This is a genomic window from Streptomyces sp. A5-4 (assembly GCF_051131715.1).
In the GTDB taxonomy this organism is placed as follows: domain Bacteria; phylum Actinomycetota; class Actinomycetes; order Streptomycetales; family Streptomycetaceae; genus Streptomyces.
This window is the reverse complement of the sequence record NZ_CP178591.1, coordinates 5,784,803-5,840,053: the sequence shown is the minus strand read 5'-3', so window position 1 is coordinate 5,840,053 and position 55,251 is coordinate 5,784,803. Positions and strand designations below refer to the sequence as shown.

At 69.4% G+C, this 55,251-nt stretch carries 58 protein-coding genes, 1 tRNA gene and 1 riboswitch (2 of these 60 only partly in view); of the genes, 32 read left to right on the top strand and 27 right to left on the bottom strand.

Annotated features, from left to right (window positions below; genetic code table 11):
* From ACLLJJ_RS27395 to ACLLJJ_RS27375, 5 genes are all read right to left on the bottom strand, one after another.
* Window positions 1–344, bottom strand: partial view of a DUF6304 family protein gene (locus ACLLJJ_RS27395; protein WP_434596348.1) — the 5' portion only. The gene continues 400 nt to the left of window position 1, outside the view; the window shows 344 of its 744 coding nt (coding positions 1–344); it begins with the start codon at window positions 342–344; its stop codon lies off the left edge, out of view.
* 264 nt (window positions 345–608) lie between these two features.
* A complete protein-coding gene (locus ACLLJJ_RS27390; RefSeq protein WP_434596346.1) occupies window positions 609–1,196 on the bottom strand; it encodes a dihydrofolate reductase family protein in 588 nt (195 codons plus the stop codon).
* Window positions 1,197–1,495: 299 nt separating this feature from the next.
* Complete coding sequence (locus ACLLJJ_RS27385) at window positions 1,496–2,089, bottom strand: GNAT family N-acetyltransferase (RefSeq protein WP_434596345.1); 594 nt, start codon at window positions 2,087–2,089, stop codon at window positions 1,496–1,498.
* A gap of 187 nt (window positions 2,090–2,276) precedes the next feature.
* Window positions 2,277–3,320, bottom strand: coding sequence for a family 2 encapsulin nanocompartment cargo protein polyprenyl transferase (locus ACLLJJ_RS27380; protein ID WP_434596343.1), 1,044 nt, complete (start codon window positions 3,318–3,320; stop codon window positions 2,277–2,279).
* Between the two features lie 328 nt (window positions 3,321–3,648).
* Window positions 3,649–5,061: a family 2B encapsulin nanocompartment shell protein gene (locus ACLLJJ_RS27375; RefSeq protein WP_434596341.1), complete on the bottom strand. Its 1,413-nt coding sequence runs from the start codon at window positions 5,059–5,061 to the stop codon at window positions 3,649–3,651.
* Between the two features lie 279 nt (window positions 5,062–5,340).
* Between ACLLJJ_RS27375 and ACLLJJ_RS27370 the strand changes: the two genes are divergently transcribed.
* Window positions 5,341–5,931: an N-acetylmuramoyl-L-alanine amidase gene (locus tag ACLLJJ_RS27370; protein WP_434596339.1), complete on the top strand. Its 591-nt coding sequence runs from the start codon at window positions 5,341–5,343 to the stop codon at window positions 5,929–5,931.
* 93 nt (window positions 5,932–6,024) lie between these two features.
* Window positions 6,025–7,062 (top strand): 1-aminocyclopropane-1-carboxylate deaminase/D-cysteine desulfhydrase, encoded by a 1,038-nt coding sequence (locus ACLLJJ_RS27365; protein WP_434596338.1) that lies wholly within the window; start codon window positions 6,025–6,027, stop codon window positions 7,060–7,062.
* Here ACLLJJ_RS27365 and ACLLJJ_RS27360 read toward each other — a convergent pair.
* Entirely contained in the window at window positions 7,038–8,639 is a 1,602-nt protein-coding gene (locus tag ACLLJJ_RS27360) for a Na+/H+ antiporter (protein WP_434596336.1), read from the bottom strand. The two genes, ACLLJJ_RS27365 and ACLLJJ_RS27360, sit on opposite strands and share 25 nt — an antisense overlap.
* 46 nt (window positions 8,640–8,685) lie before the next feature.
* Between ACLLJJ_RS27360 and ACLLJJ_RS27355 the strand changes: the two genes are divergently transcribed.
* The 3 genes from ACLLJJ_RS27355 to ACLLJJ_RS27345 all read left to right on the top strand — a co-directional run bounded on the left by ACLLJJ_RS27355 (window position 8,686) and on the right by ACLLJJ_RS27345 (window position 10,579).
* On the top strand, window positions 8,686–8,946 hold the full coding sequence (locus ACLLJJ_RS27355) for a UBP-type zinc finger domain-containing protein (protein WP_434596335.1): 261 nt from the start codon (window positions 8,686–8,688) through the stop codon (window positions 8,944–8,946).
* A gap of 227 nt (window positions 8,947–9,173) precedes the next feature.
* Window positions 9,174–9,587, top strand: coding sequence for an anti-sigma regulatory factor (locus tag ACLLJJ_RS27350; RefSeq protein ID WP_283517239.1), 414 nt, complete (start codon window positions 9,174–9,176; stop codon window positions 9,585–9,587).
* The gene (locus ACLLJJ_RS27345; protein ID WP_434596332.1) at window positions 9,584–10,579 is read left to right on the top strand and encodes an RNA polymerase sigma factor SigF; all 996 of its coding nucleotides are present in this window, start codon (window positions 9,584–9,586) and stop codon (window positions 10,577–10,579) included. The genes ACLLJJ_RS27350 and ACLLJJ_RS27345 overlap by 4 nt, the downstream gene beginning before the upstream one ends.
* A gap of 79 nt (window positions 10,580–10,658) precedes the next feature.
* Here the strand turns inward: ACLLJJ_RS27345 and ACLLJJ_RS27340 are convergent, their stop codons facing one another.
* Window positions 10,659–11,090 (bottom strand): hypothetical protein, encoded by a 432-nt coding sequence (locus ACLLJJ_RS27340; protein WP_434596330.1) that lies wholly within the window; start codon window positions 11,088–11,090, stop codon window positions 10,659–10,661.
* Between the two features lie 73 nt (window positions 11,091–11,163).
* On the opposite strand from ACLLJJ_RS27340, the gene ACLLJJ_RS27335 reads away from it, so the two are divergent.
* Both ACLLJJ_RS27335 and ACLLJJ_RS27330 read left to right on the top strand, forming a co-directional pair.
* Window positions 11,164–12,132 (top strand): diacylglycerol/lipid kinase family protein, encoded by a 969-nt coding sequence (locus ACLLJJ_RS27335; protein WP_434596328.1) that lies wholly within the window; start codon window positions 11,164–11,166, stop codon window positions 12,130–12,132.
* Between the two features lie 318 nt (window positions 12,133–12,450).
* Window positions 12,451–12,708: a WhiB family transcriptional regulator gene (locus ACLLJJ_RS27330; protein WP_004937597.1), complete on the top strand. Its 258-nt coding sequence runs from the start codon at window positions 12,451–12,453 to the stop codon at window positions 12,706–12,708.
* 196 nt (window positions 12,709–12,904) lie between these two features.
* Here the strand turns inward: ACLLJJ_RS27330 and ACLLJJ_RS27325 are convergent, their stop codons facing one another.
* Window positions 12,905–14,371, bottom strand: coding sequence for a sensor histidine kinase (locus ACLLJJ_RS27325; protein WP_434600537.1), 1,467 nt, complete (start codon window positions 14,369–14,371; stop codon window positions 12,905–12,907).
* A gap of 631 nt (window positions 14,372–15,002) precedes the next feature.
* Here ACLLJJ_RS27325 and nagB point away from each other — a divergent pair.
* Window positions 15,003–15,785 (top strand): glucosamine-6-phosphate deaminase, encoded by a 783-nt coding sequence (gene nagB, locus ACLLJJ_RS27320; RefSeq protein WP_434596322.1) that lies wholly within the window; start codon window positions 15,003–15,005, stop codon window positions 15,783–15,785.
* 179 nt (window positions 15,786–15,964) lie between these two features.
* On the opposite strand, the gene ACLLJJ_RS27315 is transcribed toward nagB, so the two are convergent.
* The 4 genes from ACLLJJ_RS27315 to ACLLJJ_RS27300 all read right to left on the bottom strand — a co-directional run bounded on the left by ACLLJJ_RS27315 (window position 15,965) and on the right by ACLLJJ_RS27300 (window position 20,748).
* Complete coding sequence (locus ACLLJJ_RS27315; RefSeq protein WP_434596320.1) at window positions 15,965–17,494, bottom strand: glycoside hydrolase family 3 protein; 1,530 nt, start codon at window positions 17,492–17,494, stop codon at window positions 15,965–15,967.
* 7 nt (window positions 17,495–17,501) lie between these two features.
* Entirely contained in the window at window positions 17,502–18,386 is an 885-nt protein-coding gene (locus tag ACLLJJ_RS27310; protein WP_434596318.1) for a carbohydrate ABC transporter permease, read from the bottom strand.
* Window positions 18,383–19,390: a carbohydrate ABC transporter permease gene (locus ACLLJJ_RS27305; RefSeq protein WP_434596317.1), complete on the bottom strand. Its 1,008-nt coding sequence runs from the start codon at window positions 19,388–19,390 to the stop codon at window positions 18,383–18,385. Before ACLLJJ_RS27305 ends, ACLLJJ_RS27310 begins: the two co-directional genes overlap by 4 nt.
* A gap of 77 nt (window positions 19,391–19,467) precedes the next feature.
* Entirely contained in the window at window positions 19,468–20,748 is a 1,281-nt protein-coding gene (locus tag ACLLJJ_RS27300) for an extracellular solute-binding protein (protein ID WP_434596314.1), read from the bottom strand.
* Window positions 20,749–21,031: 283 nt separating this feature from the next.
* On the opposite strand from ACLLJJ_RS27300, the gene ACLLJJ_RS27295 reads away from it, so the two are divergent.
* Window positions 21,032–21,796, top strand: a complete 765-nt coding sequence (locus ACLLJJ_RS27295; RefSeq protein ID WP_434596311.1) for a GntR family transcriptional regulator — start codon at window positions 21,032–21,034, stop codon at window positions 21,794–21,796.
* A gap of 154 nt (window positions 21,797–21,950) precedes the next feature.
* Here ACLLJJ_RS27295 and ACLLJJ_RS27290 read toward each other — a convergent pair whose 3' ends face one another.
* On the bottom strand, window positions 21,951–23,156 hold the full coding sequence (locus tag ACLLJJ_RS27290) for an integrin alpha (RefSeq protein ID WP_434596309.1): 1,206 nt from the start codon (window positions 23,154–23,156) through the stop codon (window positions 21,951–21,953).
* A 241-nt stretch (window positions 23,157–23,397) separates the two neighbouring features.
* Between ACLLJJ_RS27290 and ACLLJJ_RS27285 the strand changes: the two genes are divergently transcribed.
* From ACLLJJ_RS27285 to ACLLJJ_RS27270, 4 genes are all read left to right on the top strand, one after another.
* On the top strand, window positions 23,398–25,614 hold the full coding sequence (locus ACLLJJ_RS27285; protein WP_434596306.1) for a carbon starvation CstA family protein: 2,217 nt from the start codon (window positions 23,398–23,400) through the stop codon (window positions 25,612–25,614).
* Window positions 25,611–25,814: a YbdD/YjiX family protein gene (locus ACLLJJ_RS27280; RefSeq protein ID WP_434596304.1), complete on the top strand. Its 204-nt coding sequence runs from the start codon at window positions 25,611–25,613 to the stop codon at window positions 25,812–25,814. Before ACLLJJ_RS27285 ends, ACLLJJ_RS27280 begins: the two co-directional genes overlap by 4 nt.
* A gap of 134 nt (window positions 25,815–25,948) precedes the next feature.
* A riboswitch (cobalamin riboswitch) is annotated at window positions 25,949–26,071 on the top strand.
* Window positions 26,072–26,210: 139 nt separating this feature from the next.
* Window positions 26,211–28,598 carry a ribonucleoside-diphosphate reductase subunit alpha gene (locus ACLLJJ_RS27275; protein ID WP_434596301.1) on the top strand — a complete coding sequence of 796 codons (2,388 nt, stop codon included), beginning with the start codon at window positions 26,211–26,213 and terminating at the stop codon, window positions 28,596–28,598.
* On the top strand, window positions 28,598–29,614 hold the full coding sequence (locus tag ACLLJJ_RS27270; RefSeq protein WP_434596298.1) for a ribonucleotide-diphosphate reductase subunit beta: 1,017 nt from the start codon (window positions 28,598–28,600) through the stop codon (window positions 29,612–29,614). The genes ACLLJJ_RS27275 and ACLLJJ_RS27270 overlap by 1 nt, the downstream gene beginning before the upstream one ends.
* Window positions 29,615–29,726: 112 nt before the next feature.
* On the opposite strand, the gene ACLLJJ_RS27265 is transcribed toward ACLLJJ_RS27270, so the two are convergent.
* Window positions 29,727–29,957, bottom strand: coding sequence for a hypothetical protein (locus ACLLJJ_RS27265; protein ID WP_434596296.1), 231 nt, complete (start codon window positions 29,955–29,957; stop codon window positions 29,727–29,729).
* 92 nt (window positions 29,958–30,049) lie between these two features.
* On the opposite strand from ACLLJJ_RS27265, the gene ACLLJJ_RS27260 reads away from it, so the two are divergent.
* Window positions 30,050–31,018, top strand: a complete 969-nt coding sequence (locus ACLLJJ_RS27260; RefSeq protein ID WP_434596293.1) for a helix-turn-helix domain-containing protein — start codon at window positions 30,050–30,052, stop codon at window positions 31,016–31,018.
* Window positions 31,019–31,081: 63 nt separating this feature from the next.
* Here ACLLJJ_RS27260 and def read toward each other — a convergent pair whose 3' ends face one another.
* The 9 genes from def to ACLLJJ_RS27215 all read right to left on the bottom strand — a co-directional run bounded on the left by def (window position 31,082) and on the right by ACLLJJ_RS27215 (window position 39,409).
* Entirely contained in the window at window positions 31,082–31,711 is a 630-nt protein-coding gene (gene def / locus ACLLJJ_RS27255; RefSeq protein ID WP_434596290.1) for a peptide deformylase, read from the bottom strand.
* 83 nt (window positions 31,712–31,794) lie between these two features.
* Window positions 31,795–32,775 (bottom strand): tetratricopeptide repeat protein, encoded by a 981-nt coding sequence (locus tag ACLLJJ_RS27250; RefSeq protein ID WP_434596287.1) that lies wholly within the window; start codon window positions 32,773–32,775, stop codon window positions 31,795–31,797.
* 106 nt (window positions 32,776–32,881) lie between these two features.
* A complete protein-coding gene (locus ACLLJJ_RS27245; protein ID WP_434600536.1) occupies window positions 32,882–34,150 on the bottom strand; it encodes an HD-GYP domain-containing protein in 1,269 nt (422 codons plus the stop codon).
* A gap of 68 nt (window positions 34,151–34,218) precedes the next feature.
* Entirely contained in the window at window positions 34,219–35,796 is a 1,578-nt protein-coding gene (locus tag ACLLJJ_RS27240; RefSeq protein WP_434596284.1) for an HD domain-containing phosphohydrolase, read from the bottom strand.
* A 238-nt stretch (window positions 35,797–36,034) separates the two neighbouring features.
* A complete protein-coding gene (rsrA, locus tag ACLLJJ_RS27235; RefSeq protein ID WP_283517218.1) occupies window positions 36,035–36,358 on the bottom strand; it encodes a mycothiol system anti-sigma-R factor in 324 nt (107 codons plus the stop codon).
* A complete protein-coding gene (locus ACLLJJ_RS27230; RefSeq protein WP_434600535.1) occupies window positions 36,355–37,026 on the bottom strand; it encodes a sigma-70 family RNA polymerase sigma factor in 672 nt (223 codons plus the stop codon). Before ACLLJJ_RS27230 ends, rsrA begins: the two co-directional genes overlap by 4 nt.
* A 231-nt stretch (window positions 37,027–37,257) precedes the next feature.
* Window positions 37,258–37,881: an alpha/beta hydrolase family protein gene (locus ACLLJJ_RS27225; protein WP_434596281.1), complete on the bottom strand. Its 624-nt coding sequence runs from the start codon at window positions 37,879–37,881 to the stop codon at window positions 37,258–37,260.
* 60 nt (window positions 37,882–37,941) lie between these two features.
* Entirely contained in the window at window positions 37,942–38,757 is an 816-nt protein-coding gene (locus tag ACLLJJ_RS27220) for an SOS response-associated peptidase (RefSeq protein ID WP_434596278.1), read from the bottom strand.
* Between the two features lie 166 nt (window positions 38,758–38,923).
* Entirely contained in the window at window positions 38,924–39,409 is a 486-nt protein-coding gene (locus tag ACLLJJ_RS27215) for an ATP-binding protein (RefSeq protein ID WP_434596275.1), read from the bottom strand.
* A gap of 105 nt (window positions 39,410–39,514) precedes the next feature.
* On the opposite strand from ACLLJJ_RS27215, the gene ACLLJJ_RS27210 reads away from it, so the two are divergent.
* From ACLLJJ_RS27210 to ACLLJJ_RS27140, 15 genes are all read left to right on the top strand, one after another.
* The gene (locus tag ACLLJJ_RS27210; protein ID WP_434596273.1) at window positions 39,515–40,396 is read left to right on the top strand and encodes a helix-turn-helix domain-containing protein; all 882 of its coding nucleotides are present in this window, start codon (window positions 39,515–39,517) and stop codon (window positions 40,394–40,396) included.
* 9 nt (window positions 40,397–40,405) lie between these two features.
* The gene (locus ACLLJJ_RS27205) at window positions 40,406–40,612 is read left to right on the top strand and encodes a DUF397 domain-containing protein (protein ID WP_434596272.1); all 207 of its coding nucleotides are present in this window, start codon (window positions 40,406–40,408) and stop codon (window positions 40,610–40,612) included.
* An 84-nt stretch (window positions 40,613–40,696) separates the two neighbouring features.
* Entirely contained in the window at window positions 40,697–40,957 is a 261-nt protein-coding gene (locus ACLLJJ_RS27200; RefSeq protein WP_434596270.1) for a hypothetical protein, read from the top strand.
* Window positions 40,954–41,298, top strand: coding sequence for a type II toxin-antitoxin system PemK/MazF family toxin (locus ACLLJJ_RS27195; RefSeq protein ID WP_434596268.1), 345 nt, complete (start codon window positions 40,954–40,956; stop codon window positions 41,296–41,298). The genes ACLLJJ_RS27200 and ACLLJJ_RS27195 overlap by 4 nt, the downstream gene beginning before the upstream one ends.
* 288 nt (window positions 41,299–41,586) lie before the next feature.
* Window positions 41,587–42,240, top strand: a complete 654-nt coding sequence (locus ACLLJJ_RS27190) for a hypothetical protein (RefSeq protein ID WP_434596266.1) — start codon at window positions 41,587–41,589, stop codon at window positions 42,238–42,240.
* Window positions 42,228–43,253 (top strand): hypothetical protein, encoded by a 1,026-nt coding sequence (locus ACLLJJ_RS27185; RefSeq protein WP_434596263.1) that lies wholly within the window; start codon window positions 42,228–42,230, stop codon window positions 43,251–43,253. Before ACLLJJ_RS27190 ends, ACLLJJ_RS27185 begins: the two co-directional genes overlap by 13 nt.
* Window positions 43,254–43,289: 36 nt before the next feature.
* Window positions 43,290–43,601, top strand: coding sequence for a hypothetical protein (locus tag ACLLJJ_RS27180; RefSeq protein WP_434596260.1), 312 nt, complete (start codon window positions 43,290–43,292; stop codon window positions 43,599–43,601).
* A complete protein-coding gene (locus ACLLJJ_RS27175; protein ID WP_434596257.1) occupies window positions 43,598–44,887 on the top strand; it encodes a putative T7SS-secreted protein in 1,290 nt (429 codons plus the stop codon). The genes ACLLJJ_RS27180 and ACLLJJ_RS27175 overlap by 4 nt, the downstream gene beginning before the upstream one ends.
* 13 nt (window positions 44,888–44,900) lie before the next feature.
* The gene (locus ACLLJJ_RS27170) at window positions 44,901–45,473 is read left to right on the top strand and encodes a hypothetical protein (protein WP_434596255.1); all 573 of its coding nucleotides are present in this window, start codon (window positions 44,901–44,903) and stop codon (window positions 45,471–45,473) included.
* A complete protein-coding gene (locus ACLLJJ_RS27165; RefSeq protein WP_434596253.1) occupies window positions 45,470–46,168 on the top strand; it encodes a hypothetical protein in 699 nt (232 codons plus the stop codon). Before ACLLJJ_RS27170 ends, ACLLJJ_RS27165 begins: the two co-directional genes overlap by 4 nt.
* Window positions 46,165–46,713 carry a hypothetical protein gene (locus ACLLJJ_RS27160; RefSeq protein ID WP_434596250.1) on the top strand — a complete coding sequence of 183 codons (549 nt, stop codon included), beginning with the start codon at window positions 46,165–46,167 and terminating at the stop codon, window positions 46,711–46,713. The genes ACLLJJ_RS27165 and ACLLJJ_RS27160 overlap by 4 nt, the downstream gene beginning before the upstream one ends.
* Window positions 46,714–46,915: 202 nt before the next feature.
* Window positions 46,916–47,629: a M50 family metallopeptidase gene (locus ACLLJJ_RS27155; RefSeq protein WP_434596248.1), complete on the top strand. Its 714-nt coding sequence runs from the start codon at window positions 46,916–46,918 to the stop codon at window positions 47,627–47,629.
* A gap of 85 nt (window positions 47,630–47,714) precedes the next feature.
* The gene (aroA, locus tag ACLLJJ_RS27150) at window positions 47,715–49,031 is read left to right on the top strand and encodes a 3-phosphoshikimate 1-carboxyvinyltransferase (protein ID WP_434596245.1); all 1,317 of its coding nucleotides are present in this window, start codon (window positions 47,715–47,717) and stop codon (window positions 49,029–49,031) included.
* 4 nt (window positions 49,032–49,035) lie between these two features.
* Window positions 49,036–50,046: a ribosome small subunit-dependent GTPase A gene (rsgA, locus tag ACLLJJ_RS27145; RefSeq protein ID WP_434596242.1), complete on the top strand. Its 1,011-nt coding sequence runs from the start codon at window positions 49,036–49,038 to the stop codon at window positions 50,044–50,046.
* A 99-nt stretch (window positions 50,047–50,145) separates the two neighbouring features.
* Window positions 50,146–50,469 carry a DMT family transporter gene (locus ACLLJJ_RS27140; RefSeq protein ID WP_283517458.1) on the top strand — a complete coding sequence of 108 codons (324 nt, stop codon included), beginning with the start codon at window positions 50,146–50,148 and terminating at the stop codon, window positions 50,467–50,469.
* On the opposite strand, the gene ACLLJJ_RS27135 is transcribed toward ACLLJJ_RS27140, so the two are convergent.
* Entirely contained in the window at window positions 50,435–51,124 is a 690-nt protein-coding gene (locus ACLLJJ_RS27135; RefSeq protein ID WP_434596239.1) for a TetR family transcriptional regulator, read from the bottom strand. The two genes, ACLLJJ_RS27140 and ACLLJJ_RS27135, sit on opposite strands and share 35 nt — an antisense overlap.
* Window positions 51,125–51,291: 167 nt before the next feature.
* On the opposite strand from ACLLJJ_RS27135, the gene hisN reads away from it, so the two are divergent.
* Together hisN and ACLLJJ_RS27125 are read left to right on the top strand one after the other, a co-directional pair.
* On the top strand, window positions 51,292–52,086 hold the full coding sequence (gene hisN / locus ACLLJJ_RS27130; protein ID WP_434596236.1) for a histidinol-phosphatase: 795 nt from the start codon (window positions 51,292–51,294) through the stop codon (window positions 52,084–52,086).
* Window positions 52,087–52,310: 224 nt separating this feature from the next.
* Window positions 52,311–52,715 carry a CBS domain-containing protein gene (locus tag ACLLJJ_RS27125; RefSeq protein ID WP_434596233.1) on the top strand — a complete coding sequence of 135 codons (405 nt, stop codon included), beginning with the start codon at window positions 52,311–52,313 and terminating at the stop codon, window positions 52,713–52,715.
* A gap of 122 nt (window positions 52,716–52,837) precedes the next feature.
* Here the strand turns inward: ACLLJJ_RS27125 and ACLLJJ_RS27120 are convergent, their stop codons facing one another.
* Entirely contained in the window at window positions 52,838–54,307 is a 1,470-nt protein-coding gene (locus ACLLJJ_RS27120) for a catalase (RefSeq protein WP_434596230.1), read from the bottom strand.
* A gap of 125 nt (window positions 54,308–54,432) precedes the next feature.
* Here ACLLJJ_RS27120 and ACLLJJ_RS27115 point away from each other — a divergent pair, with 125 nt between their 5' ends.
* Window positions 54,433–54,849: a Fur family transcriptional regulator gene (locus ACLLJJ_RS27115; protein WP_434596228.1), complete on the top strand. Its 417-nt coding sequence runs from the start codon at window positions 54,433–54,435 to the stop codon at window positions 54,847–54,849.
* Between the two features lie 120 nt (window positions 54,850–54,969).
* Here the strand turns inward: ACLLJJ_RS27115 and ACLLJJ_RS27110 are convergent.
* Together ACLLJJ_RS27110 and ACLLJJ_RS27105 are read right to left on the bottom strand one after the other, a co-directional pair.
* Window positions 54,970–55,043: transfer RNA gene (locus ACLLJJ_RS27110), tRNA-Met, on the bottom strand.
* A gap of 130 nt (window positions 55,044–55,173) precedes the next feature.
* Window positions 55,174–55,251 carry the final stretch of a sel1 repeat family protein gene (locus ACLLJJ_RS27105; RefSeq protein ID WP_434596225.1) on the bottom strand. Its footprint extends 1,932 nt past the window's final position, so 78 of the gene's 2,010 nt are visible here — the last part of the coding sequence; its start codon lies off the right edge, out of view; its stop codon occupies window positions 55,174–55,176.

Sequence of the window (55,251 nt, the reverse complement as noted above, 5' to 3'; positions counted from 1 at the left end):
AAGTGCAGCGTCAGACTGAGGTGTTCGCGGTCGATGCCACCGGTGGGCCGAGGAGCGCCGAGGGCCAGCAGACAGTGCAGCGTGGCGCGGTGGACCAGTCCGTCCGCGTACACCGGCATCGGTATGTCCCACTCGAAGACGCAGTCGCACAGAGCGCCGTCCGCGAGTACGAACTTGTCGTTCTCCGGGGGCAGCTCGCCCACCGGAACGAGCGCGTCGAAGACCGCGCCCTCGAAGTCGACTCCTCGGATGCGGGCGCTCAGCCGCTGCCCGTCCGTCGTAAGGGTGACGGCGTCGGAACCCTTACGGTCCCGGTACCACCCGGCCCATGCCTCTGCTGCCATGGCCGGGACTTTAGCCCGTTCAGGGGCGGGTCTCCGACTCGCCCTCCGGCTCCTCGGCCCGCCACCCGCGCCCGGGGTCGCGGCACGGACCCGGGCCGTCACGGGAACGAACGCTCCGAGGCTCCTGCGTCGCTCGACGACGGTACGGACCGGCTCTCGGCGGGCCGGGCAGACGTGCCCCACCCGGCCCCCGGCCCCACGCGCGCCACCACTTGCCCCCACCCCGACGGCGTGGGCGTACGCCGCACTTGACCGGCCCGGCGACTACGGGTTCCCGGTGCTCCTGTTGTACGACAGGACGACGGTGCCGTTGTCGAAGGTCCGCGTCGATTCGAGGGTGAACGCGTGGATCTCGAAACCGGCCGAGAACACCGGGACGCCGGACCCGGTGACGATCGGATAGATCTTGAGGACCAGGGCGTCGATCTCCGCCAGCAGCTGCCCGGCGAGATTCGCACCGCCCCCCAGGTAGATCCCGAGCCTGTCCTCCTGCTTGAGCTCACGGACCTTGGCGACGACATCGCCGGAGACGAGCTCGATGTCGGGGTCGGGCGACTTGTCGATGCTGCGGGACACGACGTACTGGCGCAGGTGCTGGTACGGGCTGGTGATCCCGAGATCGAGGGCCAGGTCGTAGGTGGCGCGCCCCTGGAGCATCGTGTCGAAGTGCCGGTTCTCCACCTCGTCGCAGCCGAGTTGGCGACGTGCGTGGGTGGGCAGGCACTCCGGGTATTCGCCGATGAGGAAGTCCCGCAGGAAGGACTCGCCCAGGGGATAGAAGTCCACGGCGCCGTCGGGCGCCGCGATGAAGCCGTCGATGGACATACCGACGTAGTACGTGAGCTTGCGCAAGCTGATCCCCCTGGGCAGACGACAGAACGGGCGGCGGCGCGGCGGACAGCCGCACTCCCACAACCACTGCGCCCATAGTGCTCCACCCGTAGTGGTTGTGCAAGGTGATTACGCCGAGGCCGACCGGGCGCCCGCTAAGCGCTGTCCGGCAATCCCTGGTGGATCAGCGCACGGCGTCGGATGCGGTGCATCGCAAGGCGGAGTGCCGTTCGCCTACTGGACGTATTCGTGCGTTCCGAGAACGCGGCGAGGTGCTGCAGTTGTCGTCGTGCGCCCGCCAGCAGACTGCGGGACAGTCCTTAGGCGCCGGGTTCCCGCCACATCGGCCACATGGGAGGCCCCTGCGGCAGATCGACGGTGCGGCCGGTGAAGGCGAAGCCGAGCCGCTCGTAGAGACCCCGGCTGCGGGCGCTGCTGGCCTCCAGATAGGCGGGCACGCCGTCGCGGTCGCAGCGGTCGAGCACCGGGGCGATCAGCGCGGTACCGAGACCCTCGCCCTGCCGCTCCGGGGAAACCGCGATGAGCAGCAGATAGGCGTGCGCCCGGTCGTGCGGATGCACCGCACCGGTCAACCGGCCGATCAGCTCGGCCCGTTCGTTGTCCGGGTCCGCGATCTCGCGCATGCGGGCCGGGGCCTCGTCCTCCCCGTCGGGGGCCCCGGCCTCGACCTGCAGCCAGAGGGCGGCTGCCGAGCCGTCCTCGGTGACGTCGACCCACCCCTCGGTCAGCGCCGCATCAAGGAAGACGCCCATGAACGGGCCGTGGACGCGCCGGCGGTGGGCGGGGTCGGGAAAGACCCAACTGCTCACCGGGTCGTTCATGAAGGCCGCGTCCAGCAGCCGTACGAGCGCCTCGCGGTCGCCCGCCCCAGCCTGTCGTATTTCCAAGCCCACGGTCCGGCCTCTCTCCAGGGATCTCAACCGACGGAGACGATCCTAGAGTTGACGCCGATCCCCCGGACAGCCCGGCCGCCAGGGCGCCCCGGCCGGCCGGGCGGTCGGCGCATCCGCATGCTCGGCACGACCGCCCGCCCGGTCATCACTACCGTCCGGGATGCCCTGCGCGGCCACTACCGTCCGATCACCGCGTCCTGCGTGTGACGAACTCCGCGAGCGCCAGCAGATCGCCCGCCGCCGCCAGATCCGGCACCGCCCGCGACAGATGGTGCACGGCCCGCGCCATCCGCTCGGCCGCCTGGCCCTGCGCCCACTCCCTGCCGCCCGCCCGCTCCACGGCGTCGGCGGCCCGCTGGACCGCCGGCCCGTCCAACGGCCCCCGGTAGAGGTCCGCCAGCTCCGCGGCGGCCGGGGTGCCCGAGGCCAGCGCCGCCACCACCGGGAGCGACTTCTTGTGGGCGACCAGGTCGGCCCCCACGGGCTTGCCCGTGTGCTCGGGGTCGCCCCAGATCCCGATGAGGTCGTCGATGAGCTGGAAGGCCAGGCCCGCCTCCCGGCCGAAGTCGTCCATGGCGGCGACCTCTTCGGCGTCCGCACCCGCGTACAGCGCACCGAGGGCGCACGCGCAGCCCAGCAGGGCTCCCGTCTTGGCCTCGGCCATCGTGAGGCACTCGTCGAGCGACACCTCCTGGGGTCCGAGCCGCTCGAAGGCGCAGTCCGCCTGCTGGCCCGCGCACAGCTCGATGATGCAGGCCGCCAGCCGCGCCGATGCCTCGGCCGACGCCGGGTGCGGGTCCTCGGCGAGCAACCGCAGCGCGAGGGCGCACATCGCGTCCCCGGCGACGATCGCGTCCGGGACACCGAAGACCGCCCAGGCCGTGGGCCTGTTCCTGCGGGTCGGGTCCTCGTCGATGACATCGTCGTGCAGCAGGGTGAAGTTGTGCGCGAGCTCCACGGCGGCAGCCGCCCGCACGGCGACGAGAGGCTCTCCGCCGAGCGCCCGGGTGGCCGCGAGGACCAGCGCGGGCCTGATCGCCTTGCCCGGCTGCCCGGCGGCCGGGCTGCCGTCGGCCTGCTCCCAGCCGAAGTGGTACATCGCGATGCGGCGTATGGACTCGGGCAGACTCTCGACCGTGCGGCGCAGTTGGGGATTGACGGTGCTGCGGGTCCGTTCGAGCAGGGCCGCCGCCTCGTGACCCTCGGGAGCCGCCGCCTGCATGCTGGTCATGGTCACTGTCACTTCACTTCCTCTGCTGCAGCGTGCGCACGGCCGAGGTCCCCTCTCTCCGCCGTGCGTAGGCCGTCCGCGAGCCCACCTCCAGGGGCCTGCGCACAGCCGCCGGTGGGGCCGGGCGAAGGCAACCCCCACCCGGCCCGCGCCGGTGTCCGCGCGCGGGGCCGAGGGCGTCGGAGCCTGCTTTCCCGGCGATGTGTGCATCGTGCCCCCGGCCCCGCGTCCCCGAACCGCCCGTACCGTCCGGACCGCCCGCGCTCTTCGAACTGCCCGGTCCGATCAGGCCTCCCGGCCCCTCCCGACCTGTCGACCCGTGTGCCGCCTACCGCCAGCGGCCGATCTCCACGTTCTCCAGCACCCCCAGCGCGTCCGGCACCAGCACGGCGGCCGAGTAGTACGCGGTGACGAGGTACGAGATGATCGCCTGCTCGTCGATGCCCATGAACCGCACGGACAGGCTCGGTTCGATCTCGTCCGGGATACCGCTCTGCTGAAGTCCCACGACCCCCTGGTCGGCCTCGCCCGTACGCATGCAGATGATCGATGTTGTCCGGTCGCTGCTGATCGGGATCTTGTTGGACGGGAAGATCGGCACCCCGCGCCAGGCCGGCACCTGGTTGCCGCCGATCTCCACCCGGTCCGGGTAAAGACCGCGCTTGCTGCACTCGCGCCCGAAGGCGGCGATCGCCCTCGGGTGGGCCAGGAAGAACTTGGAGCCGCGCCGCCTGCTCAGCAGCTCGTCCATGTCGTCGGGGCCCGGCACGCCGTCGTGCGGCTGGAGCCGCTGCTCATAGGCGCAGTTGTTCAGCAGCCCGAACTCGCGGTGGTTGATCAGCTCGTGCTCCTGGCGCTCGCGCAGCGCCTCGACCGTGAGCCGCAACTGCTGCTCGGTCTGGTTCATCGGCTGGTTGTAGAGGTCCGCGACCCGGCTGTGCACCTTCAGAACGGTCTGCGCGACGCTCAATTCGTACTCGCGTGGTGTCGCGTCGTAGTCGACATAGGTGTGCGGCACGACGGCCTCGCCGACATGGCCGGCGGACAGGTCGATCGATGCCTCGCCGTACTTGTTGGTCCGCTGGTGGGGCATCGCCGCCAGCCCCTCCAGATGTGTGCGCAGGGGCTCCGCACGCTCTGCCAGGTTGAGCACGGCGTCTCTTGTCAGTGTCAGCACCGTGCACGCGGTTGCGGCGCGGGCCGTGTAGTCCCAGGTGGCGTCCGCTTCGACCAGCGCCTGGTCCCCGAAGTGCGCCCCGTCCGCGAGGACTTCGAGTGTCGACTCGTCGCCGTAGGGTCCTGTGCCGATTTTCTCCACCCTGCCGTGGGCCAGCAGGAAGACCCGGTCCACGGAACTCCCGGAGGCGGCGAGCACCTCACCGGGCGCGAACTCCTGTTGTTCACAGCGCTGTGCCAGCTCGCGGAGCACCGCCTCGTCGTGGAGGGTTCGCAGAGTGGGCAGTTCGCCGAGCTCCGCGGGGATGACCTGCACCTGGTCACCGGTCTGTACGAACGTCACGCGTCCGTCGCCGACCGAATAGCTCAGCCTTCGGTTGACCCGGTACGTACCGCCCTGAACCTGCACCCAAGGCAGCATGCGCAGCAGCCACCGCGAGGTGATCTCCTGCATTTGGGGGGCGGACTTGGTGGTGGTGGCCAAATTCCTCGCGGCGGCCGTACCAAGACTCTGCTGCGGCGGTGCCTGCTCGTCGCGGACTTCGGAACCTGCCTCGACCGACATCTTTCTCCTTCTCGATCATGTGCTGACCTGCAGAAGGAGCCTTTCAGTACCAGCGGGATGGCGCTATTACACAAAAGAGTGTGACTAAAGCACCGGACTGCGGGGCAAGTCGAATGCCGATCCGAGCGGCGTCCGGCGAGTTGCCCGAACAGAATTGTCCGGATCGACTCGCACGGTGTCCGAAAGACTGGTCGCAGCCGCGGTGGTGGGGTAAATGCAAGCCGTATGAGCACCTGAACAGGCCTCCCCCCCCCACCCTTCGCACCCAAGGAGATGGCCATGGCCTCACCCATGTCCGCAAGCAAGTTCCTGGACATCCTGCGAGACGAGGGCGTCACCGTCGTCGAGGTCGGCAACTGGCGGACGCACAACCGCAATCACAAGGGTCCCTGGGGCCCGGTCCACGGCGTGATGATCCATCACACCGTCACGTCGGGCACCGCCAACACCGTCCGTATCGTCCGTGACGGCTACGCGGGCCTCCCCGGCCCGCTCTGCCACGGCATGATCGCCAAGAACGGCACCGTCCACCTCGTGGGCTACGGCCGCGCGAATCACGCGGGCAACGGCGATGACGACGTCCTGCGCGCCGTCATCGCCGAGAAGGCCCTGCCGCCGGACAACGAGGCCAACACCGACGGGAACCGGCACTTCTACGGTTTCGAGTGCGAGAACCTCGGCAACGGCACGGACCCCTGGCCCACGGCCCAGCTCGAAGCCATCGAGCGGGTGTCGGCCGCGATCTGCCGGCAGCACAACTGGGGAGCGCCGTCGGTCATCGGCCACCTCGAATGGCAGCCGGGCAAGGTCGACCCGCGCGGCTTCTCCATGAAGTCGATGCGCGCGCGCATCCACGACCGGCTGAAGTGACAGCCACGGCGAAGCCGGAGCGGCGGCCACCGGCGATGCCGGGCCGACGGCCCGCACGCGAACCAGAGCGGTGGCCGGGGCAACAATGGAGGCATGCCCCCGGAAACGCTCGCCCTGTCCGACCTGCGGCCCCGGCTCCCGTCGCCGTTGCAGGAGGTGCGGGACGAGCGCTTCGCCCGCCGCGGCGTACGGCTGCTACTCAAGCGCGACGACCTGATCCACCCGGCCCTCCCGGGCAACAAGTGGCGCAAACTGGCCCCGAACCTGCGCGCGGCGGCCGGGCGTACGGTGCTGACCTTCGGCGGCGCGCACTCCAACCACCTCCGGGCGACGGCCGCCGCGGGCCGACTACTGGGCTTCCCCACGATCGGCGTCGTACGCGGCGAGGAGCTGGCCACCCGGCCGCTGAACCCGTCGCTGGCCCGGTGCGCGGCGGACGGCATGCGGCTGCACTTCGTGGACCGTGGGACGTACCGCGCGAAGAGTGACGGACAGGTGCTGGACGCAATCCTGCGGGCGGTGGGGGCGGCCGGGGACCGCGACGGTGTGTACGTCGTCCCGGAGGGCGGCAGCAACGCGCTCGCCGCGCAGGGCTGCGCCGGCCTCGGGGAGGAGCTGCGCGGGGCCGCCGACGCCGTCGCGGTGGCGTGCGGGACCGGCGGGACCCTGGCGGGGCTCGCCGCCGGGCTCGGCCCCGGGCAACGGGCGATCGGCTTCCCGGTGCTCAGGGGCGGCTTCCTGGGCGACGAGATCCGCACGCTCCAGCACGCGGCGTTCGGTGCCCCCGTCGGCGACTGGAGCCTGGACGAGCGCTTCCACGGCGGCGGCTACGCCCGCACCACACCGGAACTCGACGCGTTCGCCGAGGATTTCGGGGCCAGGCACCGGCTGCCCGTCGAACGTCTCTATGTCGCCAAAATGCTTTCCGGTCTGACCACGCTCACCACCGAGGGCGCCTTCGCCCCCGGAACCACGGTGGCCGCGGTGATCACCGGACAGCCGCTCGAAGCGGATCAGGCACACGAAGCGGAGCGGTCGCACGCGCCGGTTCAGTCGGACGAACCGGATCGGCCCCACGAGCCGGCCGCCGTACCGGACCCGCCGGATCAGTCCGCGTCCGCCTCCCGGTAGGCCGTCGCCTCCTCCAGGTCCAGCCGGTGCAGCAGCGTCCGCAGCATCTCGTCGTCGATCCGCCGGCTGTCCCGCAGCTCCACGAAGACCGCACGCTCGGCCACGATCATCTCCCGGGCCAGCCTGCGGTAGGTGTCGTCCGCCGATTCGCCGGTCTCCTCGTTGACCGCGCCGAGCCGCTCCCAGACGGCGTTGCGCCGCCGTTCGAGCACCGCGCGCAGCCGGTCGGCGAGCGGCTCCGGCAGTGCGTTGCGATCGTCGGCGAGCAGGGCCGTGAGCCGCTCCTCGGCGGCCTGCGAGGCCTCGCTCTGCGCCTGCGCCTCGGCGAGCGTCTCGGCGTACACATCGCGCTTGGGGAGCTTGAGCAGCCTGATGAGCGGCGGCAGGGTGAGGCCCTGGACGACCAGAGTGGCGATCACAGTTGTAAAGGTCAGGAAGAGAACCAGGTTCCGGCCGGGGAACGGTGCGTCGTGTTCGACGGTCAGCGGGATGGAGAAGGCGATGGCCAGCGAGACGACGCCGCGCATCCCCGCCCAGCCGACGATCACCGGCGAGGTCCAGCTGACGTCGGGTTCCCGTTCGCGGACGCGTCGCGACACGCAGCGCGGCAGATACGTCGCGGGGAACACCCACACGAAGCGCGTCACGACGACCACCACGAACAGCACGGCCGCGTACCAGAGGGCCTCGCCGCCCGCGTACGGGCCGAGTCCGCGCAGCACGAACGGCAACTGGAGTCCGATCAGCGCGAACACCGTCGATTCAAGGACGAAGGAGACCATCTTCCAGACGGCGGCCTCCTGCAGCCTGGTCGCGAAGTCGACCTGCCAGGAGCGATGTCCCAGGTAGAGGGCCACGGTCACGACCGCGAGCACCCCCGACGCGTGGACGTGCTCGGCCGCCGCGTACGCCACGAACGGGATCAGCAGCGACAGCGTGTTCTGCAGCAGCGCCTCCTTGATGCGGGTGCGGAGCCAGTGCAGCGGCACCATCAGGAGCAGGCCCACGCCGACGCCGCCGATCGACGCGACGGCGAATTCCTCGATCCCGCCGAGCCAGCTGGCACCCTCCCCCACCGCGGCGGCCAGTGCCACCTTGAAGGCGGTGATCGCCGTGGCGTCGTTCACCAGGGACTCGCCCTGGAGGATCGACGTGATGCGCGGGGGCAGCCCGAGACGGCGGGCGATGGCGGTCGCGGCCACCGCGTCGGGCGGCGCGACGACCGCGCCGAGGACCAGCGCGGACGTCAGCGGGAGGCCCGGAATCACGAGGAACGCGAGGTAGCCGACGATCACGGTCGCGAACAGCACGTAGCCCACCGACAGGAGGGCCACGGGTCTGATGTTCGCCCGTAGATCCAGGTAGGAGCTGTCCAGCGCGGCCGTGTGCAGCAGGGGCGGCAGCAGCAGCGGAAGCACGATCGCCGGATCCAGCGTGTAGTCCGCCACCCCCGGGATGTAGGCGGCGCCGAGCCCCACGGCGACCAGGAGCAGGGGGGCTGCCACCGGGGTCCTGCGGGCCGCGCCCGCGACGGCGGCGCTCCCCGCGACCAGAAGCAGCAGCGGCAGTACGTCCATCGATTCGGCCCCACCCTTGTCGTACGAAGGTCGTAACCTGGCCATCATGAATGAGTGCTCGCATGTCGCGGGGTTGCCTCACCCCGAGCCCACCCCGCTGGGCGACACCTGTCCCGAGTGTCTGGCGATCGGCAGTCACCCGGTGCAGTTGCGGCTGTGCCTGGTGTGCGGGCACGTGGGGTGCTGCGACTCCTCGCCGTACCGGCACGCGACCGAGCACTTCAAACAGACCGGCCATCCGGTCATGCGGAGCTTCGAGCCGGGAGACAGCTGGCGCTGGTGCTTTGTCGACGGTTCGATCGTCTGACGCCTGGGTACGTCAACCCGGCGCCGGTTCTTTCCAATTGGGCGCCGCAGACCCCTAGCCACTGTCCGTACCCATATGCTTACCATGAGTGACAGTCGCCGGGCGGGGGTCCTGGCGACACGGAAGTGTGGATCGCGATAGCGTCACCGGCGAACGACGTACCGCGTGGTCCCGGGGGGCGCCCCCTCCCGGACCCCCGAAAAAGCTTGTGCACCTTGGAGGTGAGGGTGTCCCAGATCGCAGGCGAGCCCGGGACCCAGGACTTCGTGGAAGTCCGGCTGCCCGCTGCGGGTGCCTACCTGTCCGTGCTGCGTACGGCCACGGCCGGCCTCGCCGCACGCTTGGACTTCACCCTCGACGAGATCGAGGATCTGCGCATCGCGGTGGACGAGGCCTGCGCGATCCTGCTTCAGCAGGCCGTGCCCGGCTCCGTCCTCAGCTGCGTCTTCCGGCTCGTGGACGACTCTCTGGAGGTGACGGTCTCGGCCCCCACCACGGACGGGCGCGCGCCCGAGCGCGACACCTTCGCGTGGACGGTGCTGTCGGCACTGGCGGGCAAGGTGGACGCCACGGTCGCTGACGACCGTACGGTCACCATCAGCCTGTACAAACAGCGCGGCGCGGGACCCGGGCCGGCGTGACGAACGGGGACGGGCCGGTGCGTAACGAGGAGCTCAGCCCACAGGCACCGACAGGAGGGCAGGCGGCTCAGGGAGGACCGGCGCAGAGGCCGACGGGCATCCCTGAGCAGCAGGCCCGGCCCCACCCGGTGGACGGCGTGGACGGCCTTGTGGGCACGGCGGCGGCGGAGCAGGCAGAGCGGGCGGGCCATATGAGCGAGCACGAACAGCACTCAAGGGATCGCGGACGCCACGATCCTCACGACCGCAGTGGTGCGCGAGCGATGTTCATCGAGTTGCGTGAACTGCCGGACGGATCGGCGGAGAAGGCGGAGCTGCGCAACCGGCTGGTGCGCATGCACCTCCCGCTGGTCGAGCATCTCGCACGCCGGTTCCGCAATCGCGGCGAGCCGCTCGACGACCTCACCCAGGTCGCCACCATCGGCCTGATCAAGTCCGTGGACCGGTTCGACCCGGAGCGCGGCGTCGAGTTCTCGACGTACGCGACACCGACGGTGGTCGGCGAGATCAAGCGGCACTTCCGGGACAAGGGCTGGGCGGTACGGGTACCGCGCCGCCTCCAGGAGCTGCGTCTCTCGCTGACGACGGCCACGGCCGAGCTCTCCCAGCAGCACGGGCGCTCCCCCACGGTCCATGAACTGGCCGAGCGGCTCGGCATCTCGGACGAAGAGGTCCTGGAGGGCCTGGAGTCCGCGAACGCGTACAGCACGCTGTCGCTGGACGTGCCGGACACCGACGACGAGTCGCCGCCGGTCTCGGACACGCTGGGCTCCGAGGACGTGGCCCTGGAGGGCGTGGAGTACCGGGAGTCGCTCAAGCCGCTGCTGGAGGACCTCCCGCCGCGCGAGAAGCGGATCCTGCTGCTGCGTTTCTTCGGGAACATGACCCAGTCGCAGATCGCGCAGGAGGTCGGCATCTCGCAGATGCATGTCTCACGGCTGCTGGCCCGCACGCTGGCCCAGCTCCGCGAGAAGCTCCTGGTCGAGGAGTAGAGCGGCCGTAACTGACCGGCCGTAACTGAGCGTTACGTTCCCTCGCGACGTCGGAAGCCTGATGCGGGACCTTCGGATGTCAGGCGTCGCGGGGGCCGCGGATGCCCAGCGCCCTGGTCGTCCGCGGGTTGATCAGCAGCACCAGGGCCGTCACGGCCACCGCGGCGAGGGCGATGCCCGCCGGGATCAGCAGGGAGCCCTCGGAGCGCAGCAGCGTCCACGCCACCGGCAGCGCCATCAGCTGCGTGATGAGGGCGGGCCCCCGGCTCCACGCGCGGCACTTGAGCAGACCGCGCGCGGCCAGCAGCGGAAGCACCGCCAGGGCGATCAACGTCACACCACCCATTTCGGCCTGCTCCGGCTTGTCGGGGCTGCCGAGCAACCCCATCACGAGCATGTACGCGCCACCCACGAGCAGCGCCAGGCCCTCCAGCGCGGCGAGCGCCGCGGCGGCGGTCAGCCGGGCGGGGCGCGGGTCGGCGGCGGTCTCGGGGGTCTGCTCAGTGCTCACCCTCGCAGCGTAACGGGCCGTACCGGCAGGGCAGGTCTGGGCCGGGTACCCCCGAGTAGGTAGTCTGCTGCGCATGCGCGCACTCCTCGTGGTCAACCCGGCAGCAACCACCACCAGTGCTCGCACTCGCGATGTCCTGATTCATGCGCTCGCCAGCGAGATGAAGCTGGAGGCCGTCACCACCGAGTACCGCGGGCACGCCCGTGACCTCGCCCGGCGGGCCGCGGAGAGCGGGGAAATCGACCTGGTGGTGGCGCTGGGCGGCGACGGCACGGTCAACGAGGTCGTCAACGGTCTGCTGCACAACGGCCCGGACCCGGACCGACTGCCGGGCCTCGCGGTGGTCCCCGGCGGCTCCACGAATGTCTTCGCCCGCGCCCTGGGCCTGCCCAACGACCCCGTCGAGGCGACCGGCGCCATCCTGGACGCCCTGAGCACGCGCAGTGAGCGGACAGTGGGCCTGGGACTCGCGGCGGGCACTCCCGGCACGGAGGACGAGTCCGTTCCCCCCCGCTGGTTCACTTTCTGTGCGGGTTACGGATTCGATGCCGGTGTGATCGGCCGGGTCGAACAGCAACGGGAGCGCGGCAAGCGATCCACACACGCTCTTTATGTGCGCCAGGTGGTGCGTCAGTTCCTCGCGGAGCCCAATCGCCGGCACGGGGTGATCACTCTGGAACGGCCGGGGCAGGACCCGGTGAAGGATCTCGCTCTTTCCATAGTCTGCAACACCTCCCCCTGGACCTACCTGGGGAATCGTCCGATGTACGCGTCCCCCGAGGCCTCGTTCGACACGGCCCTGGACGTCCTCGGGCTGACCAAAATGTCGACTCCCGCGGTGGCTCGATATGCCACTCAGCTGCTCACCTCGACCCCCGAACGCGGGCCGCACGGCAAGCACGCGGTGACCCTGCACGACCTGACGGACTTCACCTTGCATTCCAAGGCGCGGCTGCCCTTCCAGATGGACGGCGACCACCTGGGACTGCGTACGAGCGTGACGTTCACAGGCGTACGCCGTGCACTGCGTGTGATTGTGTGAGTGGAAGGGCCGAAAGTCCTTTAACTCGAACGTTTGGGCAGAGGTCCACCCCATGGAACTACGGCTGTGACCTAGCCGACACCAAGGAATCAAAAAAAACTTTCCGGAAGGGGTTGTGCCCGGCGCCGAGGTTTGCGAATCTCTACATGGCGATCGGGACGGCCCGCAACACCAGCCTCCACTGAGAGCCAGAACCCCTCCTCACATCCAGGACCACACCAGTCCATCTGGCAGTCGGCCCTTCACTTGCGGGGGGATTCGTGAAAGCGTTCACATTCACAAGCAACCTGCACGTAATACCAAGGAGAGGTAGCAGCCATGGACTGGCGTCACAACGCCGTTTGTCGCGAGGAAGATCCCGAGCTGTTCTTCCCCATCGGCAACACCGGTCCTGCGCTGCTGCAGATCGAGGAAGCCAAGGCCGTCTGCCGCCGCTGCCCCGTCATGGAGCAGTGCCTGCAGTGGGCGCTCGAGTCCGGCCAGGACTCGGGTGTCTGGGGTGGCCTCAGCGAGGACGAGCGCCGCGCAATGAAGCGCCGTGCCGCTCGCAACCGGGCGCGTAACGCTACCGCCTGACCCACCCCCGCCAACAGCCTGAGCTTGGCGGCGCGTACAGCGAGTACGCACCTCCCGCCCCCGAGTCGCAGCGCGCAGTACCCCCCAATGCGCACAGCAACGTGAGCAGTAGACAGTGAGCCCCGAACCGTTCCACGGTCCGGGGCTCACTGCTGTTCTCCAGGACTTTCCGTCGCTTCGGGCGCTGCTTCGGGCGCTACTTGTCGGTCCGTACGGGGACGTCGAGTACGACGCGGGTGCCGCGCTCCGGACCCGGCACCATGTCGAAGCTGCCGCCCAACTCGCCCTCCACCAGAGTCCGTACGATCTGGAGCCCCAGATTGCCGGTCCGCTTGGGGTCGAAGCCCTCGGGCAGCCCGCGGCCGTCGTCCAGGACTGTGATCAGCAGCCGGCCGTCGGTGCGGGTGCCGCCGCGTACCGCCGACACCTCGACCGAGCCCTGCTCGGCCGGTGCGAACGCGTGCTCCAGGGCGTTCTGCAGGACTTCGGTGAGGACCATCGCGAGCGGGGTGGCGACCTCGGCGTCGAGGATGCCGAAGCGGCCGGTCCGCCGGCAACTGACCTTGGCCGGTGAGATCTCGGCGACCATCGCGATCACCCGGTCGGCGATCTCGTCGAACTCCACGCGCTCGTCGAGGTTCTGCGAGAGCGTCTCGTGGACGATCGCGATCGACCCGACCCGGCGCACCGCCTCGTTCAGCGCCTCGCGGCCCTGCTCCGAGTCCATCCGGCGGGCCTGCAGCCGCAGGAGCGCGGCCACCGTCTGGAGGTTGTTCTTCACCCGGTGGTGGATTTCCCGGATGGTGGCGTCCTTGGTGATCAATTCGCGCTCGCGCCGCCGCAGTTCGGTGACGTCGCGGCACAGCACGAGGGAACCGATGCGGATGCCCTTGGGCTTGAGCGGGATCGCGCGCAGCTGGATCACCCCGTCGCCGCCCTCGACCTCGGTCTCCCTGGGTGCCCAGCCACTGGCCAGCTTGACCAGGGCCTCGTCCACGGGGCCGCGGGAGGGAGCGAGTTCGGCGGTGGCCTGGCCCAGGTGCTGGCCGACCAGGTCGGACGCGAGGCCCAGCCGGTGGTACGCGGAGAGCGCGTTGGGGCTGGCGTACTGGACGATGCTGTCCGCGTCGAGCCTGATCAGGCCGTCGCCGACGCGCGGCGACGCGTCCATGTCGACCTGGTCGCCGGGGAACGGGAAGGACCCGGCCGCGATCATCTGGGCCAGGTCGGAGGCGCTCTGCAGGTAAGTGAGTTCGAGGCGGCTGGGCGTACGCACCGTCAGCAGGTTCGTATTGCGGGCGATGACGCCGAGGACACGGCCCTCGCGGCGCACCGGGATCGACTCGACCCGGACCGGGACCTCCTCCCGCCACTCCGGGTCGCCCTCGCGCACGATCCGGCCCTCGTCGAGGGCGGCGTCGAGCATGGGGCGGCGGCCTCGCGGGACGAGGTGGCCGACCATGTCGTCCTGGTAGGAGGTGGGCCCGGTGTTGGGCCGCATCTGGGCGACCGACACATAGCGGGTGCCGTCGAGCGTGGGGACCCACAGGACGAGGTCGGCGAAGGACAGGTCGGAGAGCAGCTGCCACTCCGAGACCAGCAGGTGGAGCCACTCGAGGTCGGTGTCGCTGAGGGCGGTGTGCTGGCGTACGAGGTCGTTCATGGAGGGCACGTGTGCGAGAGTACCCGCGTTGTGTACCGAGCGGACGTTCGGTCGGGTACGCCAGTATGGAGGAAGCTCCGAAAAGTGGGTGCCTCGCATGCATGGACACAGGAGAATGGTCTAGTCCACAATGGGCTGGTAAAGCCTCCGCCCTCCCCGCACAGGAGGGTGGATCGAGGTGGTCGGCGCTCTCTGCCCTGACTGCGCCACCGCCTCTCGATCGGCCGGCCGGGCCCCCACGCCCGTCGGCCGAAGCAACTCCGGGCTGCGGTGCCGGACGGGCCGAGGGTCCCGTCGCGGTGCCGCGGCCCGCGGGTGCCGGTCCCGCCTTCGAGCCGCCCGGCGCACCACCGACCCCAGGGGCCTCACAGATTCCCAGGTCGACGGCACCGAACCCGGCCCGCCGCCCCCTTCGCGCCCACCCGCCCGCGTACCGGCCTCCGGGTGGCTGAGGGTCACGATCCGGGCCATGCTGATCGGGCCTCGCCGAGCCTCCCGGCCGACCGGTCCGGCCGCGCCCCGTGCGCCCGCCGACCCGAATGGTTCATCCGTGGGCACCGGACACGCCCGACTCCCTCTGCTAGATTGGTCTATACCACACTTCTCATCTCTTCAGATCGGCAGGCCCAGCGTGGAAGTTGTCATCGTCCCGGACGCCAAGGCAGGTGGCGAGCTCATCGCGGAGGCCATGGCGGGCCTGCTGGGCCGAAAGCCCGGCGCGCTGCTCGGCGTGGCCACCGGTTCGACGCCGCTGCCCATCTACCAGGCGCTGACGGCCAAGGTGCGCGCGGGCGCGGTCGACGCCTCGGGCGCCCGCATCTGCCAGCTCGACGAGTACGTCGGACTGCCCACCGGTCACCCCGAGTCGTACCGCTCGGTGGTGCTGCGCGAGGTCGTCGAGCCGCTCGGCCTGACCGAGGCGTCCTTCATGGGCCCCGACGGGGCCGCCGAGGACGTCCAGGCCGCCTGTGAGGCGTACGAGCGCACGCTCGCCGAGGCGGGTGGCGTGGACCTCCAGATCCTCGGCATCGGCACCGACGGGCACATCGGCTTCAACGAGCCGTGCTCCTCGCTCGCCTCGCGCACCCGCATCAAGACGCTGACGCGGCAGACCCGGCAGGACAACGCCCGGTTCTTCGACAGCCCCGACGAGGTGCCGCACCACGTCATCACCCAGGGCATCGGCACCATCCTGGAAGCCCGTCACCTGGTGCTGCTCGCCACCGGCGCCGGCAAGGCCGAGGCGGTGGCCCAGACCGTGGAGGGGCCGGTGTCCGCGCTGGTGCCCGCGTCGGCGCTGCAGCTGCACCCGCACGCGACCGTGGTGATCGACGAGGCGGCGGCGGCCCAGCTGAAGCGGGCGGACTACTTCCGCGACACGTACGCGGCCAAGCCCACCTGGCAGGGCCTCTAGCAGCCACCGGCCGCAACTCGCCTGAGGGGCCCGGGAGTTCCGCCGGGCCCCTCAGGCGCTTCCGCACCCCGAAGCGGACCGCGCGACTCCCCGCAGCGGCCCGCGAGGGGTCCGCGAGGGGTCCGGGCAGCACGAAGGCGCCGCAGGCGGCCCCCCGACCGTCCCGACGCCCTCGCACCTCAGACCCCGGCGACAACCTCCGCCGCGGCCCGCCCGCAGACCCGCGCCGCGCCGTGCGTGGCGATGTACAGCGCACCGCGCGGCGGCGCCTCGGGAACCCCCATCTCGACCACGACCGTGTCGGGCCGCGCGGCCAGCAGCGCGTCGAGCGCCCCGGCCATCCAGGGGTGCCTGTGCACGTCGCGCACCACGGCCACGACCCTGCGGCCCCCCGCCGCCCGCAGCACGCCCCCGAACTCGCTCTCGCTGCCGTACGTACCCGTCTCGGTACCCGGCAGCAGCCGCGCCAGCTCGGCGGCCACACCCCACGGCGTCTCGTCACCGACGGCGATGTTCGCCTCGGGGGTGAAGGAGGCGACGTACGGCGCCTCCTTCACCGGGGTGAACCGCTCGTCGTTCCGGGTGATCCGCAGCGCGCGGCGGGCCGCGACGAGGCCGATGCCCGCGGCGGTACCCGGCGCGAAGGCGTCCCCCGCGACCGAGCCGGCATCCGGACCCCGCTCCGCGATACCGCGACTGTGCTGCGTCCAGCGGGCCAGCGAACGCACCCGCTCGGCCGCGTCGGCCAGCCGCTCCTCGGGCAGTTCGCCGCTGTGCACGGCGGCGACCAGCGTGTCGCGCAGCCGCACCACGATCTCGTCGTCGGCCAGGCCGCCGCCGACGCAGATCGCGTCGGCGCCCGCGGCGATCGCCAGGACGCTGCCGTGCTCGATGCCGTACGTACCGGAGATGGCCCGCATCTCCATGCCGTCGGTGATGATCAGGCCCTGGTAGCCCAGCTCGTCGCGCAGCAGGCCCGTGAGGACCTGGGGGCTGAGCGTCGCCGGGCGGTCCTGGTCGAGTGCGGAGAGCAGGATGTGCGCGCTCATCACGGACTTGGAGCCCGCCGCGATGGCGGCCCGGAAGGGCACCAGCTCACGGGCGTGCAGGATGTCCAGGTCCACGTCGATGCGGGGCAGCGCGTGGTGCGAGTCGACGGCGGTGTCGCCGTGCCCGGGGAAGTGCTTGGTGCACGCGGCGACACCGGAGGACTGCAGGCCCTCGATGTACGCCGCCGTGTGGCGCGCCACCAGTTGGGTGTCGGCGCCGAAGGACCGTACGCCGATGACCGGGTTGCCCGGGTTGGAGTTGACGTCCGCGGACGGCGACCAGTTGAGGTTGACCCCGCACTCGGCCAGCCTGCGGCCCAGCTCGCGGGCGACGGCCCGGGTCAGGTCGGTGTCGTCGACGGCGCCGAGCGCCAGGTTCCCGGGGAAGGAGGAACCGTTCTGCACCTCCAGGCGGGTGACGTCGCCGCCCTCCTCGTCGATGGCGACCAGGATGTCGTCGCGCTCGGCCCGCAACTGCGCGGTGAGTGCGGCCAGTTGTCGTGGCGAGGTGATGTTGCGGCCGAACAGACCGACCGAGGACAGGCCTTCGCCGACCCTGCGCAGCAGCCAGTCGGGGGCGGTGGCGCCCACGAAGCCGGGCTGGAGGACCGCCAGGGCATCGCGGGTCAGCGTGCTCGTAGGGCTTACCAGTGTCGTCATGGCAGCGTCATCCCTTCACTGCGCCGGCCGTCAGACCTGCGGCCATCTTGCGCTGGACGAGGAGGAAGAGGATCACGATGGGGACGGCCATCATGGTGGCGCCGGCCATCATCGGGGCGTACTCGGTGCCGTGCTTGGTCGTGAAGTTGCCGAGCCAGACGGTGGCGGTCTGGTTCTGCTGGCTCATCAGCATCAGCGCGTACAGGTACTCGTTCCACGCCTGGATGAACCCGTAGACGGAAGTGGCCACCATGCCCGGAGCGAGCAGCGGGAAGACCACGCGGACGAAGGCGCCGGTGCGGGTGCAGCCGTCGACCATGGCCGCCTCCTCCAGCTCCTTGGGAATGTTCACGATGAAACCGCGCAGCGTCCAGACCGTGAACGGCAGGATGAAGGTCAGGTACGTAATGATCAGGCCGGTGATCTTGTCGTACTGGCCGAGCTCGTTCAGTAGCAGGAAGACCGGGATGATCATGGCTACCAGGGGCACCATCTGGACCGCGAGGATGCCGACGATCACAATCTTGCGGCCCCGGAAGGCGAACCGGGAGATGGCGAGCGCGGCGAGCATGCCGACGATGATGCCGATGACGACGACGACGGAGGAGACGAGCAGACTGCGTCCGACCGGCCCCCAGAAGTCCGCGATGTCGAACGCCCGCCGGAAGTTCTCCAGCGTGAACGGGCTGGGGAAGAACTGCGGATCGGGGTTGATCGCGTCCTTGGCCGGCTTGAACGCCGTGTTGAGCATCCAGTAGACCGGGAAGCCCACGACGACGAAGACCAGCAGGCCCAGCACGTTCCAGCCGGACTTGCCCTTCTTGCGGGACTTGCCCTTGAGGCGGCCCTTGGGACGGGGAACGACGGCGGGAGCCGCGGTGGTCGAGGTCACTCCACCTCTCCGATCTTGAGCATCTGGCGCATGTAGACGGCGACGACGCCGAGCAGCAGCAACACGGTGACCAGTGCGATCGCGGAGCCGCCCGAGTAGTCGTTGACGACGAACGCCTTCTGGTACGAGTACGTGGTGAGCAGCTGGAACTCGGCTTCGGGGTTGCCGCCGCGCATCACGAAGACCTGCGGGAAGACGCCCATGTCCCAGATCACCGAGAGCGTCGTCAGCATGACGATGATGGGCTTGAGGATCGGCAGGGTTACCCAGCGGAAGACGCCCCAGGCGCCTGCTCCGTCGAGCCGCGCGGCCTCTTCCATCTCCTTGGGGACCTGAGTGAGTCCGGCGCTCAGTGTGATCACGACGAAGGGCACGGCGCCCCACACGACAAGCAGCATGATGACGGTGAGGCCCTGCGGCCCGCTGGCGAACCAGTTGTGGCCGACCATGTCGACGCCGGGCAGCTTGCTCAGCATCCAGTTGAGTACGCCGTAGTCCGTGTCGAAGATCCACTTGAAGATCGCGGTGGCCACGATGATGGGCATGCCCCAACTCGCCACCAGCGCGATGCTGATGAGCGCCTTCACCCAGCCGGACACCCGCTGCAGGAGCAGGGCGATGGCCATGCCGATGACCATGGTGAAGATGACGGCGCCGGCCGTGAAGACGATGGTCCGTACGACGACCGACCAGAACTCGGCGTCACCGAGGATGGCGGCGAAGTTCTTGAAGCCGACCCACTCGGCTTCCTTGAAGCCCCAGAGCTCCGACTTGCCGAAGCTCTGGAAGGAGAGCGTGACCAGCCGCACCAGCGGATAGCCCATGACGAGCACGATGATCAGCAGACAGGGAGCGAGCAACGCCCAGGGCACCGCGGCTCTGTCGGAGGTCTTCTTCCTGACCGGCCCCCCGGCCCGGGAGGTCCGCGCCCCGGACTCCGTCGGTGGCGGTGGCGATTGCCGCGTCGGCGGCACCTTGGCGGTGGTTGTCTCTGCGGCACTCATCGCGCGCTCCTCAGCGTCCCTCTCCAGCTACGGGCGGCAGGGCCCCGCCGATTCGGCGGGGCCCTGCCGACTCGAGGTCACTTGGTGTTGATGACCTTGTCGATCTTGGCGTCGGCGGCCTTCGCGGCGGCGTCGACCGACTTCTTGCCGGTACCGATCTCCTGGAGCATGGTCTGGAGGATCTTGGCCTTCTCGACCTGACCCCAGCCCGGAGCGGTGGGCACGAACCAGCTGGACGCCGCGGCGGTGGCCGGGACGGCCGTCTTCGGGTCCGACTTCAACGGCTCCAGGTCCGTCTTGTTGTTGGGCAGGTTGCCCTTGGCGATGAGGCCCTGCTGGCCCTTGGCGCCGGTGAACGCGTTGATCCACTCACCCGCGACGGCCTGGGCGTCGGACTTGACCGGGACCGCCAGGTCGGAGCCGCCGAGGAAGACCGGGAGGTTCTTGCCGGACGGGCCGGGCATCACGAAGGACTCGATCTTGTCGGCCAGCTTGCCGACCTTGTCGTTCTCCGGGGCAGCGGCGGTACCGCCCTCCCAGGCGGCGGCGAACATCGTGGCCGACTTGCCCTGGCCGAAGACGACCGGGCGGTCGGACTCGTCCTTGGTCTTGTCGCCGTGCATGTACGAGTCGAGGACCTTCTTGTACTCGCCGAGACCCTTGACCGACTCGGGCGAGGACAGCGTGGACTTCCACTGGTCGCCGTCCTGCTTGGCGATGGAGCCGCCGGCGTCGTAGACGAACGACATGGCCGCGTACCAGTCGGGCGAAGGCTGGTACCAGGCGTTGTACTTGTCGCCCTGCTTCTTCTGGATCTTGTCCAGGGCGGCGGTGAGCTCCTTGTACGTCTTCGGCACGGCCTTGACGCCCGCGTCGGCGGCGACGTCCTTGCGCCAGGTGCCCACACGGCCACCCGCGTAGTACGGCACGCCGTAGGTCTTGCCCTCGTAGGTGACGGACAGCTTGAGGCCGTCCAGCCAGTCGCCCGACTTGTCGAACGTGGCCGGGTCGATCTCGGCGAACGCGCCGGTGGCCATGTAGCCGACCATCTCGGAGTTGCCCATCTCGACCACGTCCGGAGCCTTGTCCGTGGCGAGTACGGCGTCGAGCTTGGCGTTCTTGTCCGGCCAGCCGTAGTACTCGTGCTTGATCTTGATGCCCGGGTACTTCTTGACGATCGTGTCGTCGGCGGCCTTGACCAGTTCCGGCCAGTTGTTCTGTGCGTCGACCGTGAGCCAGACCGTCAGCTCCTTGGGCTTCGCCTTGTCGCCACCGCCCGCGCTGTCCGAATCGCCACACGCCGCAACGCTGACCAACATGCCCGCGACGCCTATCGCCGCGATGAGCTTGCGCTTCACGCCAACCCTCCTCAGGGATGCCTGCAACCCCCCGCCCACCGCGAAAATTTACGACGAGTACAGCCTGGGGCTGGGACCTGGTCTTGAATGGTTTAGACCAGTACCGGGAGCTTGGCCTAGACCTTTAGGGGTGTCAAGGGTGTATAAGAAGGGCTGTCGCGTCCGTTACCGGACCGACACATGAGGGAGGGCGACGTCTCGTGACCGGACCGTGCCACCATGTGAGCCGCGACAGACGGAGGAGCCGGTGACGGCAACAGCGCAGCAGGCGGAAAGGCGGGCCATGAGTACCGACGGGGGCAGCACTGAGACGCAGGGCACGACGGCCGGCCGTACCGCGCGCGTGCCCAAGTACTACCGACTCAAGCGTCACTTGCTGGACATGACCGAGACCCTGCCTCCCGGTACCCCCGTACCGCCCGAGCGCACGCTCGCGGCCGAGTTCGACACCTCGCGCACCACCGTGCGCCAGGCCCTGCAGGAGCTGGTCGTCGAGGGCCGCCTGGAGCGCATCCAGGGCAAGGGCACCTTCGTCGCCAAACCGAAGGTCTCGCAGGCCCTGCAGCTCACCTCGTACACCGAGGACATGCGGGCGCAAGGCCTGGAGCCCACTTCCCAGTTGCTCGACATCGGATACGTCACCGCCGACGACACCCTCGCCGGGCTGCTCGACATCACCACCGGCGGACGTGTCCTGCGCATCGAGCGGCTGCGGCTCGCCAGCGGCGAGCCGATGGCCATCGAGACGACGCATCTGTCGGCCAAGCGCTTCCCCGCGCTGCGTCGCTCGCTCGTCAAGTACACCTCTCTCTACACGGCGTTGGCCGAGGTGTACGACGTGCGGCTGGCCGAGGCCGAGGAGACCATCGAGACGTCCCTGGCCACCCCGCGCGAGGCCGGACTGCTCGGCACGGACGTCGGCCTGCCGATGCTGATGCTGTCCCGGCACTCGATCGACGGGGCCGGTGAGCCGGTGGAGTGGGTCCGCTCGGTGTACCGCGGCGACCGCTACAAGTTCGTCGCCAGGCTGAAGCGGCCCACGGACTGAGCGGCCCACCGACCGACAGGGCCACCGGCCGGGCGGCCCGACAGCGGGAGGAACGCCCGGCGAACAGGCGTCGCCCCCCCCCTGCGGCACTCGGGCCGCCCGTACCGGAAGCCGCCGCGGGGGTGCGGAGTACGCTCCGCACCCCCTGGCCGGGTCACTTGCCGAGCGTCGCCCCGAAGTGCGCGCTGTGCTGCGGCGCCCCGAGCGCGGCGGCGCCGAAGGTCCATGACCCGGCGGTCGCCGGCCCCGACGCGCTGCCGGGGAAGACCCAGACGTGGCCCTCGGGGGAGTTCTCGCCGGGGGCGCCCACCACCAGCTCGGCCCTGCCGTCGCGGTTCGCGTCGATCAGCCGGACCTGCCCGCCGAAGGCGTCACCGGCCTCGGCCACGCCCGGCACTCCGGCCGTGTCCTGGTTGATGTCCTTCACCCCTGCCGCGGTCAGACCCCGCGCCGAGCCCCGCAGCAGCCACACCGCGCCCGCCTTCTCGCGGTCGCCGATGCTCTCGCCCCGGGAGCCGACCGCCAGGTCGGGGTAGCCGTCACCGTTGACGTCCCCCAGCGAAACGTCGCTGCCGAAGTCGTCGCCGACCTCGGAGCTGCCGGGGATGCCGTCCTTGCTCTGCTCGAAGATCTGCGGGCGGTCCTCGCCCGAGGCGCCGAACAGGCCGTCCTCGCTGCCGTAACGGACCTGGACGCTGCCCGGCGAGAGGTCGTACTCACCGTGCTCCAGCACCCGGGGGTCGCCCACCACCAGGTCCGGGTAGCCGTCCTTGTTGATGTCCGCCGAGGCCCCGGACGTGCCCCCGGAGAACATCCGGTCCATGGTGATCCCGTCCGCGCCGCCGCGCAGCAGCACCGAGCGGCTCTGGACGTACTCCAGCTGCGGTTCGGTCCCCAGGACGACCAGGTCCTCGTAGCCGTCCTTGTCGTAGTCCCCCGCCGTCAGGCCGGTGGGCCGGAAGCCCTCCTCGGTCGGTACGCCGTACAGGAACTCGGGGTTGGCCGGGTTCCGGTCGTCGCCGAAGTCGTGGCCGTAGACGGCGTCGACGCCGGTGACCTGGGCCAGCTCGGGGCGGCCGTCGGCGTCGACGTCGGCCGCGGCGAGCCCGGTGCCGTACTCCTGGCCGGCGATCGGGCTCTCCGCCTCCAGCCAACTGCTCGCCCCGGTCAGACCCCGCGCCGACGCGGGGCGGCCACGGCCGGCCCCGCGGACAGGCCACCGGCGGTCAGCACGACCAGCGCCGCCAGAGCCGCCGTCGAATAGGTAGTACGCAAGGAGTGCTCCTCCAGTTGGCGGCGCCCCCGGGACGCCGGTGCACGGTCGACCGGCGATGGGCGCCCGGTGCTGTGCGGTAGGCATCCGTGCCCCGCCGCTGGATGGACTGACAGCGCACTCCCGCTCGAAGTTGTACGAACCGGGCTCCCCGAGCACTCCTGTGGCACGGCTGTTACAGCCGTGCCCGTACGGCCACACCCTTCGGCCCTTCAAGTTGTTGTCGTACCGATATGCGGACAGGGGGTGACGCCTGGTGAAACGGTCCCCTAGATTTCCAGCGCGTCGTCCACGAGACGCAGGTGATCAGCGAGGGGACGAGACACTCATGGCAGAGCCGGCACCACCCACCACCGCACAGCGTTCAATGACCCCCAGATCCATCGCCGTCTGGGCGCTCGTCGCCCTGGTGGGCGCGGTCGCCTGGGGCGTACTCGCCCTCTCCCGCGGCGAAGAGGTGTCCGCGGCCTGGATGCTGGCCGCGGCTCTCGGCTCGTACGCCATCGGGTACCGCTTCTACTCGCGCTTCATCGCCAACCGGGTCCTGAAGGTCGACAAGAACCGGGCCACTCCCGCCGAGCGGCTCAACAACGGCGTCGACTTCCACCCCACCGACCGCCGGGTCCTCTTCGGACACCACTTCGCGGCCATCGCCGGCGCGGGGCCGCTGGTCGGGCCGGTGCTCGCCGCCCAGATGGGCTATCTCCCCGGCACCATCTGGATCATCGTCGGCGTCATCGTGGCCGGCGCCGTCCAGGACATGGTGACGCTGTTCTTCTCCACGCGTCGCGACGGCCGTTCGCTCGGCCAGATCGCCCGGGACGAGATCGGCGTGGTCGGCGGCGCCGCCGCCCTGGTCGCGGTCTTCGCCATCATGATCATCCTGCTCGCGGTGCTCGCCCTGGTCATCGTGAACGCGCTCGCGCACTCGCCGTGGGGCGTCTTCTCCATCGCCATGACGATCCCGATCGCCCTCTTCATGGGCGTCTACCTGCGTGTGCTGCGCCCCGGCCGGGTCAGCGAGGTCTCCGTCATCGGAGTCTCGCTGCTGCTGCTCGCGATCGTCGCCGGCGGCTGGGTCGCGGAGTCCTCCTGGGCCGACACCTTCACCCTTGAGCCCGGCACGCTGGTCATGTGGATGATCGCGTACGGCTTCCTGGCCTCGATCCTGCCGGTGTGGCTGCTGCTCGCCCCGCGCGACTATCTGTCGACCTTCATGAAGGTCGGCACGATCGGCCTGCTCGCCATCGGCGTCTTCATCACGCTGCCGACGCTGAAGATGCCCGCGGTCACCGACTTCGCGAGCCGCGGCGACGGTCCCGTGTTCGCCGGTTCGATGTTCCCCTTCGTCTTCATCACCATTGCCTGCGGCGCCCTCTCCGGCTTCCACTCCCTGGTCTCCTCGGGCACCACCCCGAAGATGATCCAGAAGGAGTCGCAGGTCCGGATGATCGGCTACGGCGCCATGCTGACCGAGTCGTTCGTCGCGATCATGGCGATGATCTGCGCCTCCATCATCGACCCCGGCCTGTACTTCGCGATCAACTCGCCCGCCGGTGTGATCGGTGACAACGTCCGGGCCGCCTCCGAAGCGGTGACCAGCCTCGGCTTCGCCATCGATCCGCAGTCGCTGGCGCAGGCCGCCAAGGATGTCGAGGAGCAGAGTCTGCTCTCGCGCACCGGCGGCGCGCCGACCTTCGCGCTCGGCATGTCGGAGATCTTCTCCGCGGTGGTGGGCGGCGCCGGAATGAAGGCGTTCTGGTATCACTTCGCCATCATGTTCGAGGCGCTGTTCATCCTCACCACGGTGGACGCGGGCACCCGGGTCGGGCGCTTCATGCTCCAGGACATGCTCGGCAACGTCTACAAGCCGTTCCGCCAGGTCAGCTGGAAGCCGGGCGTCTGGATCGCCAGCGCGGTCGTCGTCGGCGGCTGGGGCTACTTCCTGTGGGTCGGCGTGCACGACCCGCTGGGCGGCATCAACCAGCTCTTCCCGCTGTTCGGCATCGCCAACCAGCTGCTCGCCGCCGTCGCCCTCGCCGTCTGCACCACGCTGCTCGTCAAGTCCGGGCGGCTCAAGTGGGCCTGGGTCACCGCCGTGCCACTGCTGTGGGACGTCGCGGTCACCCTGACCGCCAGCTGGCAGAAGATCTTCTCCGCCGATCCCAAGGTGGGCTTCTTCGCCCAGCGCGACAAGTACCAGGCGGGCATCGAGGCCGGCGAGGCGATCGCACCCGCCAAGACCGTCGGCGACATGCACACGGTCGTCACCAACTCCACGGTCGACGGCGTGCTGTCCGCGTTCTTCGCCATCCTCATCATCGTGGTGCTCGTCGAGGCCACGCGGGTCTGCGTCAAGGCGATCCGCGACCCCGCGAGCGTCAAGCTCAGCGAGACCCCGTACGTCGAGTCCCGCCTCGTCGCGCCCGCCTCGCTCCTCGCCACCAAGGAGGAGAAGGCCGAGCTCGTGGCGGCCGGCCTCGGCCCCGAGGGCGGCATGCGCAAGGACGACGCCGCGAGCGTCGGAACGGGGAGCCGGGAATGACCCTCTCGGACGTACGCCGCGTGGCGGGCCGGATCCGCTGGTACGTCCGCGAATTGACCGGCGAATCCGCCTACGACCGGTATGCGGAGCACGCGAGATCCCGCGACCCGCAGGCCCTCGTCATGAGCCGACGGGAGTTCGAACACAGTCGTACGGACGCCCGCGAGGCGGATCCCCGGGAGGGCTTCCGCTGCTGCTGAGGCTCTCCGCCCAGTGATCGCACGGGCCGTCGCATCCGCCGGGATGCGGCGGCCCGTTGTCGTACACAGAACCGAAGCCGCAACACCCGCGACACAACATCTGGGGGGTGCGGCATCCCCCGGCCCCCACATGTATGCTCGTGCTCGCTGTCGCCGCAGGGAAATCCGGTGCGAATCCGGAACTGTCCCGCAACGGTGTGATTGGTGCGCTTTCGCGCACCCAGGAGTCCGAGACCTGCCGACGGTGCATCCGGTTCGACCGACCCGGATGCCGATACGTCCGGGCCTCGCGGTTGGGCCGGTGGACGCAATGCGGTGTGCCGCCCTTTCGGGGGTGAGGTGTGCCCGTGCGCCCCCTCCCCCGCCGGCCCCGAGCCGAGCGAGGGAGAGCACCCCGTGACCATCGCGCCAGTCGATCCGGCTTCTGCCACGGTGACGACCGAAGGACCCGGCACAGAGTTGCTGCGGACCCTGACGGACCTCACCGCCGATCTGCCCGACACCGACCCCGGCAGAGTCGCCGCGGCCGCGCTGCGCGGCCGGAACGCCGGTTCTGACGCGGCCGAGTTGCGTGCTCTCGCCACCGACGCCGCCGCCGGCCTGATCTCCGAGGACCCGGCGTACTCCCGCCTCGCGGCCCGGCTGCTGACCCGCACGATCCGGGACGAGGCGGCGACGCAGGGCGTCCACACCTTCTCCGACTCGGTCGGCGTGGGGCACCGCGAGGGCCTGATCGCGGACCGCGCCGCCAACTTCGTGGCGCTGCACGCTCCGCGGCTCGACGCGCTGATCGACAGGACGGCCGACGACCGTTTCGGCTACTTCGGCCTGCGGACCGTCTACAGCCGCTACCTGCTGCGCCACCCGATCACCCGTCAGGTGATCGAGACCCCGCAGCACTTCATGCTCCGGGTGGCGTCCGGCCTCGCCGAGGACGACTCGGTCCGCGCCCTGGACGAGGTCGCCGCGCTGTACCGGCTGATGAGCCGCCTGGACTACCTGCCGTCCTCGCCGACGCTCTTCAACTCCGGTACGCGCCACCCGCAGATGTCCTCCTGCTACCTCCTCGACTCTCCGCTGGACGAGCTCGACTCGATCTACGGCCGGTACCACGAGGTCGCCCGCCTCTCGAAGCACGCGGGTGGCATCGGCCTCTCGTACTCGCGCATCCGCGCCCGCGGTTCGCTGATCCGCGGCACCAACGGGCACTCCAACGGCATCGTCCCGTTCCTGCGCACCCTCGACTCCTCGGTCGCCGCCGTCAACCAGGGCGGCCGGCGCAAGGGCGCGGCCTGCGTCTACCTGGAGACGTGGCACGCGGACATCGAGGAGTTCCTGGAGCTGCGCGACAACACGGGCGAGGAGGCGCGGCGTACGCACAACCTGAACCTCGCGCACTGGATCCCCGACGAGTTCATGCGCCGGGTGGACGCGGACACCGACTGGTCGCTGTTCTCGCCGGTCGACGTGCCCGAGCTGGTCGACCTGTGGGGCGACGCGTTCGACGCGGCGTACCGCAAGGCCGAGGCGGACGGCCTGGCCCGTACGACGATCCCCGCGCGCCAGCTGTACGGCCGGATGATGCGCACCCTCGCGCAGACCGGCAACGGCTGGATGACCTTCAAGGACGCGTCGAACCGTACGGCGAACCAGACCGCCGAGCCCGGCTCCGTGGTGCACTCGTCGAACCTGTGCACGGAGATCCTGGAGGTGACGGACGACGGCGAGACCGCCGTGTGCAACCTCGGCTCGGTGAACCTCGGTTCGTTCGTGCTGGCCTCGGGCGAGATGGACTGGGAGCGTCTCGACGAGACCGTCCGTACCGCGGTGACCTTCCTCGACCGCGTCGTCGACATCAACTTCTACCCGACCGAGCAGGCCGGCCGCTCCAACGCCAAGTGGCGCCCGGTGGGCCTGGGCGCGATGGGTCTGCAGGACGTCTTCTTCCAGCTGAAGCTGCCGTTCGGCTCCCCCGAGGCGCAGGCGCTGTCCACCCGTATCGCCGAGCGGATCATGCTCGCGGCGTACGAGGCCTCCTGCGAGCTCGCCGAGCGCAACGGCCCGCTGCCCGCCTGGGAGAAGACCCGCACCGCGCGCGGTGTCCTGCACCCCGACCACTACGGCGTCGAGGTCACCTGGCCGGAGCGCTGGGAGGCGCTGCGCGCCCGTATCGCGAAGAGCGGCATGCGCAACTCCCTGCTCCTCGCGATCGCGCCGACCGCGACCATCGCGTCCATCGCGGGCGTGTACGAGTGCATCGAGCCACAGGTCTCCAACCTCTTCAAGCGCGAGACGCTCAGTGGTGAATTCCTCCAGGTCAACGCCTACTTGGTGGAGGAGCTCAAGAAGCTCGGCGTCTGGGACGCGCAGTCCCGCGAGGCGCTGCGCGAGTCCAGCGGATCGGTGCAGGGCTTCAGCTGGATCCCGGCGGAGGTGCGTGAGCTGTACCGCACGGCGTGGGAGATCCCGCAGCGCGGTCTGATCGACATGGCCGCCGCCCGTACGCCGTACCTCGACCAGAGCCAGTCGCTGAACCTCTTCCTGGAGACGCCGACCATCGGGAAGCTCAGCTCGATGTACGCGTACGCCTGGAAGAAGGGGCTGAAGACGACGTACTACCTGCGCTCGCGCCCGGCGACGCGCATCGCGCGGGCGGCCGGCTCCGGCGGCGCCGCGGTCGCCGCCCCCATCCCCGTCCAGCAAGTGGCCACCGCGACGGCTCCCGACGAGGACGCCATCGCCTGCTCCCTGGAAAACCCCGAGTCCTGCGAGGCCTGCCAGTAATGTCCACCAACGCCACCAAGAACCTCCTCGACCCGGGCTTCGAACTCACGCTGCGTCCCATGCGCTACCCGGACTTCTACGAGCGCTACCGCGACGCGATCAAGAACACCTGGTCGGTCGAGGAAGTCGACCTCCACTCGGACATCAGCGACCTCGCGAAGCTCTCCCCCGGCGAGCAGCACATGATCGGCCGACTGGTCGCGTTCTTCGCGACGGGCGACTCGATCGTCTCCAACAACCTGGTGCTGACGCTCTACAAGCACATCAACTCCCCCGAGGCGCGGCTGTACTTGAGCCGCCAGCTCTTCGAGGAGGCCGTGCACGTCCAGTTCTATCTGACGCTCCTGGACACCTACCTGCCCGACCCGGACGACCGGGCCGCCGCTTTCGACGCGGTCGAGGAGATCCCCTCCATCCGCGAGAAGGCGCAGTTCTGCTTCAAGTGGATGGACTCGGTCGAGAAGATCGACCGGCTGGAGTCGAAGGCGGACCGCCGTCGCTTCCTGCTCAACCTGATCTGCTTCGCGGCGTGCATCGAGGGGCTGTTCTTCTACGGCGCCTTCGCGTACGTGTACTGGTTCCGTTCGCGGGGTCTGCTGCACGGGCTGGCGACCGGCACCAACTGGGTGTTCCGTGACGAGACCTGCCACATGGACGCCGCGTTCGCGTTCGTCGACACCGTGCGCAAGGAGGAGCCGGACCTCTTCGACGACGAGCTGGGTCAGCAGATCACCGACATGATCAAGGAGGCCGTCGAGGCGGAGCTCCAGTTCGGCCAGGATCTGTGCGGCGAGGGCCTGCCGGGCATGAACACCGAGTCGATGCGCGAGTACCTCCAGTGCGTCGCCGACCAGCGCCTCCAGCGCCTGGGCCTCGCCCCGGTGTACGGCTCGGAGAACCCGTTCTCCTTCATGGAGCTGCAGGGTGTGCAGGAGCTGACGAACTTCTTCGAGCGCCGCCCGTCGGCGTACCAGACCGCGGTCGAGGGCTCGGTCGGATTCGACGACGACTTCTAGGCCTTCGGGGGCCTCCGGGCCTCGCGGACCTTCCCGGTCTTCATGGGCTCCACATGCTTCAGGGCTGCCTCCGGTACGAACCGGGGGCAGCCCTGTCTGCGTTTCACGCCCGTCACTCGGCGTCACGGCCGGCGGAACCTCCCGCCAGGGCCCAGTCGGCCCGCGACCGGGAAGCGGACCCGGGGACCGCCCGCAGGGCCGTCGGTGCGTGGGCGCCGGTGCCGCGTTCCGCCTGGCGGAGCTGTCGGTCGATGCGGCGCTCCCTCGCGTGCCCGATGAAGGACGGAAGGGTCAGGAGCACGAAGATGACGAGGACCACGAGGTAGTTCAGGACTGTTTCCATGCCTCCACTCTGGTGCTCCCCGCCGAAAAAAGTGAGTGGCAGGACTGCCATGGAACCTCGCATTACTGCCACGGTGGGGGCACACTGGAGACATGCTGAAAAACGTGGCCGTGGCGCTGATCGACGGAGTCAACCCGTTCGAACTGGGCGTGGTGTGCGAGGTGTTCGGGATCGACCGGAGCGATCAAGGGCTTCCGGTCTACGATTTCGCGGTGTGCGCCGCCGAACCGGGGACGTTGCCCACCCGTTCCGGCGCCTTCACCATTTCCGTGCCGCACGGCCTCGACCGGCTGGACAGCGCCGACCTCATCGCCATCCCGGCCGACCAGCACTGCGAGGCCGGCGTCTACCCCGAGCCGATGCTCGACGCGCTGCGCCGGGCCGTCGACCGGGGGGCGCGGGTGCTCAGCGTGTGCTCGGGCGCGTTCGTGCTCGGGGCCGCCGGACTGCTGGACGGGCGCCGCTGCACCACCCACTGGCGGCACACCGCCGAGCTGTCCCGGCGCCACCCGCTGGCCCGGGTCGAGCCCGACGTGCTGTACATCGACGACGGGCCCGTCATCACCTCGGCAGGCACCGCGGCGGGCATCGACGCCTGCCTGCACCTCCTGCGCCAGGAGCACGGCCCGGAGGTCGCCAACACCGTCGCCCGCCGCATGGTGGTACCGCCGCACCGCGACGGCGGGCAGGCGCAGTACATCGAGCGTCCGCTGACGCACGCGCGGTGCGACACCGTGGGTGAGGTGCTGGCCTGGATGGAGCGGCACCTGGACCTGGAGCTGACCGTCGAGCAGCTGGCCGAGCGCGCCCACATGTCCGCCAGGACCTTCGCGCGGCGCTTCCTCCAGGAGACCGGGACCACGCCGTACCGCTGGCTGCTGCGCCAGCGGGTGCTGCGGGCCCAGGAGTTGCTGGAGGCGACGGACGACACGGTGGACGCCGTCGCGGGCCGCACCGGCTTCGGCAACGCCGCCGCGCTGCGCCACCAGTTCATGCGTTCGCTGGGGACGACCCCGAACGCGTACCGGCGCACCTTCCGGGGGCCGGTACGGGCCGCCTGAGCCCCCGCGTACGCGAAGGGCCCCGCACCATCGGTGCGGGGCCCTTCGTCGATCACGTACGCGTCAGGCGTTCTCGACGATCGGGTAGCGGGCCGTGCCCTCTTCCATCTGCCGCAGCGCGTCCTTGCGGTCCCGCTTCGACAGCCTGTCGATGTACAGGTAGCCGTAGAGGTGGTCCGTCTCGTGCTGGAGGCAGCGGGCGAAGTAACCGGTGCCGCGCACCTTGATCGCGTTGCCCTGGGCGTCCTGGCCGTGCACCACCGCGTAGTCGGGGCGGGCCAGCTCGGCGTAGGCCGTGGGGACGGACAGGCAGCCCTCGTTGGCCTCTTCGAGCCGGCGCTGGTCCTGCGGGAGCTCTTCGAGTACCGGGTTGACGACCACACCGACGTGGCGGTCGCCCTCGTCGTCCGGGCAGTCGTAGACGAAGACCTTGAGGTCGACGCCGATCTGGTTGGCGGCCAGGCCGACACCCTCGGCCGCCCGCTGGCTGGCGAACATGTCGTCGATCAGCGCGGCGAGCTTGTCGTCGAACTCGGTGACGTCCCTGCACTCCTTGTGGAGGACCGGGTTCCCGACGACGGTGATGGGGCGGGCGGTGCCGCGCTCGCGGTACGCCTCCTCGCGCTCTGCCGTCTCTTCGGTGTCCACGACGAACCCGTCGTCGACCTGCTGGTCCGTCTCCTGCTGCGACATGTCCGCCGTACGCCTTCCTCAAAACCAGAAATACCCGAATCCGCATACCCGAATCCGCTGCGCGTACAGCCTACGGCCAGACTTCAGCAGACCTCTTCGAGGTCCCGCCACTCACGGCTGTCGGGACTGTCCGCCACCCACCCGTCGAGCAGCCCGCGGACCAGCCCGTCCGGCGCCGCCAGACCGCACTCGCGCTCCGGCACCCACAGCTCGCCCGCCGTGCGGTGGCCGAGCGGCCCGGGGTGGCCCGGCTCACTGTGGTCGTGCGGGTCGAGGTGCTCGCCGTCGCCCTCGTCGCTGGGCATCTGCGACTCGGAGCAGGCCCGGCACAGCAGCCGTACGGACGAGGACCAGTCCTCGGCGGCGAAGCCCGCGTCGGCCGCCAGCCGTTCCAGGGCGTCCCGGTCCGCCTCGGTGGCGGCCTCCAGAAGGACCACCCAGGTCGGGACGGGCGAGGGCGCCCACAGCTCGATCTCGTCGAAGACGGGGAAGGAGGGGCCCGCGGAGGTGACGCGCGCGCCGTGCGGTACGCCGTCGTGCAGGACCACCTCGCCCCAGCGCCGCCCGGACGAAGGCAGCGGGATCGACAGAACCTCGATGCGCGCCGGGTCGAGCCTGCGGCCCCACACCACCTCGGCCTCGCCCTCGGGCGACAGCCGGACGGCGGCGCTGCCGAGCTCCATGCCCACCGGCTCGCCGCTCTCGGTGGGCTCCCCGGGCACCTTCAGCCCGTACGCCTGCCAGGCGCGGCGCGCGAGCGGCCAGTCCTGCAGGGCGGTGGCCGCGATTCCGACGTTCCACCAGTCGGGGGCGCCGGTCTCTTGGTCGAGGAGCGCGACGGCGCGCAGCCCTGCCGCCCGCGCCTGTTCCCAGTCGTGCCGGAACTTGTGCAGCAGTGCCAGGTTGAACCACGACTCGGACAGCCAGGGTTCGAGGTCGGCCGCGCGCGTCAGCAGCGCCCCCGCGTCCTCGTACCGACCGTCGCCGATCAGCGTGAACGCGCGGTCGGTGGCCTGCCGCCACGAAGCGGAGGGTCGATGCCGTACCTTCCCGAAGATCCTCACGATTCCCGCCTGCCGGTCGCTGAAGGCCCGTACCCCCGGACACCCATTTCTTGCTCTTCTTCGCATCCAACCATGCCCTGTCGGAGGGCCGCTCATTACCCATGGGTTACCCAGGTGAGGACGGGGTCAGACCGCCGCGGGACAGGACACGTGCGAGGGATTCCACGACCTCGCTCTGGTAGTCGTGGCCGGTACCGAGGCGAAGGTGCTCCAGGGCGTTCAGCCTGCCGCCGAGACGGCTGCCGTTCTCCCCCGGCCCGCTTTCCCCCGACAGGTCGTCGTATGCGTTGACGGCTCGGACGATCCGGGCGGAAAGCGGCTGTTCACGGTAGGGGTCGGCCTGCCGCTCCACGACCACCGCGACCTCGGCCCGCACCCCGGTCCGGCGCACGACCGCCCCGCCGAGGAGAGCGATCCTGCGCTGCTCGGCGGGCGCCAGACGGGCGGTGGCCCCGGCGGGGACCGGGTCGAGGAGCGAGAGCTGGCCGATGTCGTGCATCAGCGCCGCGTACTCCAGGACGGTCAGCTCGGGCTCGGAAAGGCCCAGCTCACGACCGACCGCGCGGCTGAGCTGGGCGACCCGGTGGGCGTGGCCGGGCGGGGTGTATCCGGCGATCTCGGTGGCGCGGGCCAGCGAGGTGATGGTCTGGCGGTACGTCGTACGAACCTCGGCGTAGCGCCGGAAGGACAGTTGGGTGAGCAGCAGAGGTACGCAGAAGACGGGCAGGGCCCACAGCCCGGCCACGGCGACCGCGAGCGCCATCACGGCGCCGGTGGCGCAGACGGCGGAACCGATGCCGATCAGGGCGCGCAGCTCGTCACGGAGCAGGGAGCCGTACGGATAGCCGGTGCGCGCCCGGGCCATGGTGGCGGCGAGCACGGCGTCGCACAGGGCGGTCAGGACGAGGACGAGCAGCAGGAAGAGGGCGAAGTACGGTCCGTAGCCTACCCAGCGCCCCAGCGTGCCGGAGTTGTAGAGCGGCTGGAAGCAGACCGCCGCGAAGGCGACGGTGAGGACGCGGCGGGCGACGTGGTCGAGGGCGGGCCCATGGCCGTTGGCGACGTGCGGCACGGCGCCGGCGAGGGCCGCCGCGACGACGACGGCGACGATCTGGAGGACGCCGTGGCTGGTGGCGTGCCCGGCGTTCTGCCCGAGCAGGGCGTAGGCGAGGGCTCCGGCGGTGCCGAGCGGCGCGGGGTCGCGTTCGCCGGGCAGCGGCGAGGGGCCTCGGCGGGCGCCCCAGCGGGCGAGCTCGCCGACGGCGATGAGGACGCCGAAGGCGAGGGCGACACCGGGCTGGGTGACGCCGTGCCAGAGGGTGTCGCCGAGGGCGCACCCGGTGAGCGCGGTGGCGGCGGCGTACACGAGCCCCACGGCGAACGGCGGCCTCTGCTGCCGCGGCCGCTCCCGCTTCGCGTCACGCGCGCGTGGCGCGCCCCTGCTCACGCTCCGTGCTCCGGGGCCGAGGGCGGACCGGGGGCGGCGACGGGGGCGTCCTCGTCGGGGCCGGCCGCCCGGGTCGCCGGGGCGCCTGGGCGCGGAGGCGGGACGTTTCCTCTGAGGTCGGACGGGTGGGGCACCACCGGCGTGCCGGGCGTCCCCGGTGCGTCGGGTGCGTCGGGTGCGGACGGTGGGACGGTCACCGGGTCGCGTTCGTCCGCCGGGGCACGTTCGCCCGACGGGTCGCGTTCGCCCGACGGGTCGCGTTCGTCCGCCGTGACCGAGTGGTGCCAGCCGTGCCGGTCGAGCGCCCGGATCAGCGCGGCCACCATCTCCGGATCGAACTGGGTCCCGGCGCACCTGTCGAGCTCCTCCACCGCCCTGCCGACCGGCCGGGCCCTTCGGTAGGAGCGGGTCGACGTCATCGCGTCGAAGGCGTCCGCGACGGCGACGACCCGGGCGAACTCGGGGATCTGGCGACCGCTGAGCCCGTACGGGTAACCACTCCCGTCGAGCCGCTCGTGGTGGTGCAGGATCGCGGACCGCGCCTCCCCGAGGAAGCCGATGCCCCGGACCATCTCGTGCCCGTACTCGGGGTGCAGTTCGATGATGCGGCGCTCCTGGGGGGTCAGCGGCCCGTCCTTGCGCAGGAGCCGGGTCGGTACACCCAGCTTGCCCACGTCGTGCAGGATCCCGGCGAAGCGCAGGACCTCGATGCGTTCCTCGTCCATGGCCAGCTCGCGGGCGATCATCACCGACGCCTGGCCGACCCGCTCGCTGTGCCCGCGCGTGTACTCGTCCTTGATGTCGACGGCCTGCACGAGGGCGCGAATGGTGGCCTGGTGAGCGGCGCGCTCGCGGTGGTACTGCGCGAAGACCCAGCAGGAGATGCACATGGGCAGCAGGACGAGGAGCGCGGCGAGCGGCCCGTACGGGCTGCGCCACAGGACGGCCATCATCAGCCCGGCGAGGCCCTGCACACAGTGCGGTGCCAGGGAGCGCAGCAGCAGGCCGCGCCAGGCGGTGCGTACGGGCAGGGGTTCGGCGGTGGCGAGGATGCCGCCGTCGAGGGCGGTCAGGGCCAGGCAGAAGACCAGGACGGCCGCGCCGGCGGGCAGCAGGGCGTACGGGAAGTCGGGGGCGAGGACCCCGACTTCCGGCCCCCCGCTGTCGGCGCCGCCGAGCGAGGCCCGGCCGTCGAGGAGGGAGTAGACCTCGGCCGCGGCCCGCGCCGCGAGCGCGAGCTGGGCCGCCCGCCAGGCGCGGCGCACGGCTCGCGGTCCCTGCTCGACGTGGCCGACGAGGGCGCCGGGCACGGCGACGAGCGCGGCGGCCGGGGGCGGCAGCAGCAGGACGGCGGCGAGCAGGACGGGAAAGAAGGAGCCCGCGCCGATCCGTACGGCGCTGCCGAGGAACGGCCGGCGGCCCAGCAGCTCACCCGCGGCATACAGGGCCGAGAGCAGGGCGACGGCGGTCCACGGCGTACCGGCGTCCGGGCGCAGCGCGGGGAGCGCACAGCAGGCCGCCGCGAGCAGCGCCCCCAGAATGTACGCGCGCGCCGCCGCTGAAAGGGCTCTCACCAGCCTCGCTCCTGTGTCCCGCAGCTCGACCCGCCGCGCCCGCCAATCCGTGCGTCAGGCTAGCGAGTTGAGGGGATCCGGAGAGAAGGAAGCGGCCGTTTAGCACCATTGAGTGACAACCGGCCGACTTCTCGCCCCGAGAGGGGCCAGAGGAGCTACAGGGAGGTCCCGGAAGCCCGCACGGGACCGTGGGCGGAGCCCGGCCGGAAGCACCCTTCGGGCGTCCCGGGAGCGAGCCCTACGCCTCCTTGGCGACGGGCTGGTCCGCGGCGTTCGTAAGCGTCACGTCCTGCTCGGGCACCGCCTGCCCGGAGCGGATCAGATCGATCCGCCCCAGGACCTTCGACCGCAGGTCGGAGGGCACGTCGTCACTGCCGCAGCAGCGCTTCACCAGCTTCTTCACAGCCTGCTCCAGGCCGTACTTCTCCAGGCACGGGGAGCACTCCTCGAAGTGCACCTCGAACTTGGTGCAGTCGCTGTCGGGCATCTCGTGGTCGAGGAACTCGTAAAGATGGTCCAGGACTTCGGAGCAATCAGTCTCGTGCGGCTCTCCGCAGCTCATGAGCCCGAGCCTTTCCGATCGTGCGAGTCCGCGGCGCCCGCCGGGACCAGCCCGCGGTCACGCGCGTAGTCCTCAAGCATGCCGCGCAGTTGACGGCGGCCCCGGTGCAGCCGGGACATCACCGTACCGATGGGTGTTCCCATGATGTCCGCGATCTCCTTGTACGCAAAGCCCTCTACGTCCGCGAGATAGACCGCGATGCGGAACTCCTCGGGGATCGCCTGCAGCGCGGACTTGACGTCCGAGTCGGGCAGGTGGTCGAGCGCCTGGGACTCCGCGGAGCGCAGGCCCGTCGACATGTGCGACTCGGCGCGCGCGAGCTGCCAGTCCTCGATCTCCTCGGCGCCACTGCGCTGCGGCTCCCGCTGCTTCTTGCGGTAGGTGTTGATGAAGGTGTTCGTCAGAATGCGGTACAGCCACGCCTTCAGATTCGTGCCCTCACGGAACTGGTGGAAGGACCCGTACGCCTTCGCGTACGTCTCCTGCACCAGGTCCTCTGCGTCGGCCGGATTACGTGTCATACGCAGGGCGGCCGAGTACATCTGGTCGAGGAAACCCAGAGCGTCCCGCTCGAAGCGCGCATTGCGCTCGGCGGTGCTCTCCTGCGCGGTGTCCTCCGCCGCCTGGCCGTCGTCGGTCCCTGTGTCGGTCCCAGTGACCGGACCCACCTCCTCCAACGCCGTGGCGAGCCCGAATGCGGACCCACTCGAATCGGAGGATAGACGACGATCCGTCCCGTCCGCCGCCCGACGAGGGACGGTCTTGGCCGCGGTCAGCACCGTCCACTCCAGGTCAGCGGCGTGCGAGCGGCTAGGGCAGATGGTCGAACCCATGCGACGGACTTCCTCTCCACGTAAGTGCTGCGTATGTCGACGCCCCGAACAACAGCGGCCCCCGGGTCAACATTCCCGAAGCCCGTCGATCCAGCCCAGTACGCCTTCGGTCAGCACCTCCAGGGCCCGCTCCTGGCCCCCCTCGGCCTTCTTCGGTACAGCGAAACCGTGATCCCCGTACGGCACTTCCAGGAGCCGGTGATCACCCGACGGGAACTCGGCCGGCTTCCCGAAAGGATCGTTCCCGCCCTGTACGACCAACGTGGGTACTCCGGCCCCCAGGAGCTCCGCCGCCCGGGACTTCTCCGGCCTGCCCGGAGGATGCAGCGGGAAGCTCAGTGCCAGCACGGCGCACGCCCCCAGCTCGCGCGCCGTCCGGCACGCGACCCGCGCCCCCGCGCTGCGCCCGCCCGCGACGACCGGCAGCCCGGCCTTCGCCAGCGCCGGCCACAGCCCGCGCCACGCGGCGTCCAAGGTCTTGGGCGCGGGAGCGACCCGCTTGCCGGCCACCCGCCAGGGCTGCTCCACCAGGGCCACGGTCACGCCGTGCGCGGGCAGCGCACCGGCCAGGGCGACCAGATCCCGCGCCTCGATCCCTCCCCCGGCGCCATGGCTGACGGCCAGCACGAGCCGCGCCTGCCGGGCCGCCACCCAGGTGATGCGGGCATCGCCCGCGGGGGTCTGAACCATCTCACTGACTGTCACCCCCACATCCTGCCGCGCGGGGGCCCCACCCCTGTCCCGCGCCTCTCAGAACAAGGTGCCCACTTCCGGTCCGGACAGCTCCTCCAGCAGCTCCGGCCCGTTGTTCCGTACGTTGCTCACGGCCGTCCCCACCGGGTACGCCCGCATCAGCCCGCCCGGCGGCGGCGTCAGCAGTGCCCGCACGTCCTGCGCGTCCGTCCTTGCGGGGTCCAGCCACGCGTCCCACCGGTCGGGCAGGAGCATCAGCGGCATTCGGGGATGGATGTCGGCCAGCGACCCCGGGCCCTCCGCCGGCGCGACCGCCAGCGGCGCGGTCTCCGCCTCCGTGGTGATCACCGAGCAGGTCGCCCACCAGGCCCGCGGATGGTCGTCGGGCAGGGTCCGGTCACGCCAGAACTCGTACAGCCCGGCCATCGCCATCACGGACCCGTCCGCGGGGGTCACGAAGTACGGCTGCTTCCTGGCCCGCTTCTTCTTCCCCTCCACCTCCAGCTCGCGCTCCTGCGTGCCGGTGACCCACTCGTAGTACCCGTCGGCGGGAACGATGCAGCGCCGCGCGGCGAACGGCCGCCGGAACGACGGCTTCTCGTGCACGGTCTCGGCCCGCGCGTTGATCATCCGCGCACCGCCCTCGGGCGACTTCGCCCAGGAAGGCACGAGCCCCCACTTCAGCGTCCGCAGCTGCCGCACCGGACGCTGCTCGTCCGAGGCCTTGACCGACCGCTCCAGCACCACCTGGACCTCTTTGGTGGGAGCCACGTTCCAGTCGGACGCGAGCGCCTCGGTGGGCTCCCACATCTCCACCCCGAAGAGCCCGACAAGATCCTCGGGCCCCCGGCTCGCCGCAAACCGTCCGCACATGCTTCCGCCCCTCCCCGACTACGACTCCGCTCCCCACCATGCTGCCCGACCGGCCACACCGACGGCGAGCCACGGCCGATGGACTACGCCATCACGGCCCGGCAAGCTCGCACCACACAAGCTTCCCGCCCGCACCGAGCAACCCCTCACGCAGGCTGTAATGCCCCTACCGGTCGGCCAGCTCATGCACGATCCACAGCCCGCGTCCACTCTCACTGTCCGCAAGGTCCCCGCCCCTCACTGCTTCGACAGGCCGGGGCGGCTCGGGATTGGTGTCCCAGACAGTCAGCCGCAACGTCTTGTGCGCCCACTTCACACGGAGAGAGGCGGGTCCGATCGAGTGCTCATGGGCATTCGTCACGAGCTCCGACGCCAACAGCTCGGCGGTCAACAGCAGTTCACTGAGCCCATGCGCTCTGAGGATCAGCCGCAGGGCACCCCGCGCGACTCCGACGCCAAGCGGGTCATGAGGAATCTGAATGGCGTGCTCCCAGGCATCCCCAAGTGCAGTCATGCGAATCTCCACCCCAGTAAGGGACTTCACGACACGAAGCGAACGCCGGGCGGTGGCAATGCCGCGCTCCGGGCAGGCCGAAGTGCGGTGCGCTTCCGAAACCCCGAAGCTCACTTGCGTGATGTACTCGACACTCACGGTAGGGAACTTCGGCATACCTTTGCAACTCATTCCCTGAAAGAGTGGACCTCCACGCCTTCAGGCCGGCAGACTCGCCGTGAGCACTCAGAAGGAGACCCAGAGTTGGCACTTCGCATGGTCGTCAGCGAGCGGCAACGCCGTTTCGGCGCCGAGCTACGCTCCCTCCGCGAGCAAGCCCGCGTCACCCTGGGCGATGCCGCCACAGCAACCGGCATGAAGCGCCCCTTCCTCAGTCACATCGAGGCGGGACGCACCGCGATCACCACAGAACGCCTACACACCCTGTGCGGCATATATGGACACAAAGGTGGCCCGTACGTCGAGGCGCTCGTCGCCATGTCAGAGACAAACGGAAAGGGCTGGTGGAGCGCCTACAAGGGGAGGGCCCCGCAGTCAGTCATGGACCTGGCCGAGATGGAGTCGACTGCAGTCTCACTCCACCTGCACGAGTCGCTGGTAGTTCCGGGACTGCTCCAGACTCCCGGCTACACACGGGCCATCCTCAACACAGCCAAACCGGTTCGCAGCACCATTGACGATGCCACTGCCTTCCGGATGGACCGCCAGCAGATCCTCACGGCAGCGAACGCACCCACGGTCCATGCCGTCATCTACGAAGCGGCCCTGCACATGCACCAAGGCGAGCCGGACACGATGCGGACGCAACTCCTGCGCCTCATCGAACTGGCGAAACTACCCAACGTAACCATCCAGATCTACCCGTTCCGGGCCGGCGCTTATCCCGCCTTCAGCGGCCCCTTCCTGCACGCAACACCGGCAGTACCCAGACTCGGGACCGTTGTCCTGGAGCACCCCATCAAGCCGATCCACCTGGGAGAGGGGGAACATCTCACGCAATACGACTCGTTGTTCGAGCAGCTGACCCGCCACGCGCTCCCACCGATCGACCCGTCAATGCCTCCCGAGTCCCACGTGGGCAAGGATTCACTGGGCCTGATCCAGCACGTGCTGTACACACTCTAGGAAGGCCACATGTCCGAACTGCACTGGCAGAAGTCATCGTTCAGCGTCGGCGAAGGAGGCAACTGCCTCAACCTCGCCACCGCCCCCGACGGAACGATCCGCCTCCGGGAGAGCGACAACCCGGAGGAGATCATCTCGACCACCCCCATACGCCTCAAGGAACTCATACGAACCATCAAAGCCAACGAGCCCGGCGGCTGGGGCGCCCTGAGCTGACCACGCCCTCGACGCCTGGGCCTGGACGATCAAGAAGCCGCGAACGCATACCAATGCGGTCTACTTCCAGGTATACTGAAAAGTATGACGATGACGACGATAAAGGTGAGGTCCGACATCCGCGACCGCCTGGCCCGGGTAGCTACCGAGGACCTGGGCGGCGTCACCCTGGACACGGCCCTCGAAGCGCTCCTTCTGGAACACCACAAGGCGCAGATCCTCGCCGCGTACGACCGCCTCAAGAACGACCCCGAAGCGTGGGCCGCGTACACCGCCGAACAGGACGAGTGGGACGGCACAGCCAGCGACGGACTGACCGGCGACGCCTGGAAGATTACGCAGTGAGCCGTAAATCCGCCCCGTGGGAAGTCTGGTTCGTCGACCTCGATCCAGTCACCGGGTCCGAGCAGGGCAGAAGGCGCCCCGTGGTGGTCGTCTCTTCGCCACTGTTCGCCGCTTTCCCCACCGCAATGGCAATCGTCGTTCCGCTCAGCTCGGTGGGCCGCGGCCTCCCGCACCACGTCCCGGTGTCCTCGCCGGAATCCGGTCTCGACCGACCGAGCTGGGCGCGCGTGGACGACGTACGCGCCATCTCCGAACAGCGACTGACCCGCAAGATGGGCAACGCCACCAGCAAGGAGGCCGAGGACATCCGCGCACAGCTCAGGCTCATGATGGATATCTAGCCAGCGCAGCCAGACCCCGCACCCGTTGCCCGCCCCTGATTTTTCTGGGGCGGGCGCACTCGTTTAAGCAGCACTCCCGGAGCCGAAGGAGCAGCGAACCCACTTCGAACGCTCCGGCTGCTCACCGCTCTGCTCAGCAGATCACAGTGCCGCAACTGAGAGCCACTGGTTCCTCCCAAAAAGGACCACTTCATCGTTCCGGCAAGGGTGTTCGCTCTGGTGAAACAACACACACGACAGATAGCGTCGAGTCACCCGAGACAACTTTCGCCCCACCGGGAGTCACCAGTGAACCGCCGCTCTTTGCCCGTTGCTGCCGCACTCGCAGCAACCGCTGCCCTACTCCTCACGGCATGCGGCAGCGGAGACGAGGAACCCAACGCTAAGGAGGAGATCGCTGGCGTCGACGAAGGCGCCAAGAAATCCGCGTCTCCGACACCGTCGGCCACAGAGTCCACCCGCCGCCCCGAGATCAAGCTCCCCGCGGACGTCACCCTGACCTTCACGCCGGAGCAGGCCGGGGACGCAGTGCAAGACGCGGTCCTCAAGGACAACGCGGAGTTCATTCGTGCGCTCAACGCAGCCATCACCGCGGGCGACCCTCGCCACCCCGCCCTCGGGTTCTACACGGAAGGCGAGGCCGCGGTCTCCGCTGAAGGGTGGGTGAAGTCGTTCAAGGACGCCGGTTGGACCGTAACCGGAACCGTCCGCTACTTCGATCGGCAAGTCACAGTCAAGTCCAAGACTTCTGCCTCCATCAGATACTGCGCGGATGAGAGCAAGGGGTTCAGCAAGGTCGTGAAGACCGGCGAGATCAAGGGCACGAAAGCATCCAAGAACAACTACATCGTCTATGGGGCCCAAGTCGCCAAGACCAAAGAGGGCACCTGGGAACTGATGAAGATTTCATCCACCCGCGGTGCTGCGATGTGCCAGCCGTGAACAGGACCATTCGTGCCCTCGCGCCTGTCTTCGCCGGTGCTCTCTGTCTTTGCTCACCGGCTGTGTCCCATGCAGAGCAGCTTCCACCAACAGGCGGCGGCGGGCTCGGCTCCGGCGGCGTTGAAGACAACAAGATCTCGGCCAAGGTAGGAAAGGTCGACTTCAACTACGACAAAAACGGCCAGGGGGCCGCCGCAGGCCCGCTCGCCCCCCAGGGCAACTGGATGCCTCCCGCCTGCTGGTACGCGCCGAAGTACACCCCTGCCCAGTTCAAGAAGACCGTGGAACCCATCTGGGCAGCCGACTCCACCGGCCCGCAGTGGGACTTGGAACAGCGCAAGCGCTATGTCGACGGCGAGCCGTACAAGGACTTCAACGCCGACAAAGCCGGCAAGGGCTACTGGTGGGACTCGTACGCCAACGAAAATTACCCAGCCGGCTGGGACGCCTGCGAGAAGCCCTACTTCTGGGTCGACAACGGCGATCCGCCCCCTGCCGATGTCCCCGAGGCCGTTACCCCAGAGATCCTCGCGCACCTCGCGTACGCCGAGATCCTCGTGCCGGACACCGCAATCGAGCTCGCCCCCGAGGCCAACACCAAGGTGAATCTGCCGACTTGGGCCTGGCTGGACAAGGCCGAATTCAAGCCCGTCTCCGTGACCGCCTCGGTCGCCGTCCTGGGCATACAGGCCACCACCACGGCCACCCCGGTCTCCCTCAAGATCGAGCCCGGCACCAAGGACGCCACACTCCACCCCGCCTCCGGCGAATGCCCCATCGAGAACGGCAGCATCGGCACCCCCTACACCAAGGGATCAGCCGACCAGCTCCCGCCCTGCGGCCTCACCTACCTCCGCTCCTCCGGCGACGGCACGTACAAACTCCAGGCCACAGTCACCTGGGAAATCACCTGGACAGGCACCGGCATCGACGGCGACCAGCCACTGCCGAGCGGGACGTTCGGCGCCGAGCAGGACATCGCCGTCCAGGAGATTCAGGCCATCAACCGCTGAGACCAGCGGGTCAGTTCAAATGTGAGAGGGCACCTCGTGGGCGACAGAACAAGAGCCGACCTCGACATGATCGAGGACTGCTCGAACTCGCTCTACCGCATTCACCGCGAGTTCAAAGAGAACGGCAATCCTGCTGATGGTTACGGGGATGCCCTGGGCAGCGACAAGCTCCGCGATGTCTTCGACGAGTTCTCCGACACGTGGAAGAAGAACCGAAAGAAGCTGATGGAGGACATCGAGAGCCTCGCCAAGTTCACCGCGACCGCTGCCGAGTCCTACGACAAGATCGACCATGACCTGGCGGAGTCACTCAGGGGCGTCAAGAACGAGAAGAAGGGGAAGAAGTGACAGCGCGTCCGGCCGACTGGTCGCCCCTATACGACTCGGATCCTGTGCCAGGCGATCCGGACGAGGTCGCTCGGCTCGGCAAGAAGCTACGCGGTATGGCCGATGAGATCGACAAGCAGGCACGGAATATCCGCGCCTTGTCGTCGGTCGACGGGTGGGACAGCGACGCCGGCCGCGCCTTCCATGACACCGCCGGCGACACGGCGGGGAGGCTGAAGAAGGCGTACGACCGCTACGACGAGGCCTCCAACGGCCTCGGCACCAAGGTCGTGGACGCCGAATCGAGCGAGTACGCCAGTGAGCTGTACCGGGCGCAGCGCATGGCGGACAAGGCCCTGGCGGAGCTCCGTGAGGCGGAGACTGACCAGAAGGCGGCGCTCAAGGGGCTGGAGAAGTACGAGGGAACCGTCCCCTCCTCCAAGGAGGACTCTGCGGACCGTACCCGGCAGGAAAAGAAGCGCGACGACGCGACGAACATCATGGCCAAGTGCCGCACCCGGATTGAGGGCGCGAAGGACATTCGCGACGATGCTGCGAACCGCGCGGCCAGGAAGATCAAGAATGTGGTCCACCATGACGGGGTGCGGGATCCTGGCGGTTTCATGAATTTCTTGGCCGACCACGCGGACACCCTCTCGACTATCGCCACGGTGCTCGCCGTGGTGGCATTGGTGGCGGCAGTTGTCCTGACGGGTGGCCTTGCGGCAGTAATCATTGTGGGTGTGGCCGCAGTGTTCAGCGCTGGAGCATTGTCGGGGCGCCTGTACGACACTTTCGCTCGCGGCGGTAAATTTGATGCATTGAAGATCGGCTTGGACGTTATGGGGATCATTCCTGGACTCGGGGCCCTGAAGGGATTCGCCGCAGGAGCCAAGGGAGCCCGAGTGCTCGCCGCACAGGCAGGAGTCTGGGGCATGTTCACCAACGGAATCGCCGTAAAGTCCATCAACAAAGGCGTCGGTTACGCGGCCAAACTCCTCGCGAAGCGTGGAATCACTACACCAAGACTCCCGAGCGGCGGATGGAATCCGGAAGTCGTCACGCGCTACATCAAGGGTACTGGCCTTGCCAACGCCTACGTCAACACCATCTTGCGAATGCGCCAGTATCTACCCGAACCGAAAACCGTGACCCCCTCCCCTCAGCCGCCAGGCAGCCCTGGCCCCATGCCGACGGCACCGCCAGAGCCGAGCGTCCGCCCTGGCGCCCCCGCCACCCCATCTCCAACGCCGCGACCAAGCCCGTCGTCGACGTCATTCCATGGCGCACTGGCGCCCGCCAGGTAAAGAGGTGCTGTCCATGACCGACTACCACTCGCTTGAATTCGGTGACTTCGTCGATGACAGCGGAACCATTCACAAAATGGCCCCTTCGTCAGTTATCGCTTCCGTCCCCGCAGCCAAAACAGCAGCCGAGAAGTACGGGCGCGAAGCGCGTTTCGACTTCCTTGACGATAGGGCTGTTCACTGGATGCTTCATCAGAGGCGTGAGGATACAGCAAAGGGAGGCATGCTTGGTTGTTTGTTCAGCCTTCCGTTGGCTGCCTCTACACTCGGCGGATGGATGTTCTGGGAGCTGGTCGCGGCCCAGAAGTCCCGGCAATTCCAAATCGGCTTCATTGTTGCGGATGCACTGATCATCTGCGCTCTGATTATTACGGTCTACCTATTGAGGCGTCCCACTCTGCTGAACGAGACCGTCCGCAACGTACGTTGCCGAGCCCGCCTCTACCGCAAGATCGTCGGCATCGCCCGCAGAGGCGGAGCGGATATCCCGAGCCTTTACCCCTATTACGGCATGTACGCCTCATCGCAAAAATTCTTCCCCGATGCCCCCGAACTCCCCATCCCCGAAAACGGCGGCCCCGCGTGACCATGCAGACCCGGCCGTCGAAGACAGTCCCGTCGCAGGCCACACACTTCAACGTCCGCTCAGACAACATCCATGTGCGCTGGGTGATGCCGGAAATCTTCCACGACCTCCCGATCAAGGAGGAGGACGAAGACGAAGCGGTCCGGCTACTGGATGAGCTGGCGGCAAAGGCGCTTCCCGGCGCGGCCGATGAGGACCAGCTCCGGTTCGCGGTCGTCTGTGCGCTCGGCATCGACGACCTGCTCGCCGCCGGAGCCGAGTACGCCGGAGTCTGCGTGGCCGTGGTCGACGAAGCCCCCTGCACCGCCACGGTCTTCGCGTCTCTGGTCGACGGCTCGGGTGGCGACCGCGCCATGGACCCCGTCAAGGCGATCTCGGCCGACCTTCGCAGAGCGGATGCCGGCGAGGTGTCCGAGATTCAGCTCCCGTGCGGCCCGGCAGTGTCGTGTATCGGTACCCGCGAGGACAGAATCACCGGAGACCTGACCGGCGCCGAAACAGGCTCCATGCTCTCGACGTCGTTCATCCGGGTCTACGTCCCACTCCCGAATGGGACCACTCTGATGATGGAGATGGCGACGCCCACTCCGGCAGGCTGGGACACGTTCTCGACGATGTTCGGGAACATCGCGAGCAGTATCCGTCTCTTCGACGTCGGCGGCTCGGCGCTGATCATTCCCGGATCGGGCGAATGAGCGCAGCGGCGCCTCCCTCCGACTACCGGCTCCTTGTTCCCCGCGACTGGTTCCGGATCGACCTCACGCACGAGCGCTGGCGTCATCAGCTGAAAACCTTCGTCGACCGGGAGTCCGCGGACAGCCACGTCCCTGCAGAGGCCACGCGAAGCATTTGGGCGACGCTGCGCAACACCGCCGAAAACGGGGTCGCGCATGGAGCGTTGGAGTTCTACCTCAAGACCGAATCGCCCGGCGACGCGGCCATGCCGGCCTCCCTGCTTGTCTCACTGGCGCATACGCCTCGTGGGCTGACACCGCCGCCAGAAGAGTTCGCGCGGGCGATGGCCCAGCGCAGCGGGCGGCAGAATACCGAGTTCGATGTCGTCGTACTCCCAGCGGGCGAGGCGGTCCGGGCCGTCACCGAAACGAACCTGGACTTTCATGTGCACATGCCCGGCGACATGGGCTATCTCCTGCTCGCCTTCTCCACCCCCATGAGCAGCACGACAAGCCCGATGGGCGATCTGTGCGACGCCATCGCACACTCCCTTCGATGGGTCTGACCCACGGTGGGTGAACGGTCGGCCGGAGACGATCACGCGGCGTATGACATGCGCCCCATCCGTTCGCCGTCAGGAACGATGCGCGAGAATCCGGCGTCCTACCCACCATCCGCAGTGGGTGTCAGACTGCCCCGATCGCCGGGCCCGGGTCGATCAACTCACGCCCGCCAAGACCGCCAAACCCCAAGGAGCCGCCCGCATCATGGACAGCACCCATCTCGGCGACCTGTGGGACCGCGTCTTCGGCACCCAGCCCGACCCCGACCAGTGGCTCGTGATCGTGACCGCCCTGGTCGCGCTCCTCGCCGTCACCCCGCGCCCCCTCTGGCGGCTGACGCGCAACGCCGTCACCATCGCCCATGAGGGCGGTCATGGGCTGGTCGCTCTGCTGACCGGGCGCAGCCTCGACGGGATCCGGCTGCACTCGGACACCTCCGGGCTCACCGTCAGCCGCGGCAAGCCGACCGGCATCGGGATGATCCTCACCGCCGCGGCCGGCTACACCGCGCCGTCGCTGCTCGGGCTGGGCGGCGCCTGGCTGCTCGCCGCGAACCACATCACGCTCTTCCTGTGGGTCGCGACCGCCCTGCTCATCGCCATGCTGATGATGATCCGCAACGCGTACGGCGCACTGACCGTGATCCTCACCGGGGCCGCGTTCCTGCTGATCTCCTGGCTGACGACCCCGGACGTACAGGCGGCCTTCGCGTACGCCGCGGTCTGGTTCCTGCTCCTCGGGGGCGTGCGCCCCGCCTTCGAGCTCCAGTCCAAGCGCCGCCACGGCGGCGCCCCCGATTCGGATGCCGATCAGCTGTCGAGGCTGACGCATGTGCCGCCCCTGATGTGGCTGCTGCTCTTCCACGTCGTGTCGATCTGCGCGCTCCTGGGCGGCGGTCGCTGGCTTCTCGGCCTCTAGCGCCTGCGGTACTCCCCGGTTACGCACCGGTTTCAGCATATTTGATCAAGAGCTGGGTTGTCCGGGAGCCATTAAAGTAAGGGCCATGACCGAAAGCCCCGTGCACCCCGCCCTCTGGCCCGCGCCGCGCGCGAGCGAAGCCGTCGACGCGACCGTCACCGTGCCCGGCTCGAAATCGGTCACCAACCGTGGCCTGGTCCTGGCCGCCCTCGCCGCCGAGCCGGGCTGGCTGCGCCGCCCGCTGCGCTCCCGCGACACCCTGCTGATGGCCGAGGCGCTGCGCGCCACCGGCGTCGGTATCGAGGAGGGCGTCGGCCCCGACGGCTCCGGTGAGGCCTGGCGGATCATCCCGGCGGGCCTGCACGGCCCGGCCACGGTCGATGTCGGCAACGCCGGCACGGTGATGCGCTTCCTGCCTCCCGTCGCGGCGCTCGCCGACGGCCCCATCCGCTTCGACGGCGACCCCCGGTCGTACGAGCGCCCGCTCGGCGCGGTCATCGAAGCGCTGCGCACCCTCGGTGCCCGCATCGACGACGACGGCCGCGGCGCGCTTCCGCTGACCGTGCACGGCGTTGGTGCGCTCGACGGCGGCCCGGTGTCCATCGACGCGTCCTCCTCCTCGCAGTTCGTCAGCGCTCTGCTGCTCTCCGCCCCGCGCTTCAACCAGGGCGTGGAGGTACGTCACACCGGCGCCACCCTTCCCTCCCTCCCGCACATCCTGATGACCGTCGACATGCTGCGCGCGGTCGGCGCCCAGGTGGACAGCCCCGAGTCCGGCGGCGAGCCGAACGTCTGGCGGGTCGCCCCCAGCGCCATGCTGGGCCGCGACCTCACCGTCGAGCCCGACCTTTCCAACGCCCAGCCGTTCCTCGCCGCCGCCCTGATCACCGGCGGCCGGGTGACCATCCCGGACTGGCCCGAGCACACCACCCAGCCGGGTGACGCGCTGCGCGAGATCTTCACCGCGATGGGCGGCTCGTACGAGCTGAACGAGCTGGGGCTGACCTTCACCGGCACCGGCACCGTCCGGGGCATCGACGTGGATCTGAGTGACGTCGGCGAGCTCACCCCGGGCATCGCGGCGGTCGCGGCCCTGGCCGACTCCGAGTCCGTACTGCGCGGCGTCGCGCATCTGCGGCTGCACGAGACCGACCGCCTCGCCGCCCTCACCAAGGAGATCAACGGGCTCGGCGGCGACGTCACCGAGACCGAGGACGGCCTGCGCATCAGGCCGCGCCGACTGCACGGCGGGATCTTCCACACCTACGAGGACCACCGGATGGCCACCGCGGGCGCGATCATCGGCCTCGCCGTGAAGGACGTACAGATCGAGAACGTCGGCACGACCGCCAAGACGCTGCCGGACTTTCCGCGGATGTGGACCGGAATGCTCGGGGCCTGAGGACATGCGTCGCTACGGGAAGAACCCCGACGAGGACGACATCCGGATCCGCCCCAACCGCAAGGGCAACCGGCCGCGCACCCACACCCGCCCCGCGCACGAGGACGCCGTCGAGGGCTTCGTCCTGACGGTCGACCGGGGCCGCGTCACGTGCCTCGTCGAGCATCGCACCGTCATCGCGATGAAGGCCCGCGAGTTGGGCCGCAAGTCCGTGGTGGTGGGTGACCGCGTCGGCATCGTCGGCGACCTCTCGGGCGACAAGGACACCCTGGCGCGCATCATCCGGGTCAAGCCGCGCGCCTCGGTGCTGCGCCGTACCGCCGACGACGACGATCCGTACGAGCGCGTGGTCGTCGCCAACGCGGACCAGCTGGCGATCGTCACCGCTCTCGCGGACCCCGAGCCGCGCCCGCGCATGATCGACCGCTGTCTGGTCGCGGCGTACGACGCCGGGCTCTCCCCGCTCCTGGTGCTGACCAAGTCGGACCTGGCCTCGGCGGAGCAGCTGCTCGACACCTACCGTCCGCTCGGCATCCCGTACCTGGTGACCAGCCGCGAGGAACTGCAGAGCGGCGCCGCCACCGAGCTGGTCCGCAAGCATCTCGACGACCACGTCACGGCCTTCGTCGGGCACTCGGGTGTCGGCAAGACGACCCTGGTCAACGCCCTGGTGCCGGAGGAGCAGTGGCGTACGACCGGCCATGTCAACGCCGTCACCGGCCGCGGCAGGCACACCACCACTTCGGTGCTCGCGCTGCCGCTGTCGGGCGGCCACGGCTGGGTGATCGACACGCCGGGCGTGCGTTCCTTCGGGCTGCACCATGTGGACCCGTCGCGCGTCATCCTCGCGTTCCCGGACCTGGAGCCGGGCACGGCCGACTGTCCGCGCGGGTGCACCCACGACGAGCCGGAGTGCGCGTTGGACCGGTGGGTCGCCGAGGGACACGCCGACCCGATCCGGCTCGACTCCCTGCGGCGGCTGCTCGCCACCCGGGAACGGCGGGAAGGCGACTGATCCGAGGGGTGCCCGGCACGTTTGCCGCCCACCGACGCTGGTAAGTGCATACTCGCACCAAGAGCGACGAAGCAGTCACCGATGCGGGAGGCACAGACCATGGCGTGGCTGCTGGTAGTGGTGGCGGGACTGCTCGAAACGGGTTTCGCGGTGTGCCTCAAGCTCTCGCACGGCTTCACCAGACTCTGGCCGACGGTTGCCTTCTGCGCGTTCGCGCTGGGCAGCTTCGGCCTGCTCACGCTCGCGCTGAGGAAGCTCGACGTGGGTCCCGCCTACGCCGTGTGGACGGGCATCGGCGCGGCCGGCACCGCGATCTACGGCATGGTCTTCCTCGGCGACGTGGTCTCCACGCTCAAGCTCGTATCGATCTCCCTGGTGGTCATCGGCGTCATCGGCCTGCAGCTGTCGGGCTCGGCCCACTGACCCCGGCGCCGCCCGCGAGGGCGGCCCCGATCAGCCGCCCGAATTCCTCCCCGGAGTTCGCGGGCGCGACGACGTACGAGAGCACCAGCCGCACGGTCAGCTCGCAGCGGTACGCGAGCTCCTCGGCCTCTTCCCGCCCGGCGCCCGAAGGTCTCGGATCCCGCCGGGCCGTACGTCCCCGCTCCAGCACGGCCACCGCCTTGTCCCGGACCGCCGCGATCAGCTCGGCGGGCGCGGGCGTGCCGACGTCGGCACGCCGCTGGGCGGGCACCGGCGACGGCGGCCTGTGGTTGCTCGGCGGGAGGCCGGCCGGGTGGGGTGCGGGCAGCCGCTCGCCCCAGCAGCCGGTGAGGAGGGCGCGTACGAGCGGACTGGCGCGGGCCGCCCCCGCCGTCCACTCGGCGACGGACAGCAGTCGGTCGCGGAGATCGCCCGACCGCTCGGCGAGCGCCCGCTCCACGCCCGCCAGATACGCGTCGGCCTCCCGCAGCACCAGTGCGCGGGCCAGGCCGTCCTTGCTGCCGAACTCGTTGTAGAGGGTCTGCCGGGACACCCCGGCCGAGGAGGCCACGTCGACCATCCGCACCCCGGACCATGGCCGATCGGCGAGCGCGACGAAGGCCGCGTCCAGTAAGGCATCTCGCGCTGTGGGCATCGCATCGCCTCCCGGGTCGGGGTCCCGGACCGTACGGATCGCACGGCTTGCTCCGGTGTCAGAGTTGACTCGCCGCCGGGCACTGTCAATAGCCCGCGCAGCGGGAGGGCGAGGCTCGGCCACGGGACGCTGTGGTTCGCGCGGAGGGCGGTCGATACTGTTCGGTCATGCCCGACTATCACGATGATCTGCGCTTTGCCCATGTCCTCGCGGACGCCGCCGACGCCACGACGATGGAGCGCTTCAAGGCTCTGGATCTGAAGGTCGAGACCAAACCGGACATGACGCCGGTGACCGAGGCCGACAAGGCCGCCGAGGAGCTGATCCGCAGCCACCTGCACCGCGGCAGGCCGCGTGACGCGGTGCTGGGTGAGGAGTACGGGCTGCAGGGCACCGGCCCGCGGCGCTGGGTCATCGACCCGATCGACGGCACCAAGAACTATGTGCGCGGCGTGCCGGTCTGGGCGACGCTGATCGCGCTCATGGAGGCGGGCGAGAACGGCTTCCAGCCGGTGATGGGCGTGGTGTCCGCGCCCGCGCTGGGCCGACGCTGGTGGGCGGCGAAGGGCGGCGGCGCCTACACCGGTCGCAGTCTCACCTCCGCGACGCGCCTGCATGTCTCCAAGGTCGACGAGATCGCGAGCGCGTCGTTCGCGTACTCCTCACTCAGCGGCTGGGAGGAGCAGGGGCGGCTCGAAGGGTTCCTGGATCTGACCCGTGACTGCTGGCGCACCCGTGGGTACGGCGACTTCTGGCCGTACATGATGGTCGCCGAGGGTGCCGTGGACATCTGCGCGGAGCCCGAGCTGTCGCTGTGGGACATGGCGGCGACGACGATCATCGTCCAGGAGGCCGGCGGGGTCTTCACCAGCCTCGACGGGGTGACGGGACCGCACGGCGGCAACGCGGCGGCGTCCAACGGACTGCTGCATTCGGAGATGCTGGGCTACTTGCACGGCTGATTCGAGGGCGATACGGCGGCGCAGCAGGGCGGCACGACGGCGCGTCGGCCGTGCCGCGCGGGCGAAAGAGCGACGAAACCGGCGTATGGGAGCATCTTCTCGGCCGACCCGTCCCCCCGCGCCCCCTTGTTGACCCTGCTTGCGGCTGTCACTCTGGGAGTCCCCCCACTTGTGAACTTGTGAATTGCTTCTCGTAGCGGTTCACCAAGGAGGTGGCTCCGTCCATGCTCGTCCGTGACGCCATGAGCACGATGGTCCTCACCATCGGTCCCGCCCACACACTCCGCCAGGCCGCCCGGCTGATGGCGGAGCGCCATGTCGGGGCGGCCGTCGTCTTCGACACCGACGCCGGTGGACTCGGCATCCTGACCGAACGCGACATCCTCGTCGCGATCGGGACCGGCCAGAATCCCGATTTCGAGACCGCCGGTACGCACACCACCACCGATGTCGTCTTCGCGGCGCCGTCCTGGACCCTCGAAGAGGCCGCGGAGGCCATGACGCACGGCGGCTTCCGCCACCTCGTCGTCCTCGACGGCAACGGCCCGGTCGGCGTCGTATCCGTCCGCGACATCATCCGCTGCTGGTCACCGTCCCGCAGCCACCCGACGACCGTGCTCGCGGGCTGAGGCGACCGGGCGCCCGCGAAGCGACCCCGCCGCACGGCCTCGCACAACACGGATCCCACGACACAGAAGGGCCGGGCGCCCCTGGGGGAACCCGGCCCTCTTTCTACGACAAACGATCCGGACTAGCCGCGCAGGGCCTGGACCGCGGTGTCCAGCCGCTTGCCGAAGTCACCGTCGGCCTGACGGAAGTTGTTGACGGCGCGCTCCGCGATGTCGTCGCGCGACACCTTGGAGATGAAGCCCGCCAGGTTGTCGATCAGACGGCCCTTCTCGTCCTCCGACAGCATCCGGTAGAGGTCGCCCGCCTGGACGAAGTCGTTGTCCTCGGCGTGGCTGGGGGCCTCGTGGTTGCCGGTGGCGCCGGTGACCGGGGTGGGCTGCCACATCGGCTTGTCCGTCTGGAACGGACCGCCGAAGCTGTTGGGCTCGTAGTTCTTGGAGCCCGCGTGGCGGCCGTCGTACAGGGCACCGTCACGGCTGTTGGTGCGCGCCTCGGTGGCGTGCGGACGGTTCACCGGCAGGTGGTCGGCGTTGATGCCGACACGGTAGCGGTGGGCGTCGCCGTACGCGAAGAGACGGCCCTGCAGCATCTTGTCCGGAGACGGGCCGATGCCCGGCACGAAGTGCGCGGGGCTGAAGATCGACTGCTCGACCTCGGCGAAGATGTTCTCCGGGTTGCGGTTGAGCTCCAGCTTGCCGATCTCGACCGGCGGGTAGTCCTCGTGCGGCCAGACCTTCGTCAGGTCGAACGGGTTGAAACGGTAGTTCGCCGCGTCGGCCGCCGGCATGACCTGCACCTGCACCGTCCAGGACGGGAAGTCGCCGCGCTCGATCGACTCACGCAGGTCGCGCTGGTGACTGTCCGGGTCCATGCCGGAGAGCTGGTTGGCGTCCTCGGTGGTGAGGTTCTTGATGCCCTGGTCGGTCTTGAAGTGATACTTGACCCAGAAGGCCTCGCCGGCCTCGTTGTTCCACTGGTACGTGTGCGAGCCGTACCCGTTCATGTGGCGCAGCGTCGCCGGGATGCCGCGGTCACCGAAGAGCCAGGTGACCTGGTGCGTCGACTCGGGCGACAGACCCCAGAAGTCCCAGACGTTGTCCGCCTCCTGCGAGCCGGTGTACGGGTCGCGCTTCTGGGTGTGGATGAAGTCGGGGAACTTGATGGCGTCCTTGATGAAGAACACCGGGGTGTTGTTGCCGACGAGGTCGTAGTTGCCCTCTTCGGTGTAGAACTTCAGCGCGAAGCCGCGCGGGTCGCGCACCGCGTCCGCCGAGCCGAGGTTGCCCGCGACGGTCGAGAAGCGCAGGAAGGTCTCGGTCTGCTTGCCGACCTCGGAGAGGAACTTCGCACGCGTCCACTGCGAGACGTCGCGGGTCAGCGTGAAGGTGCCGTACGCACCGGCGCCGCGCGCGTGCACGATGCGCTCCGGGATGCGCTCACGGTTGAAGTGCGCGAGCTTTTCGAGCAGCGCCTGGTCCTGAACCAGAACAGGACCGCCGACGCCCGCGGTCTCACTGTTCTGGTTGTCGGCGACCGGCGCGCCGGCCTCCGTCGTAAGCGGTCCCTGCGTCACGTGCGCCTCCTGCGTCATACCTGCAAGTCCTGTCCCTTGGTGTTCGCCTATCCCGATCCTACAATGGACCTTGTCTAAGTCAAGTAGACATCCAAAGTCACACCCGTTCGGGACCTGGTCCCTCCACTGTTAGGCTGGTCCCCATGAGTGACCTGTTGGAACGCCTGCGCGGACGCGGCTGGCGCATGACTGCGCAGCGGCGTGTCGTGGCCGAAGTCCTGGACGGGGACCACGTCCACCTGACGGCCGACGAGGTGCACGCGCGCGCCGTGGCCAAGCTGCCCGAGATCTCCCGGGCAACGGTCTACAACACGCTGGGCGAGATGGTTTCCCTGGGCGAGGTGCTCGAAGTCTCGACGGACCGCCGGGCCAAGCGCTACGACCCGAACGCCCACCACCCGCACCAGCACCTGGTGTGCGCGCAGTGCGGCGCCATCCGCGACGTACACCCGTCGGGAAATCCGCTCGCGGACCTGCCGGACACCGAGCGCTTCGGCTTCACGATCTCGGACGTCGAGATGACGTACCGCGGCGTCTGCCCGAACTGCGCCTCGGCCTGACACCTGACACAACGGACAGCAAGCCGGCCCGACGACGGTTCGTCGGGCCGGTCGGCCATGCCGCGCGCACGACGAAGGCCCGGAACTCTCGCGAGTCCCGGGCCTTCGTTTCTTCTTCAGTAGCGGGGACAGGATTTGAACCTGCGACCTCTGGGTTATGAGCCCAGCGAGCTACCGAGCTGCTCCACCCCGCGTCGGTGAACCAGACTCTACGTGGCGGTGTCGGCCAGTGCAAATCCCTTTCGGCCAGGCCTGGCAGGGCTAGGACCTGGCTGTTCCTGATCGCCCGCTGTTCCCGGCCGTCTCCTGGTGGCAGGCGCTCACCTACGCCGTGAGCTCCTGGTGCAGCGCCTCGCGCAGTCGCGCGGCCCGCTCTGTGACCTCGGCGGGGCCGAGCTCCAC

What these genes read in the sequence shown, in the direction of transcription:
- ACLLJJ_RS27380 (WP_434596343.1), bottom strand. Translation starts at nt 3,320, where the DNA reads ATGACCAGCATGCAGGCGGCGGCTCCCGAGGGTCACGAGGCGGCGGCC.
- ACLLJJ_RS27375 (WP_434596341.1), bottom strand. Translation starts at nt 5,061, where the DNA reads ATGTCGGTCGAGGCAGGTTCCGAAGTCCGCGACGAGCAGGCACCGCCG.
- ACLLJJ_RS27370 (WP_434596339.1), top strand. Translation starts at nt 5,341, where the DNA reads ATGGCCTCACCCATGTCCGCAAGCAAGTTCCTGGACATCCTGCGAGAC.
- ACLLJJ_RS27365 (WP_434596338.1), top strand. Translation starts at nt 6,025, where the DNA reads ATGCCCCCGGAAACGCTCGCCCTGTCCGACCTGCGGCCCCGGCTCCCG.
- ACLLJJ_RS27360 (WP_434596336.1), bottom strand. Translation starts at nt 8,639, where the DNA reads ATGGACGTACTGCCGCTGCTGCTTCTGGTCGCGGGGAGCGCCGCCGTC.
- ACLLJJ_RS27355 (WP_434596335.1), top strand. Translation starts at nt 8,686, where the DNA reads ATGAATGAGTGCTCGCATGTCGCGGGGTTGCCTCACCCCGAGCCCACC.
- ACLLJJ_RS27335 (WP_434596328.1), top strand. Translation starts at nt 11,164, where the DNA reads ATGCGCGCACTCCTCGTGGTCAACCCGGCAGCAACCACCACCAGTGCT.
- ACLLJJ_RS27330 (WP_004937597.1), top strand. Translation starts at nt 12,451, where the DNA reads ATGGACTGGCGTCACAACGCCGTTTGTCGCGAGGAAGATCCCGAGCTG.
- ACLLJJ_RS27325 (WP_434600537.1), bottom strand. Translation starts at nt 14,371, where the DNA reads ATGAACGACCTCGTACGCCAGCACACCGCCCTCAGCGACACCGACCTC.
- ACLLJJ_RS27315 (WP_434596320.1), bottom strand. Translation starts at nt 17,494, where the DNA reads ATGACGACACTGGTAAGCCCTACGAGCACGCTGACCCGCGATGCCCTG.
- ACLLJJ_RS27305 (WP_434596317.1), bottom strand. Translation starts at nt 19,390, where the DNA reads ATGAGTGCCGCAGAGACAACCACCGCCAAGGTGCCGCCGACGCGGCAA.
- ACLLJJ_RS27295 (WP_434596311.1), top strand. Translation starts at nt 21,032, where the DNA reads ATGAGTACCGACGGGGGCAGCACTGAGACGCAGGGCACGACGGCCGGC.
- ACLLJJ_RS27290 (WP_434596309.1), bottom strand. Translation starts at nt 23,156, where the DNA reads ATGCCTACCGCACAGCACCGGGCGCCCATCGCCGGTCGACCGTGCACC.
- ACLLJJ_RS27285 (WP_434596306.1), top strand. Translation starts at nt 23,398, where the DNA reads ATGGCAGAGCCGGCACCACCCACCACCGCACAGCGTTCAATGACCCCC.
- ACLLJJ_RS27280 (WP_434596304.1), top strand. Translation starts at nt 25,611, where the DNA reads ATGACCCTCTCGGACGTACGCCGCGTGGCGGGCCGGATCCGCTGGTAC.
- ACLLJJ_RS27270 (WP_434596298.1), top strand. Translation starts at nt 28,598, where the DNA reads ATGTCCACCAACGCCACCAAGAACCTCCTCGACCCGGGCTTCGAACTC.
- ACLLJJ_RS27265 (WP_434596296.1), bottom strand. Translation starts at nt 29,957, where the DNA reads ATGGAAACAGTCCTGAACTACCTCGTGGTCCTCGTCATCTTCGTGCTC.
- ACLLJJ_RS27260 (WP_434596293.1), top strand. Translation starts at nt 30,050, where the DNA reads ATGCTGAAAAACGTGGCCGTGGCGCTGATCGACGGAGTCAACCCGTTC.
- def (WP_434596290.1), bottom strand. Translation starts at nt 31,711, where the DNA reads ATGTCGCAGCAGGAGACGGACCAGCAGGTCGACGACGGGTTCGTCGTG.
- rsrA (WP_283517218.1), bottom strand. Translation starts at nt 36,358, where the DNA reads ATGAGCTGCGGAGAGCCGCACGAGACTGATTGCTCCGAAGTCCTGGAC.
- ACLLJJ_RS27225 (WP_434596281.1), bottom strand. Translation starts at nt 37,881, where the DNA reads ATGGTTCAGACCCCCGCGGGCGATGCCCGCATCACCTGGGTGGCGGCC.
- ACLLJJ_RS27220 (WP_434596278.1), bottom strand. Translation starts at nt 38,757, where the DNA reads ATGTGCGGACGGTTTGCGGCGAGCCGGGGGCCCGAGGATCTTGTCGGG.
- ACLLJJ_RS27205 (WP_434596272.1), top strand. Translation starts at nt 40,406, where the DNA reads ATGTCCGAACTGCACTGGCAGAAGTCATCGTTCAGCGTCGGCGAAGGA.
- ACLLJJ_RS27200 (WP_434596270.1), top strand. Translation starts at nt 40,697, where the DNA reads ATGACGATGACGACGATAAAGGTGAGGTCCGACATCCGCGACCGCCTG.
- ACLLJJ_RS27170 (WP_434596255.1), top strand. Translation starts at nt 44,901, where the DNA reads ATGACCGACTACCACTCGCTTGAATTCGGTGACTTCGTCGATGACAGC.
- ACLLJJ_RS27160 (WP_434596250.1), top strand. Translation starts at nt 46,165, where the DNA reads ATGAGCGCAGCGGCGCCTCCCTCCGACTACCGGCTCCTTGTTCCCCGC.
- ACLLJJ_RS27155 (WP_434596248.1), top strand. Translation starts at nt 46,916, where the DNA reads ATGGACAGCACCCATCTCGGCGACCTGTGGGACCGCGTCTTCGGCACC.
- aroA (WP_434596245.1), top strand. Translation starts at nt 47,715, where the DNA reads ATGACCGAAAGCCCCGTGCACCCCGCCCTCTGGCCCGCGCCGCGCGCG.
- rsgA (WP_434596242.1), top strand. Translation starts at nt 49,036, where the DNA reads ATGCGTCGCTACGGGAAGAACCCCGACGAGGACGACATCCGGATCCGC.
- ACLLJJ_RS27140 (WP_283517458.1), top strand. Translation starts at nt 50,146, where the DNA reads ATGGCGTGGCTGCTGGTAGTGGTGGCGGGACTGCTCGAAACGGGTTTC.
- ACLLJJ_RS27135 (WP_434596239.1), bottom strand. Translation starts at nt 51,124, where the DNA reads ATGCCCACAGCGCGAGATGCCTTACTGGACGCGGCCTTCGTCGCGCTC.
- hisN (WP_434596236.1), top strand. Translation starts at nt 51,292, where the DNA reads ATGCCCGACTATCACGATGATCTGCGCTTTGCCCATGTCCTCGCGGAC.
- ACLLJJ_RS27125 (WP_434596233.1), top strand. Translation starts at nt 52,311, where the DNA reads ATGCTCGTCCGTGACGCCATGAGCACGATGGTCCTCACCATCGGTCCC.
- ACLLJJ_RS27120 (WP_434596230.1), bottom strand. Translation starts at nt 54,307, where the DNA reads ATGACGCAGGAGGCGCACGTGACGCAGGGACCGCTTACGACGGAGGCC.
- ACLLJJ_RS27115 (WP_434596228.1), top strand. Translation starts at nt 54,433, where the DNA reads ATGAGTGACCTGTTGGAACGCCTGCGCGGACGCGGCTGGCGCATGACT.